The following is a 55,748-nucleotide window of genomic DNA, read 5'->3' as shown; positions in this document are numbered from 1 at the left end:
ACCTTGGTGCCGGGCAACAGGTCGTTGCTGAGGCTGCGGGGGAACACCGCCACCACCCGGGGTTGCGCGCAATTGGTACTGCGCAGCAAGGTCGCGCCGGCCGCGACGCGCGTGCCGGGCGGTGCCAGCACGTCCTGGACCATGCCGGAATCGTAGGCCTTGATATCCAGGTTAGACATGCGTTGGACGCGCTGCTCTTCCTGCGCGATCAGGGAGTCAACCGACTTGCCATACTGCTCAAGCTGGGTCAGCTCCGCTTTGAGCTGGGTGATCTCCGCGCTCAGTTCGTCGTGCCGCTGCGCCAGCGTGGAGACCGCGCCATCGGTGCTGGAGAGGTACACCTTGCCCTTGGCCGCCTGGCTGTTGCTGAGCGCGTTGTCGAGCTCGGCGCGGATCGCTTCCTTGGAGTTCGACAGGATCGACAACTGGTAGCGGGAGGCGTTTGTATAGGCCTCGCTGACCGCGCCCGCCCATTGCATGGCCTGGTTGCGGTTCACCACGTCTTCCTGTTGGTCCACCTGTTCCTTGGCCATTGCCATGCGGGCCTGGATGCCGCGGATCTTGGCGGCGTGCTCGGCTTGTGCGGCTGCCTGGTATTTCTTGGTCTCCTGGTCGGTTGCATCAAGGCGGGCCTGATCGCCTTCGAGCTTGGCTTTGGCCGCATCGTAGCGTTGCTGGTTGTCCAGCTTCTTGCCCGTCAGTTCCACCAGCAAGGCGCGGTCGATATTCTGGTTCTGCACGCTCATCAGCGTGTCTCCCGGTGCAAATGAGGCGCCCACCGAAATCCGCTGGCCCGCCACCACGCCTTCGACCGGCGTGGTGACCAGGTTGACCGGTCCATCGACCACTGCGCGTTCCGACGAGCGCGTAAACACTGGGGGGAACATCACGGCCAAGATCACCCAGACGATAAAGGCGGCTACGCCGTAACTGGTCAGGCGAGGCACCACATGCCAGAGGGGGCGTTTGCTCAGCTCGCGGCTGCCTCTCGCAGGCGCCAGATGGTCTGTGCGCAAGTCCGGCAGGTGCGTGGCCGGGGGACGGCTTTGTTCGATTTTGTCGCTCATGGCATCCTCACTGGCAAGTTTGCGCGATCGGGTTCGCAAAACGAGCGGCAAGCCGTTGGCACCGGGCGTGTCGGCAAGACGCACGTTCCCTGTAAAGCAAGTCCCCCAATTTTTCTTCCGCGATGCGTTGTTTCACGGCCCAGCCGGACCGCTTGCGCATCTGTGTGTGGACCAGGACATGCCGGGTCCGTTGATCTGCCCGCGCTCCGGCTGAGCGCAGGAGCGGGGCGAATGCGTATGGCCCGAGGGCCATCGACGATACTCGCGGATGTGCAGGACTCGGGTTCGCTGCACGGTGGCGAGTGAATGAAGGCTAGCCAAGAAGCGGCGCTAGTGCTGTAAGAATGTGTAAGAGCAGGATGTCACACCGTTGAAATCAATGGCATCCGTTGCCCCCATTTCCCGTGCGGGCAGAGACTTGGCTTTCACATGCGCATGGGCACATTTTCGGAGGTCGAGACATTCCCCGCGGCCTTTGCAGACATTGTTTCGTCTCATGGCGCAATGGCCGGTGCGCCATGCTCGCCACTTGATCGCTTGCCGCCCGGTGGGGCGGGCAATGGGTGTTTTCTGTTTGCAACACCCTGTGAAGCGGCAGCGCGCATGAAAAAAAGCCGGCGCGGGGCCGGCCTCTTGATCATGCCACGGCGAAGAATACACGCCATGGCACTCGGCAATTCAGCGCATCAACATCAACGTGCGCTTGCGTCCGCGTACACGCGCTCACCCGCCACCCACGTCTGGGTCACGCGGGTCTTCCAGATCTCGGCCGGCGCCACCTTGAACAGGTCCTGGTCGACCAGGATGAAGTCGGCCCACTTGCCCGGCTCCAGCGAGCCCAGCGTCTTCTCCTGGTGCTCCGCGTAAGCGGCGTCCAGCGTGAAGGCGCGGAAGGCCTGGGTCAGGGTCATGGCTTCCTCCGGATGCCAGCCCTTGATCGGGCGGCCTTCGTGGTCGGTGCGCGTGACCGCCGCATGCAGGCCGTAGAAGGGATTGGCGGATTCCACCGGGAAGTCCGAGCCGCCGGCAATCACGGTGCCTTGCTTGAGCATGGTCTGCCAGGCGTAGGCGCCCTTGATGCGTTCCTTGCCGATGCGGTCCTCAGCCATGTTCATGTCGCTGGTGGCATGGGTGGGCTGCATCGAAGCGATCAGGTCGAGCTGCTTGAAGCGCGGGATGTCCGGCAGCGCAACCACCTGGGCGTGCTCGATGCGGTTGCGCAGTTCGCGGCCGCCGACTTCCTTGTAGGCCACCTCAAGCGCGTCCAGCACCTGGTGGTTGGTGGCATCGCCGATGGCGTGCACGTTGACCTGGTAGCCGGCCTTGATCGCCATCTTGACGCTGGCCTGCATGGCCGCGTCGCTCATGAACAGCAGGCCGCTGTGCACGTGGTCATCCGAGTACGGCGCCATCAGCGCCGCGCCACGGCTGCCGAGTGCGCCGTCGCCGTACAGCTTGACCGCGCGCAGGTAGTAGCGATCGTTGCCGTAGCCGGAGAGCGGGCCCTTGGCGGAGAGCGCCTTGAAGTCGTCGCCGGTGTCGCGGATCATGCCGTAGATGCGCGTGGTCAGTTTGCCCTGGTCGGCGAACTCGCGGTAGATGCGGTCTTCCTGCGCGGTCACGCCGGCGTCGCCCGCGGCGGTCAGGCCGAGCGCGTTCATGTGCGCCAGCGCGGCGGCCAGCGCGGCGCGGCGGTCGTCGTCCGAGTACGGCGGGATCACGTTGTTGACCAGCGCCATGGCCTTGTCGACCAGCACGCCGGTGGGGTTGCCGTTGGCGTCGCGCTCGATGCGCCCGCCTGCCGGGTCCTTGGTGTCGCGCGTGATGCCGGCGGCTAGCATGGCCTTGGTGTTCAGCCACGCTGCGTGGCCGTCCACGCGCACCAGGCGCACCGGGCGGTCCGATACGGCGGCGTCCAGCTCGGCCGCGGTGGGGAAGCGGCCCAGCTTCCAGTTGACCTGGTTCCAGCCGTAGCCCAGCAGCCATTTGCGCTGCGGGTTCTTGTCGCCGTAGGCGCGGATCATGCCCTGCGCTTCGGCCAGGGCCTTGGTGCCCGACAGCGAGATCTCGGTGGTCTTGAAGCCCAGGCGGAACACGTGGCCGTGCGCGTCGATCAGGCCCGGCAGCAGGGTCTTGCCCTGGCCGTCGATGCGCCTGGCATCGGGGTACTGCGCGCGCAGCGCGGTGGCGTCGCCGGTGGCCAGCACCTTGCCCTGGTCGAACACCAGGCCGGTGAAGCTGGCGACCTGGTCGTTCTTCAAGGTGTAGCCCTGCACGGATTCGATCAGCGTAGGCGCGGCGTGGGCCGACATCGTGAAGCCGACGGCCACTGCCAGCAGGCTCTTGTGGATCGCGTGTTTCAAGTCAACTCTCCTTGTTGTTGTCGTACAGCGGCTGTAGTACAGCGCTTTGGTTTTCTTATGTGCTCTCAGGATGCTTACTGCTTACTGCTCTTTATTCGCCGGTCGCCGTGGCGGGAAAGACGGAACCGGTTGCTTGCGTGCCGCGGGCCGGCGGCAGCGGCGGAAATTGCATGTCGGCATAGCGCACGAAGCGCGTCTTGCGCACGAGCCGGTAGCCCAGCCAGATGGCAAGGAAGATCGGGATGCCGATATAGGTGGCGGTCACTGCCACCCAGTCGATCTTGCCGTCCATGAAGGCCTGGTAGTTCTGGCCCAGCGTGACGATCAGGCACAGCGCAAAGGCAAAGATCGGGCCGTACGGGAAGAAGGGCGAGCGATACGGCAGGCGGGAAAGGTCCAGCCCTTGCGCGACAAAGCCGCGGCGGAAGCGGTAGTGGCTGATGGCGATGCCGAGCCAGGCGATGAAGCCGGTCATGCCCGACAGGTTCAGCAGCCACAGATAGACCGACTTGCTCTCGAACATGGAGGTCAGGAAGCACAGCGCACCCACCGCGGTGGTGGCCAGCAGCGCCGCCAGCGGCACGCCGTTGCGCGTGAGGCGTGCGAAGATGCGCGGGGCGCGGCCTTCGGTCGCCAGGTTGTAGAGCATGCGGGTGGAAGCGTACATGCCCGAGTTGCCGGCAGACAGCACGGCGGTCAGGATCACCGCGTTCATCACCCCGGCGGCAAATGCCAGTCCCGCATGGCGGAACACCAGCGTGAACGGGCTCACGCCCACCGTTTCCACATCGCTCTTGAGCAGGCTGGAATCGGTGTAGGGAATCAGGATGCCGATGATCAGGATCGCCAGCACGTAGAACAGCAGGATGCGCCAGAACACCTGGCGCACGGCGCGCGGGATGTTCTTGGCGGGATCGGCCGATTCACCGGCGGCCACGCCGATCAGCTCGGTGCCCTGGAAGGAAAAGCCTGCGATCATGGCCACGCCGATCATCGCCGGCAGGCCGCCGACGAAGGGCGCGTCGCCTGCCGTCAGGTTCACCAGCCCGGCCGGCACGCCGCCCGTATCGCCGCGCAGGATGCCGAAGATCATCAGCACGCCGATGACGATAAACGCGATCACCGTCACCACCTTGACCAGCGCGAACCAGTATTCGGCCTCGCCAAAGCCGCGCACGGAGATGGCGTTGAGCAGGAACATCAGCGTGAGGAACAGCGCGCTCCACCGCAGCCCGGGCGTATCCGGAAACCAGTACTGCATCACCAGCTGCGCCGCCGCCAGTTCCACGGCGATGGTCACCGCCCAGTTGTACCAGTAGTTCCAGCCCAGCGCGAAGCCGAAGCCTTCCTCCACGTAGAGCGCGCCGTAGGTGGCGAACGATCCCGACACCGGCATGTACGCCGCCAGCTCGCCCAGGCTGGTCATCAGGAAGTACACCATGGCGCCGATCAGGATGTAGGCCGCCAGCGCGCCGCCCGGGCCGGCCTGCGCGATGGTGGCGCCGGAGGCCACGAACAGGCCGGTGCCGATCGAGCCGCCGATGGCAATCATGGTGAGATGGCGCGCGCGCAAGGTGCGGCGCAGGGTGGGGGGAGGAGGGCGGGATGCGGGTTGCTGGCTGGTCATGGATAAGAGGAATTGGAGCGCGGAAGCCGGATGTGCCGGTGTGGCCCGCATTGACTGGCGCTGCCGGCATCCGACCTGGCCCGGCCAGCACAAGGCAGGATGCACGGCAGTACATTTACCGGCTGGTACATTGGGCGGCATCATAAGAGAAAACGCCGCCTGGGGAAAGGCGCGGGGCGGGGCTGCGGCGGGTTTTGCGCTGGTTGCGGTGCGGCATGGCTAGAATCTGGGGTTTGCATCCTCGCGGTATCCGGACCGATCCTCATGAACCTGCCCTTCAACGACAGCTATCTTCTACACATCGCGCTTAGCGTCGGCATCGTGCTGGCCGGCATGCTGGCCGTGAAGTTCATCAACCGCTTTTTCCAGGCCCGCCAGCAGGGGGACAAGGACAACCGCGGCAGCTATCGCACGTGGACCGTGGCCTCGCGCAATGCGGTTGCCGCGGTGGTGTTCCTGCTGCTGCTGGGCATCTGGGTGTCCGAGCTCAAGAGCGTGGCGATCTCGCTGACCGCTTTCGCGGTGGCCCTGGTGATCGGCGGCAAGGAACTGGTGATGTGCTTCCTTGGCGCCTTCCTGCGCATGATGGCGCGCCCCTTCCAGCTTGGCGATATCGTCGAGATCGGCCCGCATTCCGGCGAGGTGGTGGACATGGACGCGCTCACCACCACGCTGGTGGAAATTGCCGGCGCGCGCCAGTTCACGGGTTCCACGGTGCAGATTCCCAACAGCATGTTGCTGACGGTCGCCGTGCGCAACCACTCCCAGGCGGGCAAGTACACCCTGGACACGCTGCGCATCCCGTTGCCGGAGAAGAGCGACCCGGACCGCGTCGAGGCCGACCTGATCGCGATCACGGAAGAGGTGTGCGCCGGCTTCCTGGCCGAGGCCCGGCACAGCCTGCAGGAATACGGCGGCTCGCGCTTTCTCGATCTCTCGCAGTTCGAGCCGCGCGTGATGTTCGAAGCCATGGCGGCGGACCGGCTCGATGCGCTGGTGCGGTTCCCGGTGCCGGTGGCCTCGCGGCTGTCGATTGCGCAGCAGATTCTGCGCAAGTACCACCAGCGGCGCAACGCGGAACCGGCCGCTGCTGCTGTCGCTGTTGCTGCGGCGCCCGCGCCCGCACCCGCACAATAGGACAAGGCAGCGTCGCATTCCTGATCCTAAGGCGCGTGGCCGGGCGGCAGGCCGGGGGCGGGCGCTGTTTTATGGCTTCACTGAACGGCGTTTCGGTTGTATGGTAGCCGTGCCGCCGCCGTTGCCGGGGACGGGAATCTTAGCGAATTGTGCCGAACAAGATCGAACAAGATCGAACAACGAGGAGACCCATGAAAGCCGCTGTCCTGCATCAACCCAAGACCCCGCTGGTGATCGAAGACGTCGCCATTGGCAAGCCGGGCCCGCACGAGGTGCTGCTGCGCACGGCGGCGGTGGGCGTTTGCCACTCGGACCTGCATTTTCTAGACGGCGCCTATCCCTTCCCGATGCCGGTGGTGCTTGGGCACGAGGCGGCCGGCGTGGTCGAGCAGGTGGGTTCCGAAGTGCGCACGGTCAAGCCCGGCGATCACGTGATCACTTGCCTGTCGGCCTATTGCGGCCATTGCGAGCACTGCCTGACCGGCCACCTCTCGCTGTGCGTGGAGCCTGACACCAAGCGCCGCGAGGGCGAGGAGCCGCGCCTGCTGGCGGCCAAGGGCGGGCCGATGAACCAGTTCCTGAACCTGTCGGCCTTTGCCGAGCAGATGCTGATCCACGAGCACGCGCTGGTGGCCATCCGCCGCGATATGCCGCTGGACCGCGCCGCGCTGATCGGCTGCGCGGTGACCACCGGCATGGGCGCGGTCATCCACACCGCGCGCGTGAGCCCGGGCGAGACCGTGGCGGTGATCGGCTGCGGCGGCATCGGGCTGGCCACCATCAACAGCGCGGCCATTGCCGGTGCGGGCCGCATCATCGCGATCGACCGGGTGCCCGGCAAGCTGGAACTTGCCAGGCAATTCGGCGCGACCGATGTGATCAACGCGGCTGACGTGGATGCGGTGGAAGCCGTGCGCGAGCTGACCCGTGGCGGCGTGCACCATGCGTTCGAAGCCATCGGCCTGAAGCAGACCGCCGAGCAAGCCTTCTCCATGCTGCGCCGCGGCGGCACCGCCACGGTGATCGGCATGATCGCGCCAGGCGTGAAGATCGAGATCAAGGGCACGGACTTCCTGGCCGAGAAGCGCATCCAGGGCTCGATGATGGGCTCCAACCGCTTCCCGGTGGACATGCCGCGACTGGTCGATTTCTACCTGTCGGGCAAGCTCAAGCTGGACGAGCTGATCTCGCGCCGCATGCCGCTGGAGAACATCAACGAGGCCTTTGACGAACTGCGCCGCGGCGAACTGGCGCGCTCCGTGATCATGTTCGAGCACTGAAGCCCGGCGGCGGCCTGGGCCGCCGTTTTCCCCGCCACGCCAGCGCGCCGCCCGCGCCGGCGAGACACGCTCTCCCAGGCAGCTACCACGCACATCACAGCGCTGGTCAGGCCGCCTACCATCCGCCTTCGGTCACGCGGGCTTTGCGGCCATCGCGCGCTCGCAACAGGCCGGCACTGGTGCTTGGCTTCATGGCAAAAGCTCCTCCCGTTCTCCGTGCGGGAAATTTGCCACAGATCGGGGAGAAACGCACCAGAAGCCTGTGGGGCCGGGTTGCTATCCGGCTATGCCAGCGGCCGGCCCGGCGTGGCCGACGCCGCGGCCTCGGCCGCCCGCCGCACAGCTGCCGGGTAGCGCACCGTGAAGATGACGGCGCCGGCGAACGCAGCCACCGTCGCCGCCACGTCGACCCACAACGGGATGGTGCTGACGTATTCCGCCGCCGCGTCGGCGGCCACCATCACGGCCAGCGCGGCGGCCCACGCCAGCGTGATATGCCGGTTCACCGCCAGGAAGCGCGGCGACGCCCAGTATTCCCTGGGCACCTGCTCGCGGGCATATTGCAGCGTGAACGGGCGTCCGATCGCCAGCGAGACCAGCACGATCGCCAGCAGGCCTGCATCGACCGCGAGCCGTACCGTGGCCACCGTCCATTGGGGCGAGGCGCTGACCGTATAGAGCAACAGCAGCGCGAACAGGGCCAGGCTGCCCAGCTCCAGCACCTTGAGCGATTCGCCGCGCCGCCACATGCGCAGGCACAGCAACAGCGAGACCACGAAGGCCGCGGCCAGGCCGGCCAGCGGCGAGATGCTCCGCATGGCGATAAAAAAAGCGACGAACGGGGCAAAGCCAATCAGTATTCCCATGCTGTTCTCCTTGGGTTGGTTTGCGGCCCGAACCAAGCCCGGCCGCCAGGCAGTGGATGTCGATGCGTGTCTTGTTGCCGGCTCAGTCCGCGCCGCACCAGTTGCCATGAAAGCCGAACGGCACGCGGTGCGAAAGCTGTACCGTGGCAACCGGCCCATCGGCGACCGCGCTGGCATCCAGCACGACCAGGTCGCTGCGCGCCTGCACGCCCCGGTAGACGGTAGCCAGCAGCCAGCCATCGCCTTCGGCGCTGTCGGCTGCGCGCGGCACAAACACCGGCTCGGAGAAGGCATCGCCCTCGGGCAACTGGTAGGTGGCGCGCTTGCCGCTGCGCAGGTCCAGGTGGGCCAGGCTGTCGTAGCTGCCACGCTCGCTGCTCTCGTATTGGCGGAACGCGTAATAGCCATGGTGATAAGGCAGCGTGGAGAAGCGCTCGTCGAAGCGCGGGAACTCGCCCGCCGTGTCGTCCAGGTATTCGCGCGTGAACGTGTCCGACTTGCCGGCCATGTCGAAGGTCCAGCGGCACAGCCGAGCGCCGGTGCTGTTGCCGTCGGGATTGAAAATGGGGGAGGATTCATACTGCATCACGTCGGCGATGACCTTGTTGCCGGCGTCCCAGGCATTCATCACGTGAAACACGTAGCAGGCCTCGCCACGGAACCAGCGCATCTGCGCGGTGCCGCCATTGCGCGGCATGATGCCGATGTGCGAGTCCTTTTGCGGCTCCCACGCGTAGGCCGGCTCGCCGCGCATGGCGCGCTCCATGCTGCCGGTGAGCGGCAGGATGGGAAACAGCACATGTTTCTGCGTGACCATGAAATCGTGGACCATGCTGGGAAACGGCGCTTCGAAGTGTTCGAGGCGCTGCAGCTGCCCGTTGCGATCCACCACGCCGTAGCGCATGCCGGGGGTGAAGGGGCCATCGGCCGAATATGCGAAGAACACCATCTCGCCGGTCACGGGGTCCACCTTGGGGTGCGCGGTCATGGCGCCGGTGAGCTTGCCGCCGTAGTCGACATCGCCGCGCGTGGCCAGGGTCTGGGCGTCCAGCTCCACCGGCAGGTCGGCTTCTTCCAGCGCCAGCAGGCGGCCGGCGTGGCTGAGGATATTGGTGTTGGCCACGCCGTCGTTCTGCCCGAGCACTGACGGATCGGTGGTGGCCGGGTTGCCCCAGCTGCCGAACGGCGCCTGCCCCGCGGCCTGCTCGCGCTGGAACTTGTTGGTGCGTACCCAACGGTTGCGGTAGCGCACGCGGCCGTCTTCAATGTGGAAGGCGTGCACCATGCCATCGCCGATGAACCAGTGGTAATGCGCATCGCGCGGGGCGTACTGCGGGTTTGGCCCGTTGCGGTAGAGCGTGCCGCGCAGCGCGCGTGGCAGCTCGCCAAGCACCGGCAGGTCGGGCGCATCGCATTCCATCAGGATGGGGGCGAAGTTGCCGCTGAGATAGGGTGTGGACGGGAACGGCTGGCTCATTGGGAGCTCCTTTTTCTCTGCTGCCGGATTGGCTTCGGCATAACTGGGGGGACGGGTTCGCTAACGGCTTCATGATCTGCTTCATGACCCGCTTCGAGACTGGCCTCGGGCATGGCTGCGGGCATGGCTGCGGGCATGGGCGCGCGCATGCCCGCAGCCAGCAGCCGCAGCATCTCGGTGTGGATGACGCGGAAATCGGGGTCGCCGGGCAGTTTGCCGGCCAGGCGCAGCATCACCAGCCCGTGGATCGAGGCCCAGATCACATAGCTCAGCACCTGCGGGTCGCCATGGATCAGGCCGCGCTGCGCCATGGTCTCCAGATGCGCGCTCATGGTGCGGCGCGCACGCGAGCCGGCGCGCTCCAGGTCGGGGTAGCGGTCGTCGTCCGGCTGGGTCATGTCGAACATCAGCCGGTAGGCATTGGGCTCGGCAAAGGCAAAGGCGAGATAGGCCTCGCCCACCGCGCGCGCGCGTTCGCGCGGCTCGGCAACGCTGGCGCCGGCGGCCTCAAGGGTGGCGGCGAAACGGTCGAACGCGGCGGTGCGCACCGTGGCCAGGATGTCGTCCTTGTCCTTGAAGTAACGGTAGGGCGTCATCGGGCTGCAGCCCAGTTCCTCGGCGAGCTGGCGCATGCTCACGCTGGCTACGCCGCCTTCGGCGAAGCGCCGCTCCGCTACCGCGCACAGGCGGGCCTTGAACGCGTCGATCTCTTCCTGGGTGAGGTTTCTTGCCATGTCTGTTGGGGTGAGGCGATCGGTGTGTGCTGATTGAGGCATGTCGCCTTCTGCTGCGATGCTGCTTCGGCAACGATAATTTACAGTGTAGATTTACGATGTAAATAGTCAAGGAAAGAACGGAAGGCAACGCTGCCCGCTAGGCGCCCGCGCGTCATTGTTCGCCGCATGGGACAATCACCCACATTGACGCGCACGACTCGCGAGGCGCGCCACGTGGCATGGGGATGGCGAATGAAGACGATCGAATGGAAGGACTGGGAGATTTTCTGCCGGGTGGTGGAGGGCGCCAGTTTCACCAAGGGGGCGGATCTGGCCGACGTGCCGAAGTCATCCGCCAGCGCGGCGGTGTCGCGGCTGGAAGTGCAGCTGGGCGTGCGCCTGTTCGAGCGCACCACGCGCCGCGTGCGGGTGACCGAGCGGGGCCAGCAACTCTACGACCGGGTTGCGCCCCTCTTTAACGAGCTGCGCGAAATCAGCGCCGAGGCGGTGTCGGTCAGCGAGCAAGTCAGTGGAACACTGCGCATTTCCACACCCTACGAGGTTGGCTCCCTGCACATCTCGCCCATCCTCACGCAGTTGCTGCGGCTGCATCCCGAGCTGCGCGTGCAGGTCGATGTGAGCTGGGAGCAGCCCGACCTGGTCGAGCAAGGCTACGACCTGGCCTTTGTGATGACGACCACCGGCCTGCACGACAGCTCCTTTGCCAGCAAGCGGGTGGTGCGCATCGAGCGCGGCTTTTTTGCCGCGCCATCGCTGATCCGCGCGCGGGGCTTGCCGCGCACGCCACAGGAGCTGGCCGGCTGGCCCATGCTGGGCGATGCGGAGGACCGGCGCTGGGAGTTCCTGCGCGACGGCGTGGAGGTGGCCAGCATGGCGGTGGAGCCGCGCATGCGCACGCAGAGCGCGGAGATCCGCCTGAAAGCCGCCACCGATGGCCTTGGCGTGGCCCGGCTCTCGCCGCGCTACGCGCAGGATGAGCTGGATCAGGGGCGCCTGGTGCGGGTGCTGCCGGCGTATTCGTCGTCGCCGCTGAAGGTGTTTGTGCTGATGCCCGCGCGCAAGCTGATGCCGGCCAGCGTCAGGGCATTTCTCGATGTGCTGGAGCGCACCTTGGGCGCCACGGATCGGCAGGGCGCGGTTGACGTGGGGATCACTGGCTGAGGCCGCGGTGCGACCGGGGCCAGCTCCGCAGCCTCAATACGCCTGGTCGCCGGTCCTGATCTCCAGCCCCAGTGTTTCGGCCAGGGTGGTCATTTCTTCATCATCCTCGCCGCGGGCGATCCAGCCTGCATAGGCATCGCCGTCGGTGTTCCAGTTCCAGAGCGTGATGCCGGCCAGCCGCAACTGCTCATGAGCCAGTTCCATCAGCTCCGGCACGCTGGCTTTCTCCAGGAACTCCTCATCCTCCGGATCCTCCACGCCCCAGTCCAGCTCGATATCGACCCTGGCGCACAGCTCATCCATGCAACTGATGAAGGACGTGGCGTCTTTCCAGTCCACATAGAAGCCCGCTTCCCAGTCGATCACGTCCTTCAGGATCCAGAGCAGTTCCTGGCCTTCGACCGCATCCGCGTCGTCCGAGTTGGCGAGGGCTTCGTCGAACAGCATCTGATGCTTCTCCACCATGGCTGCGTCGTCGAAGTCGATCAGCTCAATCAGGCGCCAGAGCGCCTCGCGCGCCTCGTTACTCAGTTCGTCGCTCATTGCATCAGCCCTCCATCGGTGCGGCGCCGGCTTGGCGCGTTGAAAACGGAAATGGTGTTGTCCACGGATGAGCCTGCGCTCAGCCGGCAATGCGCAGGATCTCGCGTTGCCCGCGCGGCGTCACGCGCAGCGCGCGCGATGTGGTCGTGGGCTCGATCCAGCTGTTGGCCATCATGATATCGAGCAGCGCCGCGCCAAGCGCGCCGCCAAGGTGCGGCTTGCGCTCGCTCCAGTCGGGGCAGGTGCAGGCAAACTGCCGCCGCTTGCGGCGCGCGAGATCCAGGTCCACGCCAAGCTGCACCATGCCCGCACTGCCGCTGTCGGTGAGGTCCACTGCCGTGCCGTCCACCACGATCCAGTTGGCATGCGACATGCGTTCGAACAGGAAAACCGCAAGCTCGCCCGCCAGGTGGTCATAGCAGGTGCGCGCCTGGCGCAAGGCCGCCGGCGCGGTACGCGACGCGGGCACCGCGCGCACGCGCGGCGGCTGGCTGGCCAGCGACGCACTGGCGAGCGCCTCGATGGCTACGCCGATCTCCGGCGTGGCGAGCCGGTAGTAGCGATTGCGCCCGCGCGTCTGCACGGCGAGCAGGCCACCCTCACTGAGCCGCGCCAGGTGACCGCTGGTGGACGATGCCGACAAGCCGGCGATGGCTGCAAGCTCGCCGGCCGGGCGGGCGCTGCCGTCCATCAGCGCCCACAACATGGCGGCGCGTCCCGGGTCGGCAAGCAGGCCGGCCATCTGGCTGATGCTGGGAGCGTATTCCATAGTTCATTCCGCAATGAAGCAACGAATGCAGTATAGACGCTCGGAGGACCATAGCGGTGGCCGCCGCAAAGGTGCGTGCGCGGAAAAAAGTGATCTTTGGCATCCCTCGCGAAACGGCGGGGTCAGGCCATAGCCTGTCTTCATGCAGGGATCCGAGGGAAATGGCGCACCCAGCGCACGTTCATTGCGTTTTCAGCCTCATCTTGCCAGCCAGCCGCATGCCGTCACGAAAGCTCATGCCCAGCAGGGTCAGCATTGCCACGCTGCCGGCGATGCCATGCACGATCGGTTTCATGGATCCTCCTTCCGCGCTCAAATATTGACAACCAGTTTCCATTAATGGAAACTGGTTGTCAATATGGGGTCGGCAGAAGATTGTAAGGAAGCGCGACGCCGCCAGCATGCCAGGCGCCTCTTGCCGTCGCCTCTCTTGATCGTGCTTTCCCAGGGACGAGTGCGCTATGCGCCGATGTCCACTTCGGCGTCGACCTCGGCATGCATCGCAGCAAGCCCCTCGATCACCCTGGCGGCGGCCTCCAGGTCGGCCGCGCTGAACGCGGTGGCAAGCTTTGCCGCGTGCTCCCGCCACTGCTGGTCCACCGTGCGGTAGGTGCGTTGGCCGCGTTCGGTGAGCACGTATAGTGGCGAGCGCTTGTGCATGGGGTTGGGACACGCTTCGATGAAGCCCTCGTCGGCAAGCAGATTGAGTTGCTTCAGGGCACCTTGCCGGGTCACGCCCATATTGGCCGCGATCTGCGGCGCGGTCAGTGATTTGCCGGCTAGCGCAAGCGCGCCGAGCATTTGCCAGCGCGCGCTCGTCAATCCCAGCGGGGCCACGAAGCTGTCGCCCCAGGCCAGGAGCCGGCCGTTCAGCTGAAACACCGACAGGACGATGCGGGTCAATTGTTCGCTCTTCTGAATTCGCATGAAGGTCCTTGTAATTGACAACCAGTTTACGATGATGGGGTGAATTGTCAAACGCCCGTATGCTTGACGCGGGCGGATGGCGGGCATGGCTGGCATGGCATCCCCCGGCTTTGCGGCCCCGGTCCGCATTCCACATTTCACATCGTCATGAAACGTCGCGCGGCGCGCGACGGCATACTGCTTGTGTGCTCTCGATCCGCCTCCTCATGCCCTTGCCGACCGCCATGCCAATGCCGTCCGACCCGCTTTGCGCCGTGATGCATCCCGATCCGGCGCCGTACTACCGCACCCTTGCCGCGCAGCGGCCGTTCTATCGCGACGAAGCGCTTGGGCTATGGGTTGCCGCCGGCGCCGCCGAGGTGCAGGCCGTGCTGACCCATCCCGCTTGCCGCGTGCGGCCGCCCGCGCAAGCCGTGCCGCCAGCGCTGGCGGGCAGCCCGGCCGGCGCACTGTTCGGTGGCCTGATCCGCATGAACGATGGGGACTGGCATGCGCCGCTCAAGAGCGTGCTGCGCAAACGCATGGCGTGCCTGGCGCTTGCCGGCATGGGCGCGCGGGTATTGGCGCTGGCGCAGGAACTGCCGTTTGACGCCGTCCGGCCCGGTGTCGCCGTGAACCACTGGATGTTCACCTTGCCGGTGCTGGCGGTAGCTGATGCACTTGGACTGCCGGTGACCGGCAAGCCATGCGTAGCGGGCCAGGTGGCAGCCTTCGCGCGGGCCATGTCGCCGCTGGCGACAGCGCAGGAGATTGCCGCCGGGAGCGAGGCCGCCACATGGCTCCAGGCCTGGATGCGCACGAGCCTGTCATCCGCGCCGCCGCTGGACGCACTGGTGCAGGAAGCGCATGCGGCCGGCGTGGCGCGGGAGATCATCGCAACCAATGCGATCGGCCTGCTGATCCAGGCATGCGAGGCCACCGCCGGCCTGGTCGGCAACATGCTGCTGTGCCTGGGCCGGGATACGTCCCATGGGCGAGAGCTGCCCGCGTTGGACTGCGTGGCCGCACGCGTGCTGCGGGAGGATCCGCCGGTGCAGAACACCCGGCGCTTCCTGGCCGCCGATGTCCGCCTGTGCGGTGCGCAACTGCAGGCGGGCGATACGGTGCTGGTCGTGCTGGCGGCCGCCTCGCTCGATCAGTGTGAGGCGGCGACGCCTGCGCCCTGGACCTTCGGGCGCGGCCGCCATGCATGTCCCGGCGATGCGCTGGCGTCCACGGTGGCGCAGGCCGTGGTGGCCGCGCTGTTGGCGCATGGCGCGGATCCGGCGCCGCTGGCGCGCGCATTCCGCTATCGGCCATCGGTCAACGCGCGCATTCCGTATTTTCTGTGAAGCAAGTCAAGTCGAGTCAAGTCAATAGGACCCCACCATGATCGCAGTCATCTTCGAAGTCGAGCCGGCCGAGGGCCGCAAGGACACGTACATGCAGATCGCCGCGCAACTGCGGCCCACGCTGGAGGCCATCGACGGCTTTATCTCGGTGGAGCGCTTCCAGAGCCTGACCAATCCGGGCAAGCTGCTGTCGCTGTCGTTCTTCCGCGACGAGGCCGCGGTCATGGCGTGGCGCAATACCGAGGAGCACCGGCTGGCGCAGTCGGCCGGGCGGGGCGGCGTGTTCGCGGGCTACCGGCTGCGCGTGGCGCAGGTGCTGCGCGACTACGGCTTGCATGAACGCGACGAGGCGCCGGCGGACAGCCGCGCCGTGCACGCACCCATTGCGGCGCCCGCGTCGCCGGCGCGGTGAGGGCGGCATGGAGTCGACTTTCCTGAATGGGCAGACCACGCTGATCGGCTTCACTTTCTTGCTTGCCGGGCTGGTCAAGGGTGTGGTGGGGCTTGGGCTGCCTACCGTGGCGGTAGGGCTGTTGGGCCTGGCGATGCCGCCGGCACAGGCCGCAGCGCTGCTGGTCGCGCCTTCCATGGTCACCAACGTCGTTCAGCTCTACACCGGGCCGCGGCTTGGCGAGCTGGCGCGGCGGTTGTGGCCCTTGCTGGCCGCGATCTGCGTGGGCACGTGGCTGGCCGCCGCGTTGCTGCCGCCCAGCCTGATGGTGCATGCCACCGCATGGCTGGGCGCGGCGCTGGTGCTGTACGCGTTGCTGGGGCTGGTGGCTTTCCACCCCAAGGTGCCGCCGGCCGCCGAGGGCTGGCTGGCGCCGCTGATCGGTGTGGTCACCGGCGCGATCACGGCGGTCACGGGCGTGTTCGTGATTCCGGCGGTGCCGTATATCCAGGGGCTGGGCCTGGACCGCGAGACGCTGGTGCAGGCGCTTGGCTTGTCGTTCACGGTGTCCACCATCGCGCTCGCGGTGAGCCTGGCGATGCATGGCGCGCTGTTGCACACGCCGGTGCTGGGGGCGTCGCTGCTGGCACTGGTGCCGGCGCTGGCGGGCATGTTCATCGGGCAGTGGCTGCGCCATCGCATCAGCGCCGCGCGTTTTCGCAAGCTGTTTTTTTGCGGGCTGCTGCTGCTCGGGACCGAGCTGGCCCTGCGCGGGTTGTTCTGATCGGGATGGCGGCGCAGGCGCATTCTTTTGGGGTTGCGCGCGGCGTGCCGGTGCCGCTGCCGGGTGCGCGGCGCGTCGTGCGGTAGGAATGCGCCCACGTGGCGCGGTTTGCACGCAATTGGGCTGACAGCGCGTCCTTGCGCGCGGCATACTGGCTGCTGCGCTGCGGCGAAACACTGCGCATCCAAGCCGGATGCGCACCGCAGGCCGCGCATTCCCGCAACCCCGCGCTGGAGATGCCGCCAATGGCATATCGCCGATGACACGACGCAATCGCAGCGGCACCAAGCTCTGGAATACCTTGAGCAAGATCGCCACCCGCAATGTCCGGCGTGCGCAGCGCACGGTCACGAAGTCCGCGATCCGCTCGGCGGTCAAGCAGGGCGAGGCGATGAGCAAGGCGGCGCAGCGCGTGCTGACCGGCGTTGCCTCGCCGGTGCCAACGCCGGTCAGCCGTGGCGGCGGACGCTGGGAGGAGGGCAGCTGGGGGCTGGGGCCGCTCGTGCAGCGCCGTTACCGGCTGTTTATCCCACCGGGCGTGAGCGCGTCGCGTCCCGCGCCCTTGCTGGTGTTGCTGCACGGCTGTGGCCAGGATACGGCCAGCTTTGCGGCTTGCACCCGCGCGGCTACGCTGGCGCGCAGCGCGGGCTGCGTGGTGCTGATGCCGGAGCAATCGTCGCAAGCCAACGCCCAGCGCTGCTGGAACTGGTTCCGCTCCGCGGCGCGTGTGGTGGCCGAGGCCAGCCTGTTGATGTCGATTGTCGAGCATGTCTGCCAGCAGCAGCCGGTTCGGCGCGAACGCGTCTTCGCGCTTGGCTTGTCGGCGGGCGGGGCTATGGCGGTGATACTGGGGCTGCGCTACCCGGACCGCTTTGTCGCGGTCGGCTCGCATTCCGGGGCGGTGCCGCTCAGCGCGTCCAACGCCGCGCAGGCGGCGCGCGTGATGCACGGCAAGGGCCAGCCCGACGTGGACGCGGCGCGGTTTCAACTAGCGGGGCGCCGCCCGCCGCCATTGCTGCTGCTGCACGGCGATGCCGATCATGTGGTGCATTTCGATAACGCGCTGGCCAGCGCCGCGCTTTGGCAGCAACTGCTGCCGCAGCCACCCGTGCTGGCCAAGCCGCGCCGGGTCCAGCGCGGGCAGCGCCGTGCCTACAGCATCTTTCCCTGGTCGAGCGAGGGCGAGCCCTACATCCGGCTGGTGCGCATCGAAGGGCTGGGGCACGCGTGGAGCGGCGGCCCGTCCAGCCAGGCCTTTGCCGATCCGTCCGGCCCGGATGCATTGCGGATCGCGTGGCAGTTCTTCATGCAGTGCCTGGCGGTGCGCCAGCGTGCCGCGCCAAGGCGGGTGCGCAAGGTGGCCGCCTGACGCCTTGCCTGGCTAGCGCGATTGCGGCGCTTCTATTACCACGTCGCTCTCGGGATACGCCACGCAAGGCAGGATGAACCCCTCGTCGCGCTCGTCGTAGCTCACGCCCGGCCACTCGATGCGGTAGCCGATCCGCCCGGCGGCCAGCCGGCACAGGCAGGTGCGGCAGGTGCCGTTGCGGCAGGAACTTGGGAATTTCAGGCCGGCCTGCAACGCGGCTTCGAGCAGCGTCTGCGTGGGCAGGGCGGGAAAGGTGCTGCCCTGCGGCTCCAGGCGGGCGACAAACGCCGCCGGGGCCACCGGGGCTGCGGTGATGTCGCGGCTCATGACTGCGCTTGCCCCTCGTCCGCTTCGGGAAAGCGCGCTCGGCCATGGGTGGCGTCGCGCAGCGCGGCCCGGGCCGGCGCCAGCAGGCTGGCCGGCAGCCGGATGGTCAGCCGGGCAGCCGCGCCGTGTTCGGCATGCGCCAGCTCGTGGCTCTCCTGCTCGATCCAGCGGCGCACGCGGGCTTCGTCGGCGTAGTCCACCTCCGCAACCAGCTCCGCATAGGCGATGCGCTCGATGCGTTGCGCATCCTTGAGCGCCACGGCGATCACGTCCGTATAGGCGCGTACCAGCCCGCCCGCCCCCAGCTTGACGCCACCGTAATAACGCACCACGGCCGCCAGCACGCCTTCCAGCTCATGGTGGCGCAGCACTTCCAGCATGGGCCGGCCAGCGGTGCCGGATGGCTCGCCGTCGTCAGACATGCCCGACTGGCCCCCCGCGAGCAGCGCCCAGCAGACATGGGTGGCGGTGGCGTGGTCGGCGCGCAGGCGCGCCACTTCGGCCATGGCCGCGGCGCGGTCGGGCACGGGCAATGCAAAGCCGATGAAGCGGCTCTTGCGGATTTCCAGGTCTGACTGGACGGGAGAAGCGAGGGTGTAGGTCGGCACGGGTTGGGCCGCGTCACGGCGCGCGATGCGCAGCGCCGGCGGGCGGAAAGCTAAAAGGAATCGGGGCACCGGATTGGGGCCTGCGCCAGTGTACCGCAGCCGCCCCGGCCGCCCGGATTGTACGAAAGGCCTCCTGGATGTCTGCAAGTTCAGTCAGTTTAAACAAGCTGTAACAAATCATTCATAGGATACGCATCGGCCTGAACGCTGCGCGGTTGTCCCCACGTGCGCGTTGCACGGCAGCGCGCACGGCGCGCCGCCCAATCCTTCACATAACGAAACGGGAAAGAAGAATGCTCGACAAACCGGACGCATCCCGCCGCAAGGCGCTTAAATTCCTGGCTGGCGCCCCCATGCTGCCGCTGGGCCTTGGCGCTACCGCCTTCCTGGTCGGTTGCGGTGGCGATGGCGACGCCGTAGCCGCAACGGCGCCGACGCCCGTCACGCCTGCCGGCGCTACGTTTACGACCGCCGAATTCACCGGCATGGCCGCGCCCACGCTGGAGAACGCAGCCGCGATGGCTACCACCACGGTGGGTTCCAGCCTGAAGGTATCGTTCAGCGACGGCAGCAGCCAGACCTACAAGCTGGCCTACCAGCCCTTCTTCATCACCGGCGACATGGTCCCGGACGGCAAGGGCGGCAGCATCCTCGCCGGCGGCTACTTCGACATCAACAACCAGCCGATCATCGACAAATCGGTGGCCGGCAAGGAACGCCAGTTCTACTCCGACTCGCCCGACGGCACCTCGCTGCTCAAGATCGACGGCGCCAAGGTGGCCGGCGTGAAGGGCAACACGGTCTTCGCCGTGGTCCAGTTCGAGTACACCACGCGTGACCAGGCCGGCGCCAGCGCCTACGGCCGCCTGCCGTCCCCGATCGGCGTGCTGACGCTGGACCAGGACCCGGCCACCGGCAAGCTGACGCTGGTCAAGTACCACAACGTCGATACTTCGTCAGTCAATGGCCTGTGGATTACCTGCGGCGCCAGCCTGTCGCCGTGGAACACCCACCTGTCGAGCGAGGAGTACGAGCCGGACGCCTTCACGGCCAGCACCAACGCGCAGTTCCTGGCGTTCAGCAAGAACCTGCTCGGCACCGCCAGCGTCGTGGCCAACCCGTACTTCTACGGCCACATGCCTGAAGTCACGGTCAATGCCGACGGCACCGCCAGCATCAAGAAGCACTTCTGCATGGGCCGCATCTCGCACGAGCTGGTGCATGTGATGCCGGACAATCGCACGGTGCTGATGGGCGACGACGCCACCAACAGCGGCCTGTTCATGTTCGTGGCCGACAAGGAAAAGGACCTCTCCGCCGGCACGCTGTACGTGGCGAAGGTGGGCGCGGGCTTCTCCATCGACCCGGCCGCCCCCGGCGCCGACCTGACGTGGGTCAACCTGGGACACGCCACCAGCGCCGAAGTCGAGGCCATGGCCAAGTCCAACCTGCCCACCGACATCATGGACGTGCGCACGACCGATCCCTCGGATCCTACCTTCACCAAGATCTTCGTCGGCGGCACCGCCAACTGGATCAAGGTCAACCCGGGCAAGGAGAAGGCCGCGGCCTTCCTGGAAACCCATCGCTACGCCTACCTCAAGGGTGGCAGCATGGGCTTCACCAAGATGGAAGGCACCACCGTCAATATCAAGGACAAGGTGGCCTACTCCGCGCTGCAGAACATGATCGACTCGATGGTCGTCAACAACGCCAAGGGCTGGAACGCACAGAGCAACATCTCGATCCCCACGGCGCTCAACGCAGGCGGCGTGATGCAGCACAACCTTGCCGGCGGCCAGAAGGATCTGGGCGGCGCCGCCATCAACAGCGAATGGGTGCCGGTGCACACCAAGGCGCTGATCGTGGGCAAGGACATCGGTGCGGACCCACTCGGCAACACCGCCGATCCGGACCAGATCGCCAACCCGGACAACCTCAAGTTCTCGGAAAAGCTGCGCACCTTGTTCATCGGCGAGGACAGCGGCCAGCACGTCAACAACTTCCTGTGGGCCTACAACGTAGACACCAAGAAGCTGTCGCGCGTGCTCTCGACCCCGGCTGGCGCGGAATCCACCGGCCTGCATGCGGTGGACGAGATCAATGGCTGGACCTACATCATGAACAACTTCCAGCACGCCGGCGACTGGAGCAGCCTGCACGCCAAGGTCCAGGCCACGCTGGATCCGCTGGTGCGCGCCAACTACAAGGACCGCTTCGGCGCCGCCGTCGGCTACCTGACGGCCGATACCACGAGCGTCAAGACCACTAAGGCGTAAGCGCGGGACAGCTGTTACCCCGGCGCTTTGTTGGGCCCCCGATGACTTTGTCATCGGGGGCTTTTTTTTTGTACTCGCGCGCGTTTGCCAGGGAGACCGGCAAGCGCATCGGCATCACCCCTGGCGCATACCGGGAACGTTTCGGGCCGCCGGCGCGCGGACTGGCTGAGGCAACATGGACGCGGGACCCGTCATGCCTGCTACGCTTGCGGTAAAGAGCGGCTGCCGGGCCAACGCGCCCCCGCGGTTCATACCCATACCCAGACCCACAGCCCAACAGGAGCAACAAGATGCCGAATCAAGACGGCCAACACGACGCGCGCCGCATGGCGCCGGCCACCGACCGCAACCGCGACGCCATCCTGGCCGTGCTGCGGCGGGTCTTGCCGCAGAGCGGCCTGGTGCTGGAAATCGCCAGTGGCACCGGTCAGCACGCCGCTTATTTCTCCGCCGCGCTGGCGGGGCTGACCTGGCAGCCGAGCGACCCCGACGCTGCGGCGCGCGAGTCGATCGCGGGCTGGGCCGAGCATGCCGGGCTGGCCAATGTGCTCGCGCCGCTGGTGCTGGACGTGCGCCAGCAGCCCTGGGGCATCGAGGCGGCGCAGGCGGTGGTGTGCATCAACATGATCCACATCGCGCCATGGTCTGCGGCCGAGGCGTTGTTCGCCGGGGCCGGGCGTTTGCTGCCAGCCGGCGGCGTGCTCTACCTGTATGGCCCGTATCGGCGCAACGGCGAACATACCGCGCCGAGCAATGCCGCCTTTGATGCGCAGTTGCGCAGCGCGAACGCCGATTGGGGCGTGCGCAATATGGAAGACGTGGCGGCGCTGGGCGAGGCCGAGGGCTTTCGCATGGACGAGCCAATCCCGATGCCGGCCAATAATTTCAGCCTGGTATTCCGAAAATAGGAACTTCATCGCCGAATGCGGGCGGATTGGGCCGCGTGCAATGCGTGGCCGAAATTCGACAAAGCGCGATTGAGGATTGGCGCGGAGTGGGGCTAAGTCTTCGCCGAATTGTCTTTGCGCATGCCACCTTAAGCGTTGGCTTAAGACGCGGAGAACGCCCTGGCGGGCAATGCGTGGAATGTGGGAAATGCGGAAAATGCGGGAAATGACAGGCGAAGCCAGGCGGCGCTAATCGGAAAATGCCGATCGGCCAGGGCGTCTTGAATAACCGGGGATATTGTCTGGAGATGTCCGGCTGGCCCTGCAGGGCGCCAGCCAGTTCGCACAAAAGTGGTGCGCGGCGGGGACCGGAGCACGGCGCGGATTACCGCGCGCATGTCCGGGCCACCTGCCGCGCTGGCCCTTGCGCGATTTACTTCGCGGCGACAGGCGCTTCTGCCTCGACCTTGACGGCCACGGCCTTCTTCGGTGCTGCCGGCTTGCGGGCTGCCTTCACGACGGCCTTCTTCGGTGCTGCTGCCTTCGGTGCTGCTGCCTTGGGAGCTGCTGCCTTCTTGGCGGCGGCCGGCTTTGCAGCCTTCTTTGCCACGGCAGCCTTCACCACCGGCTTCTTCGCAGCCGGCTTGGCCTTGGCCTTTTGTGCAGCCAGCTTTTCCTTGGCGGCTTGCTTCTCAGCCAGCACGGCCTTCTTGGCGGCTTCAGCTGCGACCTTGATTTCGCGCTTAGCAGTTTCGATCGCCTTCTTTGCATCAGCGCGCAGCTTCAGCAGGCCCTTCTTTGCAGCGGCCAGTTCGCGAGCCAGCACGCTGGCCTTCTTCGCGGGAACTGCTGCCTTCTTGGCGGCTGCCGGCTTGGTCTTTGCTGCTGCGCTGGTTGCGACTTTCTTTGCTACGGCCATTTGTATTTACCCGTTAGTTGTGGAGCGCGGAGTATAACCGGTCGCGCGACATTGCTCGCGCGGCGTGAATTAACTGCGCAGATTTCTGGTATGAATGCGTGCGCGGATACAACATGTCTTGCACGGCGACGGCATCGGCATTGGATGCGAATAGGGGGTACGTATTGCGTTTAACGCGTATTGACCTGGACTTTGATGCCGTCGGCCAGCACGGTAATGGCGCCCGGCTCGACGTCTTTGCCGGCAACGTGCAATTCTTCCGGCTTGAACGTGTAGAGCGGGTAATCGCGCAGCAGTTGTTGCGCCACGACGGCGCCGATGGCGTTCAGTTGCTCGCTATATTGCGCCGGCATGCCGGCAACCTGGACGCGTTCGACGGAAGGATTGTCGAGCAGCACGGCGCGTTTGGCCGGGTCGTACCTGAGCCCGCTGCTCAGCGAAAGCGTGCCGTTGATCGGTGGCGCGGGCAGCAAGGTGTTGCTGACCTGTGCATCCATCTGCGTGGTCACGCGGTTGTTGGCTTCGTCGAGCAGCAGGCGCGGATGCGTCAGCTGGACGTCGAGCACCTGGGCGTAGCGCAGCCTTGCCGGGAAACGTTTGTCGACGGCGTCCTGCAATTCCTGGCGGGAGAATGTGTAGTCGCCGGTCCAGACGTTATAGCCGGCCCAGGCGCTGGCGGCGACCAGCATGGCAAGTGCGCCGGCGGCGGCGGCGGGCGCGGCTTTGAGCGTTGTCAGGGATTTGCGGGGCCGGGTGCGGCGTTGCGTCGTCGGCATGCTGCGGTGCCTCCAGGTTGGCGTCTTGCGCGTTATCCCTTCTGACCGCGCCTGCGCCGGCTTTGTTCAATTGTCCAATAGTCCAATTGTCGTCCAATTGCCCAGCCTGGCCGCGGGCCATGCGCACGATCAATAGTGCGGCGGGAGTTCGTGCTGGGGGCCGTTGTCGGCGCCGCCGGTGCCGCTGGAGCGCATCTGCTGGTAAAGCGCCTGAAGCTGTTCCTGCAGCAGGTCGATCTGCCGCTGCTGGCGCGCCACGGCGAGATTGAGCGTGTCGAGCAGGTCGTCCTGGAAGGCGACCTTGATTTCTAATTCGGTCAGGCGGGATTCCATTTTGTGTTCTCCATTGGGCCGCGCATTGTAAGGCAGGTGCGGCGCGGCCTTTACTGCATTGTCAGCCTGGCCAGCCGGCCCAGCGTGGCGAGCGCGGCGTCGGTCCGGTCGTCGAAGTCGTGGCCGCAGTTGATGCGCAAGCAATGCCGGAAGCCGCCATGCGCGGAAAAAATCGGGCCGGGCGCGATGCTGATGCCATGCGAGAGCGCATAGCGGTGCAGCGCAAGGCTGTCGGTGCCGGCCGGCATCTCGATCCACAGGAAGTAACCGCCAGCTGGCCGCGTGGCCCGCGTGCCCGGCGGGAAGTGCCGCGCGATGGCCTGCGCGAAGGCGTCCTGGCGCTGCATCAGCGCCTGGCGCAACTGCCGCAGGTGCCGGTCGTAGCCGCCCTTCTCCAGGTAGTGAAGGATAGCGGCTTGCGTTGGCGCCGCCACTGTCAGCGTGCTGGTGAGCTTGGCACGCGCCACTTCGCGCGCGAAGCGTCCGGGCGCGGCCCAGCCGATCCGGTAGCCCGGCGCAAGGCATTTGGAGAAGGATCCGCAGTGCATCACCAGCCCCTGCGTGTCGAACGCCTTGGCCGGGGTGGGGCGCTTGTTGCCGAAGTACAGCTCGCCGTAGACGTCGTCCTCGATCAGCGGCACTTCGAAGCGCGCCAGCAACCGCACCAGTTCGCGCTTCTTGTCGTCGGGCATCAGGCTGCCCAGCGGGTTCTGGAAGTTGGTCATCAGCCAGCACGCGCTCGGGCGGTGGCGTTCCAGCGCGCGGGCGAGGGCGTCGAGCTCGATGCCTTCGCGCGGATGCGTGGGCACCTCGATGGCGCGCAGCCCGTGGCGCTCCAGCGCCTGCAGCGCGCCGTAGAAGGTGGGCGACTCGATGATGACCGCGTCGCCAGGGCGCGTGACGGCCGCCAGGCACAGGTTCAGCGCCTCCAGCGCGCCGTTGGTGATGACGATCTCGTCCGTGTGCACGGTAAGGCCGTCGATCAGGTAGCGCAGGGCAATCTGACGGCGCAGGCCGGCGTTGCCCGGCGTCATGTCGTCTACCGAGCTCCAAGGGTCCAGTTGCTGGACGACTGCCGCCATGGACTTGGCTAGGCGCGGCAGCGGAAACAGCAGCGGACTGGGAAACGCGGAGCCGAGCGGCACCAGCTCCCGCTGCTTGGCCGACGCCAGCACGTCGAAGACCAGTTCGCTGACATTCAGCGTGGTGGATTCGTCCGCCGGTTGCGACGCGGCCTCGGGCTCGGGCGGCAGCACGCGGCTGGTGCTGGCCACGAAGTACCCGGAGCGCTGGCGCGCGATGATCAGCCCGCGCGCCTCCAGCAGGTAGTAAGCCTGGAACACCGTGGAGGGGCTGAGCCCGCGGCTGGCGCTGGCCTGGCGCACGGAGGGCAGGCGATCGCCGGGCCGCAGCGTGCCGGCCTGGATCGAGTGCGCGATATCGTCGGCCAGCGTTTCGTAGAGCGTGCCGGGCGTGGCTTCCCCGTCTCTTGACTGGGGGGTGTCTGGCTTGCTGGGCGGCATTGGAGATCCACTGTTTGGCGTATGTCTGATTTCTGGCAACTGTATCGTATCGGTGCAATGCGCGACACCGTGCATAGGGACACATAAGGATATTCCAGTGTGGCAGATTTGCTGCGGCAACATGTCACGCCGGAATCCCTCTGATCCGGTTATATCGATCCGATCTGATCCTGTTCGGGCCGGCCTTGTCTCCTTAGCATTCAGCGCTGTCCGTAAGAGGCTGTTTCAAAATGAAGCGAAGCGGTTCTGGCTAGGCGCGCGGCCGCAGACAGTACAAGTGGACCGGCCAAGGCCGCGCAACGACGCCAGCATCTTTTTGAAATGGCCTTTAAGCCACGGCCGCCACGGCGCCGTCATGGGAAGTGCAAGGAAATCCATGGATCCCACGAGTCTGTTGTTAGCTACCTTCCTGCTGTCGGTTGGTGGCCTGTTTGCTTTCATCTGGTCGTTGCGCAAGGGCCTGTTCGATCTCGAAGCCGCCGGTGCGCGCACCATCTTCGCGCCCGGCGAGGTCGGCCAGCCTGAGGAGCCGTCGAGCGATGCGGCGCAGCGCCAGGCGCTCTGGGTGGGCGCGGCGTCCAGCCGGGAGGCGCCTGCCGCCACCGCCGCCGCGCGAGCCGATCTTGAGGCGGAGCTGGCGGCGAGGCATGAGGCCGATCGCTCCAGCGCCCTGCCGGCCCTGCTGATGCTGAGTTGTGCCGTGGTCTGGCTGGTGGTGGCGTCCGCCGCCGGCCTGCTTAGTTCGCTCAAGCTGCATATGCCCGACCTGCTGACCGGGCAGGCCTGGCTTTCCTTCGGCCGCTTGCGCACGCTGCACCTGAACGCGGTCGCCTACGGCTGGGCCCCGATGGGGCTGCTCGGGCTGACGCTGTGGATGCTGCCCCGGCTGCTGCGCACGCCGCTGCTGGGCGGGCGCTTTGCCATGATCGGCGCGCTGGTCTGGAATGCGGGGCTGGTGGCGGGGCTCGGCAGCATTGCCGTGGGCATCAACGCCGGCCTGGAGTGGCTGGAGATCCCCTGGCAGGTGGGCCTGCTGTTCGCGCTGGGCGGGATGATGATCGGCCTGCCGCTGGCGTTCATGCTGCAAAAGCGCCGTGTGCATCATCTGTACGTGTCGGTCTGGTACATCGGCGCGGCCCTGTTCTGGTTCCCGGTGCTGTACGTGGTGGCCAAGATCCCGGGCGTGCATTTCGGCGTGGAGCAGGCCACCATGAACTGGTGGTTCGGGCACAACGTGCTGGGCCTGTTCTATACGCCGCTGTCGCTCGCCTCGGTCTATTACTTCCTGCCCAAGGTGATCGGGCGGCCGGTGCGCTCGTATAACCTGTCGCTGCTGGGCTTCTGGACGCTGGCGTTCTTCTACGGCCAGGTCGGCGCGCACCACCTGATCGGCGGCCCGATTCCGCCGTGGCTGATCACGCTGTCGATCGTGCAGAGCGTGATGATGATCATCCCGGTGACCGCGTTCTCGGTGAACCAGCACCTGACACTCAAGGGCAATTTTGGCGCGCTGCGCCACTCGGCCACGCTGCGCTTCATCGTGTTCGGCGCCATCATGTACACGCTGGCGTCGGTGCAGGGCTCGTTCGAGGCGCTGCGCTCGCTCAACGCGGTGACGCACTTCACGCACTTCACGGTGGCGCACGCGCACCTGGGCATGTACGGCTTCGTGTCGATGGTGATCTTCGGCGGCATCTACTTCGCGCTGCCGCGCATCGTCGACGCACCGTGGCCCCGGCCCGCGCTGATCTCGCTGCATTTCTGGCTGGTGGTGGCGGGCTTCTCCACCTACCTCATCACGCTGAGCATCGGCGGCGTGCTGCAGGGCCTGGCGCTGCTGGACCCGGCGCGTCCCTTCATGGAATCGGTGACGGTCACGCTGCCCTGGCTGCAGGGGCGTTCGCTGGGCGGCGCGTTGATGACGCTCGGCCATCTGGTCTTTGCCTTTCACTTTGCCTTGATGGTCTTGCGTCCTTCGGCGCTGGCGCAGACCGATCGCATGGTTTCCCAAGCGGCTGCCTGAACATGGAAAACGAACTCAAACTTGTGGGCGGGGCCATGGTCACGCTCTCGCTCGCCACCTCGGCCATGATCGTGGTGCCCTTCCTGCAGCTCAAGGATGTGCCCGCGCCGGCGGCGCTGGCGCCCTACACCAGCGAGCAGTTGCGCGGGCGCGAGGTGTATCTCGCCAACGGCTGCATCGCCTGCCATACGCAGCAGCCCAGCTCCACCGGCGCGGGCCGCGCCGACGGCGCGCGCGGCTGGGGCCGCCCGTCCGTGGCGGCGGACTACCACTACGACAGCCCGCCGTTGCTTGGCACCATGCGCACCGGCCCCGACCTGTTCAATATCGGCGTGCGCCAGCCGAGCGCCGACTGGCACCTAGGCCATCTCTACCAGCCGCGCGCCTACGTGGCGGAGAGCATCATGCCGGGCTATCCGTTCCTGTTCGAGCTCAAGCCGGAGGGCGCCGTCGGCAAGAGCGACAAGGTGGTCGCGCTGCCCGGCGGCACGGTGCCGCCGGGCAAGGTGGTGGTGGCCACGCCGCAGGCGCTGGACCTGGTCGCCTACCTGATTGGCCTGCGCCACACCTACCCGGTGGTGGAGCAAGCCGTAGCGGCGGGCGCAACCGGCCTGCCGCCGCAGCGCGCCACGCTGGCATCCGTTTCGACCGCGCCGTCCAACCCGTTCGGTGCGGTCGCTTCTTCTCAATCCTCCATCTCCAGCCCGCCGGCGCCACGCGCGCCCGGCGCGCAAGCCAGCCACGATGAAGCCCTCGCAAGCCCATAAGACAGAGAACGCCGATCCCGTTGAGCAGCACAACCCGGTGCCCAAGATCGTGCTGGCGCTGGTGTGCGGCCTGCTGGTCTGGGCCATCAGCTACATCTTGATCGAGCGCGCCGATGGCAGCGCCGCGCTGGGCGACCGGCGCGACCTGGCCGCGCTGGCAGCGCCGGCGGGGCAGGGCCGCGTAGCCGACGGCAAGCTATTGTTCGCCGCCAATTGCCAGGCTTGCCACCAGGCCAGCGGGCAAGGCATTCCCGGCGTGTTCCCGCCGCTGGCAGGCTCCCCCTGGGTCAACGACGACCCGGACCGCCTCGCGCAGATCCTGCTGCACGGCATGACCGGCCCGCTGGAGGTGCTCGGCACCACCTACAACGGCGCCATGCCGGCCTTTGGCGAGCAGTTTTCCGACCAGGAGATCGCGGCGCTGGCCACCCATATCCGCAGCCAGTGGGGCAATGGCGCCGCGCCGGTCGAGGCCGCGCAGATCGCGGCGGCGCGCGCGGCTTCCGTCGCGCAAAATGCGCCATGGCACGGCGGCGAAGCGCTGCAGGCATTCATGACTACGGGAGGTGTCCCCAAGCCATGACGCGTGCGTGGAGCAAGACGCTGGCGATGGTTGCGCTCGTGCTGGTGCTGGCCGGTGCGGCGGTGTTCGCCACAACGCGCGGCTTGCGCACGGTCAGCGCCGATGGCGCCCGGCGCCTGGACCTGGCGCGCGCCCCGCGCGAGCTGCCAGCGCTGGCCTTGTTCGACCAGGCGGGCCGGCAGCTCGCTTTTGGCGGCCCCATGCCGCAGGGCGAGGGCGCTGGCAAGCGCGACAGGCCCGTCACGCTGGTGACCTTCGTCTACACCCGATGCCTGGCAATCTGCCGCACCAGCGCGTCGGGGCAGGCCTGGCTGCAGCAGCAATTGCGCGAGCGCGGCCTGCAGGACCGCGTGCGCCTGCTGACGCTCTCCTTCGACCCGGCGCGCGATACGCCCGCCGCGCTGTGGGCCTATGCGCGCACGCTGCGCGCCGATCCCGCCATCTGGACCTTCGCCACGGTGGCCGAGCCCGCGCGCTTGCGTGGCCTGCTCGACGCCTTCGGCATCGTCGTGCTGCCCGACGGGCTGGGCGGCTACTCGCACAATGCCGCGCTGTTCCTGGTCGATACTCAAGGCCGGCTGGCTGCCGCCTATGACGTGGAGCGGCCGGACCTGGCGCTGGCCGACGTGCTGCGCAGCCAGCTGTGAAGGTGCGGCTTGCACCTGGCTGGCAAGCCTGCCTGCCCGGCTTGATGCTGGCCGTGGCCGCGTTGTTGCGCCCCTGGCTGGAGGCGACCATGGCCAGGCATATGGGCCTGGAATTGCCGCTGCTGGCACTTGCCGGCTGGTGGGCGGCGCGCTGTGCCGGGCCGCGGCTTGCGCCCTGGCTGGCGCCATGGAACGCGGCGGGGCTGCCGGGCCTGCTGGCGGCGTGGTGCATCGTCAGCTACTGGATGCTGCCGGTGGCGCTGGACGCAGCCACGCTGGCGGGCCCCATGGGCATGGCCAAGGTGGCGAGCATGGTGCTGGCGGGGCTGCTGGCGCGCGCCTCGTGGCAAGCGGCCGGCCCCGTGGTGCAGGGCTTCTTTGTCATCAACGGCGCCTGGATGATGCTGAGCGTCGGGTTGCTGTACCAGGAGGCGGAGTCGCAACTGTGCAGCACCTATCTGGTCGACGAGCAACTGGCGGCAGGCCGGGTGCTGGTGCTGTGGGGGCTGGCCTTGCTGGCGATGTGGCTGTTTGCCGTCGCCAGCCGGCTAGCGGTGGATCGTGAGCCGGTCACCTAGGCCCGCAAGACCACCCGCGGACCGGACAGCATTGCCATGCTAATTGACGTGGTGTAACGTTATGCGGTCCTCCGGGACCCGGGTGCTTGTTTGTTTCTCCGCACCGGCCTGCTTACGGATTCCCATGCATCAAGTTGCGCACAACGCCTTTGCCGCCATCGCGACCCGTCCGGGCGCGGCGCGGCCGTGCGCCGCCTTCATACCGTTCGCACCGCCTGTCACTTCTGCGCCGCGCACGCGGGCCGGCCTTGCGCCGCCGCCCCCGGCCGTGCTGGGCTGATCGTCAGCCCGTCTTTTTTCGGCTTCTTCCTTCTTCGGCTGGTTCCCGCCTGATGCCAGGGCGCCTTCGCGTCCGCGCGGCGTCAGTGTGCCGGGGCGCGCCGGAGTTTTACGGATAACCGTGACAGGTGAAACCCATGGACTTGAACAAAAACGCACTGAGCGCGCATGGCTCGACCACGCTTTTCGTGCTGCTATGGAGCAGCGGCGCCATCTTTGCGCGCCTCGGGCTTGAATACGCTTCGGCCTTTGCCTTGCTGGCCGCGCGCTTTGCACTGGCGCTGGCCGTGCTGCTGGTGCTCGCGGCCTGGCGGCGGCACTGGTTGCCGCAGCCCGGCACGCGCTTGCAGGTGGTCTGCTCCGGGCTGCTGCTGACCGGCGCGTATTCGATCTTCTACCTGCTGGCGCTGGCGCGGGGCATGACGCCGGGCGTGCTGGCCACGCTGCTGGGCGTGCAGCCGATCTTGACCTTGCTGCTGGTGGAGCGGCGCTTTTCCGCGCGCCGGCTGGCAGGCCTGGCGGTGGCGTTGGGCGGGCTGGTGCTGGTGGTCTACCAGGGGATAGCGGTGGCGCGGATCTCGCTGCCGGGGATGGGCTTTGCGCTCTGCGCGCTGGCATGCATGACGATCGGCGCCATCCTGCAAAAGCGCATCCGGCAAGCACCGCTTGACGTGATGCCGTTGCAATACGGCGCGGGCCTGGCGCTGTGCCTGTTGTTCGTGCCGTTCCAGCCGATGGCGGTGGTGCCCTCGGCGGGCTTCGCGCTGTCGCTCGGTTGGCTCGCGCTGGTGATTTCGGTGGGCGCCACGTTGCTGCTCTACCGGCTGATCCAGGCGGGCAACCTGGTCAACGTCACCAGCCTGTTCTACCTGGTGCCGGCCGTGACCGCGCTGATGGATTACCTGTTCCTGGGCAATCGCCTTGCTGCGTTGAGCCTGGCAGGCATGGTGGCGATCGTGCTTGGGCTGGTGCTGGTGTTCAGCCAGAAAGCGGACAGCCTGGGGTAGCCCGGTCGCCTGAAAGCCAAGCCGGCCCCGGCCGCTACGCGCCGAAGAGGCGCGCCGCGGCCGGGGCCGGCTTGCAGCGTCGTGCCGCGAATCAGGCGTGTGCGAGCAGCCTTTCCGTGCGCCGCGCCGGCAGCGCGAGCGTTGGCACGGCTTGCAGCAGGGGCGCGGCAACGGTGCCCACCTCGAAACGCGCGGGCGCTTCCTTGGCCAGGCGGCGCAGCCGCTCCAGCCGGGCTTCCACGCGTGCGTCGGGCTGCGTGTCGAGGCACAGGGTAGACGGGCACGCCACGCCGAGCATATCCAGCGCCTGCTTGAAGTTGGCCGGCGTCAGGCCCTCGGCCGGATTCACGCTGACCACGTGCGGCAGCAGGTGCGCGTATTGCGGGTCTTGCATCGACGCCGTGTCGCAGGTCAGGATGGCAAAGGCCTGTGGTGCCGGGCGGTGCGCAAAATAGGCTGCGATGCGGGCTGCGTGGCCGCCGGGCATGTCGGGGGTCATGCCTTCCACCTGCAGGTCGAGCTGCTGCAGGATGGCGGCGGGAACGCCGCGGCGCCATGCCTCGGATACCACCACGCGCGCACCGGCCAGGCCGAACAGGCGCCGCACGAATCCGAGCGCGACGGGATCGAAGAAGCGGACGTCGCGCAAGGTGCCGGTATCGGGGATTCCGCCCAGCCGAGCCTCGGAGCGGCTCGAATAGAGGACACCGGGGACGTCAAGCATGATGAGGCGTTCGGACATGATTTCCTATTGGGTTGCAGCGCCGGTTGGCACGTTTGAAGATTACGACGCATCCGCGAAAATCTGGAGAGGCGAGAAGTGCCTAAGTTGCAACATATCTGTAACTTGAGATGCGACTTCGTAAAAATCAGCGATTCGCCCGGGCTAGTTGTTTCGGCGCGAAACAATTAGCCCGGGCGATTCCGGTTTTCATGAACCCGGCAAGCGGCGCCAGCGGGGCTTTACAGCATGCCGGTGACGGCTGCCAGCCGCTCGATGCTCCAGCCTTTGCCCAGCAGGATCATGCGCGTGTGCAGGTCGTCATGCACTTCGCGGCTGACTTCCTGCCCGAGATAGGTCAGCGTCTTGTAGCGCAGGTCCACATAACCCAGCACATGGTCCTTCGATAGCGAGTGCCACAAGGCATTGGCGCCGGCGGACTGCCGCGCGCCCGTCATCAGGCACAGGCCGGCGTCCAGCCCCCAGCGGTAGATCGCGGTGGCCAGCCCGCGGCGCTGGTAGGCCGTCTCGTACTTGGAGTGCGGCGCGCGCAGGTAGTGGTCGGCGCGCCGCCCCACCTCGATCAGGCGGTTGAAGACCGTGTAGCCCGCCAGGCGCTTGCGCGCCACGTCCTCCACATAGACGTAGTACTCGCCATCCGCCTCGCGGTAGCGGATCACCAGCTCCGGCGCGTCGGTGGCGATCGCCGGGATGCCGTGGAGGCGGTCGCCCGGCCGGTGCAGGCGGCCGTAGATGGAACCGAACTCCTGGTCGAGCTCGGCGGGGCGGTGGCTGACATCGATGCGCAGCTCTAGCCTGCGCGCAAGCCACGGAAGCGCCAAGCTCGGCGCCATGATGGACATGTCGTTCTTTCTCCTGGAGGCGCGGTGGTTAGACCGGCATGTGCTGGAAGCCCCGTGCCAGGGCAAACACCACGACCATGAAGAAGGCCAGGACCAGCAAGACTTTGTAGAACATTGCTTATCTCCCAAGTGAAGGGTGAGAACGATGAGAACGCGAGAACGCGAGAACGCGAGAACGGTGAAGGAACAAGGGCAAGGCGTGCGGTGGCATATCAGCACATGGCAGGTTCCTCCCACCACCCGCTCACCAGGCCTTCGGGCTTGCGCGCCGCCAGCACCTTCGCGCTCGCCGGCCATGCATCGACCCTGACATCCAGGCCGGCGTACACGCCATAGCCAACGCCCGCGCGGATCTCGTCGCCCGCCTGCAAGCCTTCGCCCGCCTTGATGGCGCATTCGGCAACGATGGCCTCGAGCGCCTTGATGCCCCAGCCGGCCTCCAGATGCATGCCGCAGCGAATGGAAGCGCCGCACTCGATGCCGTGGCCGGCGCGCACGGTGTGGCGCGCATCGATGACACCGCCGGCGCGGATGCTCTTGCCGCAGTGAATGGCCGCTTGCCCGATCAGGTCCTGCCCGGCCACCGCGCTGCCGGCAAGCGCGATCTTGCCGCCGCACAGCACATCCCAGCCGGCCTTGAGGTTGCCGCCACCGGTGATCGCGTCCTGCACGTCGATGCCCCACGCAGCCCTGATATCGCCGCCCGCTTCGAGCACGCCGCCACTATGGATGCCGCCGGCCGCCGCGAGGCTGTCACCGGCCACGATGGCGCGGCCCGCGCGTATGCCGCCGCCGGCCTGGATGCTGCCCCCGGCGCGCAGCGTGGTCCCGACGTCGATGCAGCCGCGCACCACCAGCGAGCCGGCAAAGACCACGGCATCGGCGTCGATGCTGTCCACGGCGAGTACGGCGTCGGTGGGGCCGAACTGTGTGAGTAGCCAGCAGGCGTCGTCAACGCGGCCGTCATCGACGAGGGCGTCGAGCAGGTGCTGGTAGTCGCTGCCGCCCTGGCGATTGCGGACGAACCAGCGGTAGCCATCGGCGCAGGGGCGCTTGGCTTTGACAAAATTCTTGGTGAGCTCCATGGCGATGAAGGCGTGCGAAGTGAATGCCGCGAACGCGCCGCGGCAGGAAAAAGGCGTGCAGGGCCATGACGGGGCGACGGCTAAGCCGTGGCCCCGTGCTCAATCAGAGATTGATGAGAAAGTAGACGACGGCGACGGTGCCGATCGCACAGAGGGTCTTGTGATAGATCGAAGACGAAGACATGGCTTTTCTCCCAGGTTGCACATTGGACAAGGGGCGCGATGCGCGCCCTCAGGCAAAGTGCCGTGCGGGGAAAGTCAGGACCTGGCTGGTGTGTCCTGGTTTCCCCGCACGGCCTGGAAAAGCACGGCGGCGAAACCATAGGTGTTGACCGCGGCCGGTGTGGCGCGGAGCGAGCGCACGCCGCCCTTGGCCGCGCACGCACGCGTTGCCACCGCATGCATGGCATGGCGGCGGACTGCGTTGCGGTGCGAGGCGAGGAGCATGCGGTCTCGAATGAAGGGTGGAAAATCCTGGCAAGCGTGCTGCCGTTTTTTAAGGCAGCACATACGCTTATGCCATATCGGGTAGGGATTGTCCAGCCAGCCCCCTCGCGGGCTGACGCGAAAGGGGGGCATTCTGGCCGGGCACCTCGGCTAGAATCGTGCGTCTTCACGAGAGGGGGCGCCACATGCTCGAAGCCATCGGCCTGGGCAAATCGTATGGCACGCGGTGGTGGTGAAGGATGTTGCCTTCACCGTCGCTGGCGGCGAGATCACGGGCCTGCTGGGGCCCAACGGGGCCGGCAAGAGCACCACGGTAGCGATGCTGTGCGGCCTGGTCGCCCCCGATGCCGGGCGCGTTCTCATCGGTGGCTGCGCGCTGCAGGATGCCGGCGCGCGTGCGGTGAGCCTGCTCAAGCGCCGCATCGGGCTGGTGCCCCAGGAGCTGTCGCTCTACGAGGAACTGCCGGCGCGCGCCAACCTGGAATTGTTCGGCGCGCTCTATGGCATGTCGGGTGCTTTGCTGCGCGAGCGCACGGCCCAGGCACTTGCGCTGGTGGGTTTGTCCGAGCGCGCACGGGACAAGCCTGCGCATTTCAGCGGCGGCATGAAGCGCCGCCTGAACATTGCCTGCGCGCTGGTCCACGATCCCGACATCCTGATCTTCGACGAGCCCACCACCGGGGTCGACCCGCAGAGCCGCAACGCCATCTTCGACAGCCTGGAAGCGCTGCGCGAGCGTGGCAAGGCGCTGCTCTACACCACGCACTACATGGAAGAGGCCGAGCGCCTGTGCGATCGCATCGTGATCATGGACCACGGGCAGGTGGTGGCCAGCGATACGCTGGCCGGGCTCTATGGCCGGTTGCCGGTAGCCCAGACGCTGCAGGTCACGGTCGACGGCGTGGTCGATGCCGCGCAACTGGCGCATGACTGCGCTGCGCACCACGTTCGTCACGCGCAGCAAAGCGCAGACGTGCTGACCATTGGCGTAGACGATCTCGCGGGCGCCGTGCCCGCGGTGATGGCCTGGCTGGCCGCCCGTGGCCACGCGGTGCGGCACCTGGCGTCGGGCCGGGCCACGCTGGAGGATGTGTTCCTGGCCCTGACCGGGCGGCAACTGAGGGACAGAGCATGAGCGCGTTGAATGCACTGCGTGCCTTGTTCGCACTGGTCCGCGCGGACTTGCGGCTGTATTTCTCGGATCGCAGGGCGCTCGTCATGGGCGTGGCCGCGCCGATTGCCATCGCGGCATTCTTCGGCTACCTGTTCAACCCCGCCACGCAGAAGCCATCGCGCATCCCGGTGGCGCTCAGCGACCTCGATGACAGTCCCTTGTCGCAGAAGATCGTCGCGGCGTTGCGGCAGGATCCCGCATTGCAGTTGCGCGAGCTGCCGGCCCAGGCCGCCGACGATGCGGTGCGGCAAGGCAAGGTGCAGGTGGCCGTAACCTTGCCGGGCGGCTTCGGCGAGGCGGCGCCGCGCGCGCTGTTCGGCGCGCGGCCCAAGCCGGTGCTGACGTTGCGCTACGATCCCTCGCAGGCGCTCGCGCTGGCAGTGGTGCGTGGTGTGCTGACCCAGCACGTGATGGAAAGCGTATCGCAGGCGGCAATGGGCAGCGGGCCGGATGCGGCCCGGCCGCTCGGCGCGCTGCGGGGCGCAATGGCAGCGAATCCGGACCTCCCGGCCGCGTACCGCCAGGATGTGCTGGCAATGGCCGACAGCATCGAGCGCGTGCAGCGGGCGCAGGCGGCGCGCGACGCGAGCGGGCCGGACGCGCCAGGCATGCCCAGCATGCGGATGGGGCTGCCGTTTGAGGCGCGCGAGCAGCCGGCCAGCGCGCAGGGCGGCCGTCCCTACAACAGCTACGCGCATGCCTTCGCCGGCATGGGTGTGCAGTTCATCCTCTTCATGGGCATCGAGTTTGGCGTAGGGCTGCTGCTGATGCGCCGCCTTGGCCTGTGGCAGCGCCTGCGTGCCGCGCCGGTGTCGCGCGCTGCGCTGCTGGGCAGCCGCATCGTCAGCGGCGCGCTCACGGCCGTGATCCTGATGGCGCTGATCTTCGGCGCCGCCATTGCGTTCTTTGGTGTGCGCATCGATGGCAGCGTGGCCGGCTTTGCAGGGGTGGTGATGGCCTTTGCCCTGACCACCGCCAGCTTCGGCCTGCTGGTGGCAGCGCTCGGGCGCACGCCGGCGGCCACGCGCGGGCTGGCGATCTTCGCCACCTTGCTGATGGTGATGCTGGGCGGCGCGTGGGTGCCGGCCTTCCTGTTCCCGTCCTGGCTGCAATCGGTGTCGCTGGCCTTGCCCACGCGCTGGGCCGTGGACGGGCTGGACGCAATGACCTGGCGCGGGCTGCCGCTGCAGGCCGCGCTGGCGCCGATCGGTGTGTTGCTGGCCTTTGCCGCGCTGTTCGCGCTGCTGGCGATCTGGCGTTTCGATTGGGAGGAGCCAGCGGCTAGCGCATAACAGGCACCAACGATGGCTGCGCTGACGCGGGGGGTGCGTTTTGAGGTGGGGTTTTTATGCTGCTAGCTGCTGGCGTGGCGTCATTGGGGTCCCCAATGGTCTCGTCGTACGGCCCCGGGTGTTAATGGACTCGTGCCGTAACCGGTTCAGAGCACCACGACCCGGGCAATGCCCAGGGATTCGTGGTGGTCCCCCCGGTAGTGCCACCACGAAACCATCACAGCATGATGTGTCGTGACACACCGAACCGGTAACGGCAGATGTGCGAATGAGCAAGGATGCCGCTACCGAGCAGCCTCACCACGAAACCAGCGCCATCTGCAGGATCGTGGCCATTCAAATCGGTAACGGCATGAGGATATTAAAACCCAGGGCCTGACGACGAAACCACCGGGCTGCGCAACCCCGACAAGCCAGCCTCCTGCAAGGATCGCTTTCTCTTGGTCACTTCTCTTTACGAGTAAAGAGAAGTGACATCTCACACGTTCCAAAACGGCCAACACCGCACAGCCGCGACAGCAGCTAGCAGCATGAAAACCCCGCCCCAAAACGCTCCCCCAGTCAGCGGGCTACAAGCAATACACATCGCACACGTGCATACATACCCAATCCCGCACGACCCGTCCGCGCTGGCATATGCACTTTACGCCGACCTACAATTCCTGCTTCAAGCCCAACAGATTCTGCGAACGAATCAGCGGAACGGGACAGTAGAGTCCCGTCCTCACGGGAGATCCCATGCATCTCGAAGGTTCCTGCCATTGCGGCGCGGTCAGCTTCAGCCTGGAGTCCGGCTCGCCTTATCCGTTCATGCATTGCTACTGCTCGATCTGCCGCAAGACGGCGGGCGGCGGTGGTTATGCCATCAACCTCGGCGGTGACGCCGCCACGCTGAAGGTTCGCGGCAAAAGGCATGTCGGCATCTATCACGCGGTGATGCGCGAGCCGGGCAAGCGCGCGCGCCGCTCGCCGGCGGAGCGGCATTTTTGCCTGAAATGCGGCAGCGCGCTATGGCTCTGGGATCCGCGCTGGCCGGAGCTGGTGCATCCGCAGGCGTCCGCGATCGATACGCCGCTGCCCAAGCCGCCGGAGGTGGTGGAGGCCGCGCTGGATTTTGCCGCGCCCTGGGTGGATGTGCCCAAGGGGCGGGGCCATGTGCACTGCGGCACCTGGCCCTCCGAGTCGCTTGCCGAGTGGCACAGGCGCCGCGGCCTGCAAGGTTAGCCGCGCGCCAGCATGATCCCCGCGGTGGCGATCAGGCACAGGGCAAACGCGGCGCGCAGCCGCCGCTCCGGCATGCGGTGGGCGAGCGCCACGCCCCACGAGATGGTCAGCATGCCGCCGAGCGACAGCGGGATGCCGCTGGCCCAGTCGACATGGCCGGCATGGGCATAAGTGGCCAGCGCCACCACCGCGCCGGGCGTGACCAGCGCCAGCGCCAGGCCTTGCGCCGCCGCCTGCCGGAACCCGAACAGCCCGACCAGGGCCGGCGCCGCCACCACGCCGCCGCCTACGCTGAAAAAGCCCGAGAACGCGCCGCCGACCACGCCCAGCGCCGGAATCCAGCGCGGTGACAGGCGTGCTTGCTGCGCCGTGGCGGCGCGCCCTGGCAGCAGCCGCCAGAGGAAATAGAGCGCCAGGCCGATCATGAAGCAGGCAAAGATGCGGCGCAGCAACACGGCGTCGATGGCGGTGGCGAGGCGTGCCGAGGCATAAGTCGCCAGCACCGCTGACAGCCCGAGCACGACTGCCGTGCGCAGCGCGATGTCGGCGCGCCGGCGGTATTGCCAGAAGCCGATCAGCACATTGGGTGCAATCATCACCAGCGCGGTGCCCTGCGCCAGTTGCTGGTCCATGCCATAGAGCAGGCCCAGCGCGGGAATGGCAATCAGCCCGCCGCCGATGCCGAACAGCCCGCCCACGGCGCCCAGCGCGCTGCCCAGGCCAAAGATCAACAGGACGGACAGCAAGGACGGCAGCAGGGAATGGTCAAGCATGGAATACGGGAGGCGGCTCTAACGGCAACAGCGTAGCGATGGCGTGGCAACAACGTGCACTGCGGGGTGAGTGATAACGCCCCGGGCCGGCGTTCCGGAGGGGGCAAAAGGCGCAAAGCGCGTAATGATACGCGGCTTTGGTGACCCGCCTGCCGGCTACTTCGTTTTGTCATGAAAGCAGCGTATTTGTCAGGGTTTTCCCTCGAAATGGCGGTGTTCGAGGGGTTTTCCCCAAATTTGTTGGCCGTGTGAAAGGCGTTTGTAATGCAGTTCGGTTTGAATGCGCTCGGGAGATCGTTCGCCGCTGCCGGATACCGGCAAGAACACGTCGGGTTCCACGGAGATGCGTGAATATTCGCTAACTCGGTGCACCGAACGGCGGGCATGGTCGTTTACCGCACACTTAAGTCGAACCGAGCCAGATTGATCGTGTCTTTTTCCATTCCTCGTTTCCTGCTGCTAAGCCTTCTCGGCGCCGTTGCGGGCGCTGCCGTGGCCGGCTCGAATGTGCCGCAAAGCGCACCCTTGCCGGTGGACGGCCCCTGCGTGGCGCCGCCGTCCAAGGCTACCCTGACCCTCGCTCAGGTGCGGGTCGATGCCGTGCGCTGCAACCGCGACATCATCGCGGCGCGGCGCAATGTGGAGGCCAGCCAGGCCGACATCCAGATTGCGTCGCAGCGGCCCAACCCCGTGCTCAGCCTGGGCGTGGCCAATATCAACCCGCATGCCGGCTTCAACTCGGGCGGCCCGCGCAGCAAGACGGTGGACTCCACCCTGCGTGTGGACCAGGTGATCGAGACCGCCAACAAGGCAGGCTTGCGGGTGGATACCGCGCAAGCCTCCAGCCGCGCCGCCGGCGAGGTGCTGCAGGCGGTGATCACCCAGCAGGCGAGCCTGGTGGACCAGGCGTTCTATGAGGCATTGGTGAGCCAGGAGCGGGTTGCCGTGCTCAACGAGACGCTGGCACTCTACGGCCGCACCCAGCAGGCCAACGAGGCTCGCCTGAAGGCTGGCGATGTGTCGCGCGCCGATGTGGCCAAGCTGCAGCTCGATGTGCTGCGCGCGCAAGCCGACCTGCGCAGCGCCATGGCCGACCATGCCAGCGACAAGGCCGCGCTGGCGCAAGCCATCGGCGTGCCCGGCACGCTGGCCGACAATCGCCTGACGCCCGACTGGCCCGCCCTGGACGTGCCGGTGCCCCAGCCCGACGCCGACACCGTGCAGCGCCGCGCGGACGTGGCGGCGGCGGAAGCCCGCCTGGCGGCAGCCGCCAGCGCGCGCGACCTGGCCCGCGCAGGGCGCGTGCCCGATGTCACCGTGGGTGCGCAGGCGGAGCACTACCCTGTCTCGGCCGCCAACCAGACCGGCAGCGGCAACAGCTTCGGCGTGTTCGTGTCGATTCCGCTCTACGTGCGCCACAGCTTTGGCGGCGAAGCCCGCCGCGCCGAGGTGGATTACTACGCCGCGCTGGATGATCGCAACCGCGTGCTGCTCGAGGCGCAGAACGAGCTGGAGCGCTCGCGCAACCAGCTTGAAGCCGCGCGCCTGTCGCTCAAGCAGATGGTCGAAGGCGTGGTGCCGACCGCCGAGAGTGTCGCCGGCAGCGCCGAATTTGCCTATGCCAAGGGCGCCAGCAGCGTGCTGGACCTGCTCGATGCGCGCCGGGCCTTGCGCCAGACGCGCCTGGACGCTGTCAACGCGCAAGGTGATTTCGCCAAGTCCCTGTCGGCTTACCGCGCCGCCCTGCAGTCCTCACCCAATTCCCAGGCTCGCCCCGATGTACCGCGTCCTTAATTCCGTGTCTGCTCCGATGTCCGTCCCGATGACTGCTAAGCCTGCTTCGATGTCCCCCGTACGTGCCGCGGCCCGCCATGGCGTCGCCGCCCGGCTGGTCGCGTTTTCGCTGGTCGCGCTGGCGCTCGCCGCCTGCGGCAAGAAGGAAGCCCCGCCCCCCAGCGACGAACCCAAGGTCAGCGGCAACACCGTTGAATTTCCGGCCACGGTCAGGACGCTGCCCGGCATCGTGGGCGAGGCCGTCAAGAGCGGCGGCGAGCGCATGCTGAGCCTGCCAGGCCGCCTGGTCTGGAATGAAGACCGCACCGTGCGCGTGTCGACGCCGTTTGCCGGGCGCGTGACCGAGGTGCTGGTGCAGCCGGGGACCAACGTCAAGGCTGGGCAGGCGCTGGCCATGCTGACCTCGACCGATTTCGGCGTGGCCCAGGCCGACGCCCGCAAGGCCGCGGCCGACGCCGCCTATGCCGGCAAGGCGCTGGCTCGCCAGCGCGAGCTGTACGGTGCCGGCGTCGTGGCGCAAAAAGACCTGGAGCAGACCCAGGCCGATGCCGCCCGGGCCAATGCCGACCTGCAGCGCACCCAGGCTGCCTTGCGCCAGTACGGCGCCGGCGCACAGGGCGAGGGCGCGAGCAACCGCTTTGCCTTGCGTACGCCGATCGATGGCCTGGTGGTGGAGCGCAATATCAATAACGGCATGGAACTGCGTCCCGACCAGCCGCCCACCGCGCCGCTGTTCCTGGTGACCGATCCCGGCGAACTGTGGGCGCAGGTCGACGCGGCCGAGACCGACATCGCCCTGTTCAAGCCCGGCGTGACCGTCCAACTGGTGTCGGCCGCCTATCCCGGCGAGACCTTCGCCGGCAAGGTGGTCAAGGTGGCCGATTACGTGGATCCTGCGGCGCGCAGCATCAAGGTGCGCTTGTCCGTGCCCAACCCGGACCGTCGCCTGAAGGCCGAGATGTTCGTCACCGCCAAGCTGCAGGCCGCCTCCTTCCCGGGCGTCGCGGTGCCGTCCAAGTCCGTGTTCCTGGCCGAGAACCACCACTTTGTGTTCGTGCGCACGGCGCAGAACCGCTTTGAGCGCAAGCAGATCAAGCTGGGCGTGTCGCTGCCTGGCGTGGCCGAGGCGGTGGAAGGGCTCAAGGATGGCGACGTGGTGGTGACCGACGGCAACCTGTACCTGCAGGACATCCTGCGAGACGCCACCGCGGTCAACGCGGCGCGCGCGAGCGAAGCCAGCAGCGCCAGCGCGAAGCAGTGAGGAAGACCGCCACATGATTTCGCGCATCGTCCATTTTGCCCTGCACCAGAAGCTGTTCGTCTGGCTCGGCCTTGCCATCTTCATCGGGGGTGGCCTTGCGGCCTTCAAGAACCTGCCGATCGAAGCCTTCCCGGATGTCTCCGACATCCAGGTCAACGTCATTACCCTGTATCCGGGCCGCGCCGCCGAGGAAGTCGAGCGCCAGGTCACGATTCCGATCGAGACCGCGCTGGCCGGCACGCCGAACTCCGTGCGGGTGTTCTCGCACACCCAGTTCGGCCTGTCCTTCCTGATGGTCACCTTCAATGACAAGGCCACCGACGTGGTGGCCCGCCAGCAGGTGATCGAGCGCCTGCGCGGGGTGGACCTGCCCGACGGCGTGCAGCCGGAGCTGGCGCCGCTGTCCACCGCCATCGGCGAGATCTTCCGCTTTCGCCTGACCGGCAAGGGCTACAGCGCGCAGGAACTGCGCACGCTGCAGGACTGGGTGGTGGAGAAGAACCTGCGCCAGGTCCCGGGCGTGGCCGACCTCGTCACCATTGGCGGCACCATCAAGCAGTACGAGGTGAACCCCAACCTGGCGAAGATGCGCGACGCGAAGATCTCGCTCGCGCAACTCTTTACCGCCCTGCAACGCGCCAACTCCAACGCCGGCGGCGGCGCCGTGGCCAACGGGCGCCAGCAATTCCTGCTGCGCTCGCTGGGCAGCTTCCGTACCTCGGCTGACATCGCCGATGTGGTGGTGTCGGAAGTCAATGGCACGCCGATCCTGGTCAAGGACATTGCCGAGATCAGGACCGGTTCCGCGCCGCCCCAGGGCCTGATGGGCCAGGACGACGAGGACGATATCGTCTCGGGTATCGTGGTGATGCGCAAGGGCGAGAACCCCTCGCTGGTGCTGGAAGCGCTCAAGAAGAAGATCGACCTGCTGGACAACTCGATCTTGCCCAAGGGCGTGAAGATCGTGCCCTACTACGACCGCTCCACGCTGATCGACAAGACCTTGCACACGGTGTTCGGCAACCTGGTCGAGGGCGCGCTGCTGGTGATGGCCGTGCTGTACCTGTTCCTGGCCAATGTGCGCGCCGCGGCCATCGTGGCGATCGTGATTCCGCTGGCGCTGCTGTCCACGTTCATCGGCCTGACCTGGGTGGGCATTCCCGCCAACCTGCTGTCGCTGGGCGCGATGGACTTCGGCATCATCGTGGACGGCGCGGTGATCGTGGTGGAGAACATCTTCAAGCGGCTGGGCGAGCTGAAGGAAGCCCAGATCAAGGACAGCCGCGCGCGCATGCACGCCATCCTGCAGGCCACCACCGAAGTGGGCCGCCCGACCGTGTTCTCGATGATCATCATCATCGCCGCGCACATCCCGATCTTTACGCTGCAGCGCCACGAGGGCAAGATCTTCGCGCCCATGGCCTACACCGTGACGGGTGCGCTGGTCGGCTCGCTGATCATCTCGCTGACGCTGGTGCCGCTGCTGTGCCACCTGCTGCTGACCAAGAACATCGCGCATGAAGACAACTTCATGGTGCGCCATAGCAAGCGCCTCTACGAGCCGATGCTGGCCTGGGCGCTGGACCACAAGCGCACCGTGGTGGGCGTCGCCGTTGGCCTGCTGGTGGCAACGGTTGGCGTGGGCAAGTTCCTCGGCAGCGAGTTCCTGCCGGAGCTGGATGAAGGCTCGATGTGGGTCAGCTTCGACCTGCCGGCGTCGGTGTCCATCGACGAAGCGCGCGACCAGGCCCGCCGCCTGCGTGGCGTGATTCGCAAGACGCCCGAGGTCAATACCACCATCTCCAAGGTGGGCCGCCCGGACGACGGCACCGATCCCAAGCTGATCAACACCGTCGAAATCCTGGTCGACCTGAAGAACGACAAGCAATGGCGCGCGGGCTACGACAAGCGCAAGATCATCAACGAGATCAACGCCAACCTGCGCCAGCTGCCCGGCATCGAGCCTAATTTCTCGCAGCCGGTGCGCGACAACATTCTTGAGAGCATCTCCCAGATCAAGGGCCAGATCGTGATCAAGGTGCAGAGCGACAGCTTGCAGCAGAACAAGCGCGTGGCCGACCAGATCCTCGCCAACGTGCAATCGGTCCAGGGCGTGATGCGCGCCTTTATCGACCGCGACGGCGAACTGCCGCAGTACGTGCTGGACTTCGACCGCGCCCAGGCTGCCCGCTACGGCATCAACGTGGGAGACGTGCAGGACCTGATGGAGACCGCGCTGGCCGGCAAGGCAGCCACCGAGCTGTGGGAGGGCGAGAAGCACTTCAGCGTGGCGGTGCGCCTCAAGCCTAACGAGCGCCAGCTGCCAAACCTGCCGAATATCTTCCTGCAGACGGCGGACGGCGCGCAGGTGCCGCTGTCGCAACTGGTGCACTTCCGCGCGGCTTCCGGCGCGATGAACATCAGCCGCGAGAACGGCCAGCGCACCACGTCCATCGGCATCTTCATCCATGACCGCGACATGGGCAGCGTGGTGAAGGACATGCAGGAACTGGTCGCCAAGAACGTCAAGGCCGACGACGTCAAGATCAGCTGGTCGGGCGAGTTCGAGAACCAGGAGCGCGCCATGGCGCGGCTGTCGATCGTGGTGCCGCTGTCGGTGCTGGTGATCTTCCTGCTGCTGTTCAATGCCTTCAAGTCGTTCAAGAGCGCGACCCTGATCATCTCGAACATTCCGTTCGCGCTGATCGGCGGCGTGTTCGCGCTGTTCATCACCGGCATTCCGCTGTCGGTGTCGGCTGCGATCGGCTTTATCGCGCTGTTCGGCCAGGCCGTGCTCAACGGCGTGGTGATGGTGACCTACTTCAACCAGCTGCGCGACGAAGGCATGCCGGTGCGCCAGGCCGTGCTGACCGGCTCGATGGACCGCCTGCGCACGGTGCTGATGACCGCGCTGCTGGCCATGCTGGGCCTGTTCCCGATGGCCATCTCGCGCGCCATCGGCTCGGAGACGCAGCGCCCGCTGGCCATCGTCATCATCGGCGGCCTGATCACCGCCACCATGCTCACGCTGATCGTGCTGCCTACGCTGTATGAGTGGATGGTCGGCCGCAACTGGCCGGACGAAGAGAACGGCAATGGCAAGGACAACCGCTCGTCGGATTCGCTGCCGGCCTGATCTTCCGGCAGTCGCCTGCCTCGAAAGCCCGTCACCTTGGTGGCGGGTTTTTTTTCATCGGAGGTTGCGCAGCGCACGGGCGCAGATGCGGCCGGTGGCGGCGGGCGGGTCGCCTCGCTGCCAGCGTTCGCACAGGCTGCGCACCCAGTCGGGACTGTCCTTGGCCGCATCGTTGAGCCAGTTGGCCACCGAGTCCTGTACATAGGGCGAGGGGTCGGCCTTCAGCGCGTCCAGCAGCGGCAGGGCTTGCGCGGGATGCTTCTTCAGCGCGGCGATATGCGCGCACCATACTCCACGCGGGCGCAGTGCTTCGGTGGCAAAGCGGCGCAGCCGCTCGGATGGCGATGCCGTCCAGGCGGCAAGCAGCGCGATGCTGGTGTCCAGGTCCGCCGCGAGATGCGGCCGCACTGCCATCCAGGCCCATTCGCGCACGCCGAAATGCGGGTCGTCGGCCAGCGCCCGGATGGCCGCGAGGCGCTGGCTCAGGTCCAGGCCCGGCCGCATGCCGGCCATGAAGCAGGCCCAGCCGCGCACGGTATCCGATGGATGCGCCTGGCAACGTGCGATGCCCGCGGCGCCAAGCTGCTCCATGAGGATGGCGCCGATGCTGGCCATGCGCTTGAGGATGCCGAGCTGGCTGGCGGCTTCGGCTTGCTGCATGGCGGCTGGCGGGAGTTTGGGAAACACGGCGCGCAGCAGCGTGACCTGGTTTAACGCCAGGCATTCGATGAGCGTGGCGCTCTGCAGATCGCCACGCTCCAGCGCGGCGAGGATGTCGGCGGGAATGTCCGCCGCCCGGCTCGCGCCCTTGCGTGTTGCCGGCTGGGCTGCTGACTGGCTCATGCCGAATCCCCCGGCACGCCATTGCGCTTGGCCATGCCCGCGGAAACCTTGCTTAGCAGGCCGTCGAGCAAAGCGCGCTCCTGTGCGGATAAGTTAGAGAACAGGCTTGCGATCCAGCGGCCATGCTCGTCGAACACCTTTTTGGCGACCTGCTTGCCCTTGCGGGTGAGCCGGATGGTCAAGGCACGCCGGTCTGTGGTGTCGGCATGGCGCTCGATCAGCGCCTCGCGTTCCAGCCCGTCCAGCAGACCGGTGATGGTGGCGCGCGTGACGCCGGCCTGTTCGGCGAGTGTATTGGGCGCCAGCCCGTCCTTGGCCGCGTTCAGCAGGAACAACAGCACGAAACGGCCTTCGGACAGGCCATGCGGCGCCAGAAGCGCGGCGCAGTCGCGGTCGATCGCGGACGCCAGCGACAGTGCCCGGAAGCACAGCTGGATGCTGTCCAGGTCGGGCAACTGGCGTCGTTCGGCTTCGTTGAGCAGGGCGAGGTACTTCTGTTCGAGTGCTTGCATAGTGGCGCCATATTATATGGCGCCTAACTAGTTGGCAAGCGCACCGCCCGCTGCCTTCAGGGCAATCCGGTCGACCAGCAACACGATGACGGCACCGATCGCCGTCGCGGCCATGCGGTCCATCAGCATGCTGCCGTTGGCCGGCCCGCTGGCGCTCATGATCATCACCATCAGCGGGGTCATGACTGCCGAGTAGGCCAGGTAGTTGCGCAGGCGCAGCAGTGGCCGGATGCCGGCCAGCCATCCCGCGTTGAATGCCACCAGCCAGTACGGGAGCTGATGGCCAAGCAGCCAGCTCGCGCCAAGCACGCCGAGGAGGGTGCCGGCCACGCGCTGCGTGGCCTTGACAGCAAAGCCTTCTGGCTGCCGCTGCAGCAGGATCGCCACGGTCAGCGTGATCCATTCGAAGTGATGGTTCGGGAACAGCCAGCGCAGGATGCCGGCGCAGCCCAGGCCGAGCACCAGCCGCAGCGTGTACTGCCACCCGGCCCACTGCGACAGCGTGCGCCGCCATCGCCGCAGGCGCTGCGCGGTGGTGGGCAACGGCAAGGGCGTGCCCGCTTGCGGCAGCGTTTTGGCCCTCGGCGCGAGGAGCAGGCACAGCAGACAGGTCCAGAGCGCGCCGGCCAGCGTGAGCAGGAGAAAGCCTGCCCGATGCGGCGCCGCACTTGCCGCACCTGTGGCAATGATCAGGAACAGGATGAAGCGCGTGGCCGCGATCGCGAGCGGGCGGCTGTAGCCGCCGATGCCGGCCGCCGCACCGGCCAGCAAGAGGACGGTGACATCGGTCAGGACGCCGTGGCCCGCCAGGGCTGCCGCGATGGCCGCGGCAGCCGCAACCGGTGCAAGCAGGGCCGCCAGTGGCCCGATGCGGGATTCGTCGCGCGCGTCGATGCCCGAGCCGGCGACCGCCCCGGCGCCGATCGCCAGGCTGCCGAGCGCGGCGGCCTGGCCAAGCGCGATCTGCCCCGTGGCGCCGGCAAGCAGCAGCGGCACGCCCATGCCCAGGGCTGCCGCGAGCATCTCGCGAGGATGCACCTGCGCGCCGGCGGGCCATTGGATGGCTTTGGCGAGATGGGTCTTTGCGCTCAATGTCCCCTCCCGTGATTGCGGGACTCCGCCGCCAGAAAATCGCGCGGCGCCTGTCCCAGCGCGCGCCGGAACATGGTGGAGAAGGCGCCGGCATTGGCATAGCCGGTTTCGGCTGCTACGTGCGCGAGCGGCTTGCCGCGGCTCATCAGGTCCACGGCGTGCGCCAGCCGCAATTGCTGGCGCCAGGCGGCAAAGCTGGTGCGCAGCTCGGTGCGGAACAGCCGCGCCAGGGTGCGCTCGCTGGCGCCCGTCAGCTCGGCCCATTGCGCCAGGCTCAGCGCCGACCCTGGCTGCTCCATCAAGGCATCGCACAACGCTTTAAGGCGGCGGTCGGTGGGCAAGGCCAGCCCCGGCCAAAGCGTGGGCGCGGTGCGCAACTCCTCGAGCAGCAGGGCCGCGCTTAGCTGGCGCCGTGGCGCGGACAAGCTGGCTGCATCGGTCAGCGCCACCATCAGGTTGCGCATCAGGGCCGACACTTCCACGACCGCGCAGGCGGTGAGCGATAGCGGCGCCGCTTGCGGCAGCACATAGCAGGCGTGCAGCGCTGCGTCGCCCAGCGTGACCACCTCGTGTTCCACATCCGGCGGAATCCACACCGCGCGCATGGTCGGCACCACCCAGGTGGTACCTGCCGCGGTCACCCGCATGCTGCCGCGCAGGGGGCACGAGATCTGCCCCCAAGCATGCCGGTGGCGGCGAATGATGGCGTTGGGCGGCGGCAGGCGCAGATGCACGATGACCGGCTGCTCGGCGGTGGGCTGGGTCAGCGGGACGGGCTGGTAGGTGGTGCGTGGCATCTGTCTCGGCGCGGCTTTGGCGCAGGGTTTCGGGTGTGGCTGGTATTCGTAAGAAATTGCCCGAGAAGTGTAACCCGGCCAGATTGGCGCGTCCTACGATGGCGCTCATCGCATGGCACCACGGAGTTCCCTCGCATGAGCAATACCAGTCAGCCCGGCTTGCCGCCCCCGGCCAGCCTTCCCGGCAATCCCGCCGCTTCCAAGGGGCAATCCGCCGCAGGCCCCGCGCCCGCGGGCAAGCTGTCGGACAGCGCGCGCGCCGCTATCGTCATCGCCCTGTGCGTGGCGGCGGTGTGGCTGGTGGGCCGCGCCACCGGCGCGCCCGGCGGCCTGGTGCTGGCGGCGGCGCTGGTGGCGTCCACCGTGTGCTGCTGGGCGCTGGGCGTGCTGCCCGAGCCGGCTACGACGTTGCTGTTCTTCCTGTGCGCCGTCGTGCTGCACGTGGCGCCGGCCCCCGTGGTGTTCTCGGGCTTTGCCTCTACCGCGTGGTGGCTCATGTTCGGCGGCGCGGTAACCGGTGTGGCCTTGCGCCAGACCGGGCTGGCGCAGCGCCTGGCGGCCGTCATCTTCCGGGGCCGGGTGGGCAGCTATCGCCAGGTGATCGGCACCGTGGCGGTGAGCGCCGTGGGGCTGGCATTCCTGATGCCGTCGACCACCGGGCGCGTGCTGCTGCTGATGCCGATCGTGCTGGCGCTGGCCGACCGGCTTGGCTTTGCACCGGGTTCCAACGGCCGCATCGGCATGGTGCTGACCGTGGCAGCCGCCAGCTATATGCCGCCCACCACCATCCTGCCGGCCAATATCCCCAACAGCGTGTTGCTCGGCGCGGCTAGCTCCCTGTATGGCGTCAACCTGAGCTATGGCAGCTATCTCCTGCTGCATTTCCCCATCCTCGGCTTGCTCAAGACCGTGATGCTGGTCTGGCTGGTCTGCCGGCTGTTCCCCGAGCGCGGGCCGATCGCGGCACTCCCGCGCGAGCAAGCGGGCGCGCCGAGCCGGCAGGAAAAGCTGCTGGCGGTGATCCTGGTGCTGGCCGTGGCCGGTTTTGCCACCGACGCGCTGCACGGCGTCTCGCCGGCCTGGATCTCGCTGGCGGCATGCATCGTCTGCCTGTTGCCGGGTGTGGGCCTGGTTTCCTCGCGCATGCTGGCCGAGCAGGTGCACCTCACGCCCCTGATCTATGTGGCCGGCTTTCTCGGCCTGGGCGCCGTGGTGGAATCCACGGGGCTGGGGACCGCCATCAGCACGGCACTGCTGCGCTGGCTGCCCCTTTCGCCGGGGCATACCGCCGCCAATGTGGCCGCGCTTGGCGCGGTCGGGGCGAGCCTGGGCCTCATGACGACGCTGCCCGGATTGCCGGCCGTGCTGACACCGCTGGCCAAACAGCTGGCGCAGGCCACGGGTTTGTCGCTGGAAGCCGTGCTGATGCTGCAGGTTCCCGTGTTCTCCACGGTGTTCTTCCCTTACCAGTCGCCACCCATCGTGATCGCCATGCAGCTTGGCGGCGTGGGGCTGCGCGACGGAACCCGCATGTGCCTGGCGCTGGCCGCGCTGACCTTGCTGGTGCTGCTGCCGCTGGATTACTTCTGGTGGCGTTTGCTGGGCTACCTGCCTTGAGCGCGCTGCCAGCAAGCTTGCGCTAACTGAGGCATGATCTCGGCCTTCGACCTCTGGTTAACCCCAGCCCCGGGTAGGCTGGCATGCGGGTAAGCCGAGCTCCACTGTAGAAGGCAATCATGACGACAAGAGCGCACTGCGCGCCGCAAGCGCAAGCCAGCCCCGTGGGCGGCGCAAGCTGGATGACCCTGCTGCTGGCCACCGCCTGCGGCCTGATCGTGGCCAACCTGTATTACGCGCAGCCATTGATCGGCCCGATCGGCCACGCGCTGGGGCTGTCGCCGCAGGCGGCGGGCCTGATCGTGACCCTGATCCAGGCCGGTTATGGCGCGGGCCTGCTGCTGATCGTGCCGCTGGGCGACATCATCGAGAACCGCCGGCTGATCTGCAGCCTGCTGGCCGCGAGCGCCCTCGCACTGGCTGGCGCGGCGCTGGCCGGCCATGCCGGTGTGTTTCTGCTGGCGGCCGTATGCATCGGGCTGAGCTCCGTGGCGGCGCAGGTCCTGGTGCCGTTTGCCGCGCACCTGGCGCCTGAGCATGCGCGCGGCCGTGTCGTCGGCAATGTCATGAGCGGCCTGATGCTGGGCATCATGATGGCCCGCCCGGCCGCCAGCCTGGTCACCGACCTGTGGGGCTGGCATGCCATCTTCGCGGGCTCGGCCGTGGGCATGGCCTTGCTCGCCGCGGTGCTCATGCGGCTGCTCCCGGATCGCCGCCCGGCGCCCGCGGTGCGCTATGGCGCGCTGCTGGTGTCCATGTGGCAGTTGCTGTGCTCGCAGCCCGTGCTGCGCCGGCGGGCGGCCTACCAGGCATGCATGTTTGGGGCGTTCAGCCTGTTCTGGACCACCGTGCCCCTGTGGCTCGCCGGCCCCGAGTTCGGCCTGAGCCAGAAGGGTATCGCCCTGTTCGCGCTGGCTGGCGTGGCGGGCGCGGTGGCCGCGCCCATCGCAGGGCGCCAGGCCGATCGCGGCCGTGGCCGGGGCATGACCATGCTCGCCATGTTGCTCGCGGCTGGCGCCTTTGTGCTGGGCCAGGCCGGCACGCCCGGCTCGCCCGTAGCCCTGGCGGCGCTGACGATTGCCGCCATCGCGCTGGATTTTGGCGTGGCGGCGAGCCTGGTCGTGGGCCAGCGCGCCATCTTTGCACTCGGTGCCGCCTATCGCAGCCGCCTGAACGGGCTGTTCATGGCGATCTTCTTCACTGGCGGCGCCGTGGCATCGGCTGCTGGCGCGTGGGCCTTTGCCCAAGGCGGCTGGACGCTCACCAGCTGGATCGGCTTCGGCCTGCCGGCCATGGCGGGCCTGTACTTCGCGACGGAGCCACGGCTCGCAGGCGCGCCGCAGCGCTGATGCCGCATCGCCGGGCCAGGGCGCGCGTGCTGCGCGCCTTATCCAGGCCGCGACCTGATCTATCGATGCCCCCGGGCTCCCGCCCACATCTTTTTTTGCGTTCCAGGGGAAATGACTGCATTTCCTGTCAACCGGACGTATTACTATTCGTTACGAAATATTACGGGGCTGAAACACTTGGCCCGGTGGCCCCCCACGCTGCCAGGCTTGCCCCGTGATCCAGGCTACGCCTGGCCGTCTACCCCGCCACTGCCATGGCGGGCGCGGCGGTTTTGAATCGTTAGCGCAGCAACACAAGACCGGGTACCGGCTTTGCTGTATTGGGAACAGGGGAGCGTCAAGTGGTGCAAGGACCAATCTCGAGCCTTCAATGGCTGTCGGGGCTGAATGCCAGGGGATTTTTTTACGATCTCGGGCCTTTTTTCTATTTTCGCTATCTGGCGGCGCTCACTGCGTTGTCGGCGTTTTGCCACCCGCCGGGCGGCAAGAAGTGGGTTTTCAAGCGTTTCAAGCTGATCTGCCGGTCCGCATTCCGCTTTGCCGCGGTGCGCAGCTGGCTGCAGGCGGTCGACTCCTGCGCGCTGATGCGCCGCGTGGCCATGGCCAAGCCTTCTCTGCTCGAGCGCCCGTATCGCCCGCTTGGGGCATTTGGGCTGAGCTTTCGCGAGCGCATGCGTACGGTGCTGGATCACTACCGTGCGATGAGCACGCTGGTGCCGCTGGCGCTGAGCGAACGCGTCTACGTGGGCGGCGGGCTCGAATGGGCGATGGGCGATGGCCGCTATAGGCTGCGCCTGGCGGATTCCGGGCCGAACCCCAAGGAAGGCGAACTGGCCTTTTATTGGCTGGACACGGCCAGCGGCGTGTGCCTGAGCCAGCTCAGCTTCTACCTGGCGCAGCGCAAGGGTGGCACCGAGATCTTCGTCGGGGGCCTGCAAGGCCCAATGGGCGAGAGCAGCCGCGACCTGATCCGCGAATCCACCAAGGCATGCGAAGGCCTGCGTCCCAAGGACGCGGTCATGGAAGCGCTGCTCGGCTTTGCCGCCGCGCTCGGGGTGCAGCGCATCGTGGGCGTCAGCAAGAAAAATCACGTGGGCCGCCAGCGCCATACCCCGCGCGAGATCCGCTGCGACTACGAGGGCTTCTGGATGGAATCCGCGGGCCAGCCAATGCCTTGCGGCAATGTCGAGGTGCCGGTCAACCAGCCGCGCCGCGATGTGATGGAGCTGCCGTCCAAGAAGCGCTCCGCCTACCGGCGCAAGCTGGCCCAGGTAGAGGCCATCCATGTGGCCGTGCATGGCTGGTTCGCGGCGCCCGCCGTGCCGCAGGCAACCACCCCGGCGCCCACCCTGACCCAGGTCATCGTGCCGGGCAGCGCGGAGCCGCTTGCCGCGTGAGGCGGGGCGGCGACAAGCCGCGATGGACACGCACAGAAAAGCGCGGGCTTCGGCCTGCGTTTTTTTTGCGCCAGTGACGGGGGCTGCAGTAAACCCTAGTAGTCTAGGTTTGTAGACCTTATTAAAGTAGGCCACTTCTGTAAGCCACTTCCAGCCGGCGATAACACGCCGGCGCCCCCGGCTTTCGCAGTCGCTGCGTTGCTTCCGCCATTGATGTCGAATCCAGCTTTCACCGCCTTGCCCGCTTCCAGCGACCTCTTGTCCCGCAGCCGCCAGCCGGTCTACCTCCAGCTCGCCACGATCTTCCGCCGCCATATCGAGAGTGGCGAGTGGCGCCAAGGCGAGCGCATTCCGTCGCTCGAGCAGCTTTGCCGCGAGTTCGGCGTGGCGCGCATGACCATGCATCACGCGCTCTCCCTGCTTGACGAAGAAGGCCTGCTGACCCGCGAGCGCGGGCGCGGCACGTTCGTCAAGGCAAGCTGCCGCGAGCGCCGCGCCATGAGGCTGCCGGTGAGCTGGGACCAGGTGGTGGCCGTCGGCGAGCAGCTCGACACCGAGGCGCTGTCCGAGTCCGACGGCACCGTCACCTTGCCGGACGAACTGGGCATGCCTTGCGCCGCCGCGCGCGCGCCGGGCTATCACTTCCTGCGCCGTCTGCACACGATCGAGCAGCGCCCGTTCGCGCTGGGCGAGGTCTTTATCGAGGCCAGCGTGTTCGCCCGGGAGCCGGAAGCATTCCGCCACGGGGCTTCGGTGCCGGTGCTCGACCGTTTCCCCCAGCTGAAGGTCACCGCCGCCAGGCAGCGCCTGTCGATCATTGCGGCGGGCGCGGAATCGGCCGCCAGGCTGGCGTTGCCCGTTGGCGCGCCGGTGGCCGAGTTGCGGCGCTATGCGTGCGTAGACGGCGTGATCGTCTATTACGCGCGCATTGAATTCCCGAGCGAATTCGTCTGCCTGGATTTCGACCTGCTCGCGACCGGCGCGGGCGCCGCCCCCGTTTATGCCCCACCGCGCCCGGCCGCCACGCCAGCGGCGCAGTCCTGACGCTTGTCCACCAATCCATTCCCCATTCCCCATTCCCCAATCCGCCAACTGGAAATGAACGAGATGCCGAATACCGACCGCAACCAAGGTAGCCATGCAACCCAGGGCAACAACGGGCAGAGCGAGATGAACGGCGCCGAGAGCCTGGTCAAGACGCTGCTGGCTTGCGGCGTGGACACCTGCTTTGCCAACCCCGGCACCAGCGAAATGCACTTCGTGGCCGCGCTCGACCGCATTCCCGGCATGCGTTGCGTGCTCGGCCTGTTTGAGGGCGTGGTGACCGGCGCGGCTGACGGCTACGCGCGCATGGCCGACAAGCCGGCAGCCACGCTTTTGCACTGCGGCCCGGGCCTGGCCAATGGCCTGGCCAATCTGCATAACGCGCGCCGCGCGCAGACGCCGGTGATCAACATCGTGGGCGACCAGGCTACCTATCATCGTCCGTTCGACGCACCGCTGACGGCCGATACGGAAGGCTGGGCGCGCCCCGTCTCGGTCTGGACCCGCACCGCCACGGATGCCGCATCGGTCGGCGCCGATGCCGCCACGGCCGTGCAGGCCGCGTGCGCCGCTCCCGGCGGGGTCGCCAGCCTGATCCTGCCCTCGGATGTCTGCTGGGATGCCGGCGGCAAGGTAGGCGTGCCGCTGGCACCGCTGCCGGTGCCCAAGGTCTCGCCCGACGCCGTCCAGCAAGCTGCACGCCTGCTGCGCTCGGGCCAGCCCACGCTGATCGTGCTGGCCGGCACCGCGCTGCGCGAGGCGCCGCTGGCCGATGCGCACCGCATCGCCGCCGCCACCGATGCGCGCCTGATCACGCCGATGTCCAACGCCCGCGTGTCGCGCGGCCGCGGCCGTTTCAACGTGGATCGGGTGCCCTATTCCGGCGACGTGGCGCGGGACAAGCTGGCGGGCATCCGCAACGTCATCCTGGTGGGCGCGCCGCCGCCGGTGACGTTCTTCGCCTATCCGGGCAAGTCGCCGCGCCCATATCCGGAAGACGCTGAGATCCATGTGCTGGCACGTCCGGAACAAGATCTGGCCGAAGCCCTGGTGCGTCTTGCCGACGAGCTTGGCGCCCCCTCGGTGCCGGTGCCGGTGCCGGCTTCGGTCGCGCCGCGTGGGATCGCCAAGGGCGCGGTGACCTCCGAGGCGGTCGCGCAAACGCTGACGGCGCTGCTGCCGGAGCAGGCCATCGTGGTGGAAGAGAGCGTGAGCTTTGGGCGTGCGTTTTATCCGGGGACCGTGCATGCCGCGCCGCATGACTGGCTGCAACTGACTGGTGGTGCTATTGGCGATGGGCTGCCGCTGGCGACTGGCGCCGCGGTCGCCGCGCCGGGGCGCCGGGTGGTCGCGTTGCAGGCCGATGGCTCGGGGATGTACACGCTGCAATCGTTGTGGACGATGGCGCGCGAGAAGCTCGACGTTACCGTGGTGATTCTGGCCAATCGCAAGTACGCGATTTTGCTGGGTGAGCTGGCTGGCGTTGGGGCCAATCCGGGCAAGACTGCGCTTGATATGCTGGATATCGGCAATCCGGATCTCAACTGGGTGCAGTTGGCCAATGGGATGGGGGTGGAGGCTGCGCGGGCTGAGGATATGGAGCGGTTTGCTGAGTTGTTTGGTATGGCTAATGCTCGGCGGGGGCCGTTTGTTATTGAGTTGGTGATTTGAGGTTGGGGGTGGGTTGATGGTCCCAACGGCAGCTGCTTGACGTCAAGGTCAAAAGCTTAAAGTCAAAGGCAGTTTCACCACCCCTGCGGGGCGGCGACCTACTTTTTTGTCTTGCCAAAAAAGTAGGCAAAAGAGGCGCCCCAGGTACGACTCACTCACATAGGTAACACTTGAGTTCAAGCACATAGGTAACAGTTTTCTACGCTGCATGGGCGACCCTGAAAGGAGATGCCCATGCCCTGGAGCGAGCTGAAACCCATGGACCAACGAATTTTGTTTGTGGTCGATCAC

Annotated in this window: 49 protein-coding genes and 1 pseudogene (1 of these 50 running past the window's edge); 26 read left to right on the top strand and 24 right to left on the bottom strand. The window is 67.1% G+C overall.

What is annotated here, in order from left to right; all coding sequences use genetic code 11:
- From AC1DQR_RS13110 to AC1DQR_RS13100, 3 genes are all read right to left on the bottom strand, one after another.
- Positions 1 to 1,067: the 5' portion of an HlyD family secretion protein gene (locus tag AC1DQR_RS13110; RefSeq protein ID WP_416051372.1), read on the bottom strand. It extends 271 nt beyond the left edge of the window; only the first 1,067 of its 1,338 coding nucleotides appear in the window; the start codon lies at positions 1,065 to 1,067; the stop codon falls past the left edge of the window.
- 692 nt (positions 1,068 to 1,759) lie between these two features.
- On the bottom strand, positions 1,760 to 3,430 hold the full coding sequence (locus AC1DQR_RS13105) for an amidohydrolase (protein WP_416051373.1): 1,671 nt from the start codon (positions 3,428 to 3,430) through the stop codon (positions 1,760 to 1,762).
- Positions 3,431 to 3,521: 91 nt separating this feature from the next.
- Positions 3,522 to 5,057 (bottom strand): amino acid permease, encoded by a 1,536-nt coding sequence (locus tag AC1DQR_RS13100; RefSeq protein WP_477133122.1) that lies wholly within the window; start codon positions 5,055 to 5,057, stop codon positions 3,522 to 3,524.
- A gap of 264 nt (positions 5,058 to 5,321) precedes the next feature.
- Here AC1DQR_RS13100 and AC1DQR_RS13095 point away from each other — a divergent pair, with 264 nt between their 5' ends.
- Positions 5,322 to 6,194, top strand: a complete 873-nt coding sequence (locus AC1DQR_RS13095) for a mechanosensitive ion channel family protein (RefSeq protein ID WP_477133121.1) — start codon at positions 5,322 to 5,324, stop codon at positions 6,192 to 6,194.
- Positions 6,195 to 6,385: 191 nt separating this feature from the next.
- On the top strand, positions 6,386 to 7,474 hold the full coding sequence (locus tag AC1DQR_RS13090; protein ID WP_150985147.1) for a Zn-dependent alcohol dehydrogenase: 1,089 nt from the start codon (positions 6,386 to 6,388) through the stop codon (positions 7,472 to 7,474).
- Between the two features lie 284 nt (positions 7,475 to 7,758).
- On the opposite strand, the gene AC1DQR_RS13085 is transcribed toward AC1DQR_RS13090, so the two are convergent.
- The 3 genes from AC1DQR_RS13085 to AC1DQR_RS13075 form a co-directional block, all read right to left on the bottom strand.
- Positions 7,759 to 8,340, bottom strand: coding sequence for a hypothetical protein (locus AC1DQR_RS13085; protein ID WP_416051375.1), 582 nt, complete (start codon positions 8,338 to 8,340; stop codon positions 7,759 to 7,761).
- A gap of 82 nt (positions 8,341 to 8,422) precedes the next feature.
- Positions 8,423 to 9,817 (bottom strand): carotenoid oxygenase family protein, encoded by a 1,395-nt coding sequence (locus AC1DQR_RS13080; RefSeq protein ID WP_477133120.1) that lies wholly within the window; start codon positions 9,815 to 9,817, stop codon positions 8,423 to 8,425.
- Positions 9,814 to 10,551, bottom strand: coding sequence for a TetR/AcrR family transcriptional regulator (locus AC1DQR_RS13075; RefSeq protein ID WP_416051377.1), 738 nt, complete (start codon positions 10,549 to 10,551; stop codon positions 9,814 to 9,816). Before AC1DQR_RS13075 ends, AC1DQR_RS13080 begins: the two co-directional genes overlap by 4 nt.
- Before the next feature lie 234 nt (positions 10,552 to 10,785).
- Here AC1DQR_RS13075 and AC1DQR_RS13070 point away from each other — a divergent pair, with 234 nt between their 5' ends.
- Positions 10,786 to 11,715 (top strand): LysR family transcriptional regulator, encoded by a 930-nt coding sequence (locus AC1DQR_RS13070; RefSeq protein WP_416051378.1) that lies wholly within the window; start codon positions 10,786 to 10,788, stop codon positions 11,713 to 11,715.
- A 33-nt stretch (positions 11,716 to 11,748) separates the two neighbouring features.
- Here the strand turns inward: AC1DQR_RS13070 and AC1DQR_RS13065 are convergent, their stop codons facing one another.
- The 3 genes from AC1DQR_RS13065 to AC1DQR_RS13055 form a co-directional block, all read right to left on the bottom strand.
- Positions 11,749 to 12,258 (bottom strand): DUF6630 family protein, encoded by a 510-nt coding sequence (locus tag AC1DQR_RS13065; RefSeq protein ID WP_416051379.1) that lies wholly within the window; start codon positions 12,256 to 12,258, stop codon positions 11,749 to 11,751.
- 79 nt (positions 12,259 to 12,337) lie between these two features.
- Entirely contained in the window at positions 12,338 to 13,027 is a 690-nt protein-coding gene (locus AC1DQR_RS13060; RefSeq protein WP_477133119.1) for an ArsR/SmtB family transcription factor, read from the bottom strand.
- A gap of 459 nt (positions 13,028 to 13,486) precedes the next feature.
- A complete protein-coding gene (locus AC1DQR_RS13055) occupies positions 13,487 to 13,930 on the bottom strand; it encodes a MarR family winged helix-turn-helix transcriptional regulator (RefSeq protein WP_477133118.1) in 444 nt (147 codons plus the stop codon).
- A 230-nt stretch (positions 13,931 to 14,160) separates the two neighbouring features.
- Here AC1DQR_RS13055 and AC1DQR_RS13050 point away from each other — a divergent pair, with 230 nt between their 5' ends.
- The 4 genes from AC1DQR_RS13050 (at position 14,161) to AC1DQR_RS13035 (ending at position 17,829) form a co-directional block, all read left to right on the top strand.
- The gene (locus tag AC1DQR_RS13050; protein WP_416051381.1) at positions 14,161 to 15,285 is read left to right on the top strand and encodes a cytochrome P450 family protein; all 1,125 of its coding nucleotides are present in this window, start codon (positions 14,161 to 14,163) and stop codon (positions 15,283 to 15,285) included.
- 37 nt (positions 15,286 to 15,322) lie between these two features.
- Positions 15,323 to 15,697, top strand: a complete 375-nt coding sequence (locus AC1DQR_RS13045; protein WP_416051382.1) for an antibiotic biosynthesis monooxygenase family protein — start codon at positions 15,323 to 15,325, stop codon at positions 15,695 to 15,697.
- A 7-nt stretch (positions 15,698 to 15,704) separates the two neighbouring features.
- Positions 15,705 to 16,460 (top strand): sulfite exporter TauE/SafE family protein, encoded by a 756-nt coding sequence (locus AC1DQR_RS13040; RefSeq protein WP_416051383.1) that lies wholly within the window; start codon positions 15,705 to 15,707, stop codon positions 16,458 to 16,460.
- Positions 16,461 to 16,719: 259 nt separating this feature from the next.
- On the top strand, positions 16,720 to 17,829 hold the full coding sequence (locus AC1DQR_RS13035) for an extracellular catalytic domain type 1 short-chain-length polyhydroxyalkanoate depolymerase (RefSeq protein WP_416051384.1): 1,110 nt from the start codon (positions 16,720 to 16,722) through the stop codon (positions 17,827 to 17,829).
- Between the two features lie 12 nt (positions 17,830 to 17,841).
- Here AC1DQR_RS13035 and AC1DQR_RS13030 read toward each other — a convergent pair whose 3' ends face one another.
- Together AC1DQR_RS13030 and AC1DQR_RS13025 are read right to left on the bottom strand one after the other, a co-directional pair.
- Positions 17,842 to 18,156 (bottom strand): 2Fe-2S iron-sulfur cluster-binding protein, encoded by a 315-nt coding sequence (locus AC1DQR_RS13030; RefSeq protein ID WP_253929661.1) that lies wholly within the window; start codon positions 18,154 to 18,156, stop codon positions 17,842 to 17,844.
- On the bottom strand, positions 18,153 to 18,764 hold the full coding sequence (locus tag AC1DQR_RS13025; protein ID WP_477133169.1) for an IMPACT family protein: 612 nt from the start codon (positions 18,762 to 18,764) through the stop codon (positions 18,153 to 18,155). Before AC1DQR_RS13025 ends, AC1DQR_RS13030 begins: the two co-directional genes overlap by 4 nt.
- A 293-nt stretch (positions 18,765 to 19,057) precedes the next feature.
- On the opposite strand from AC1DQR_RS13025, the gene AC1DQR_RS13020 reads away from it, so the two are divergent.
- Positions 19,058 to 21,043 (top strand): PhoX family protein, encoded by a 1,986-nt coding sequence (locus AC1DQR_RS13020; protein WP_416051385.1) that lies wholly within the window; start codon positions 19,058 to 19,060, stop codon positions 21,041 to 21,043.
- Between the two features lie 290 nt (positions 21,044 to 21,333).
- Positions 21,334 to 21,951, top strand: a complete 618-nt coding sequence (locus AC1DQR_RS13015) for a DUF938 domain-containing protein (RefSeq protein ID WP_309407482.1) — start codon at positions 21,334 to 21,336, stop codon at positions 21,949 to 21,951.
- A 412-nt stretch (positions 21,952 to 22,363) separates the two neighbouring features.
- Here AC1DQR_RS13015 and AC1DQR_RS13010 read toward each other — a convergent pair whose 3' ends face one another.
- The 4 genes from AC1DQR_RS13010 to AC1DQR_RS12995 all read right to left on the bottom strand — a co-directional run bounded on the left by AC1DQR_RS13010 (position 22,364) and on the right by AC1DQR_RS12995 (position 25,481).
- The gene (locus tag AC1DQR_RS13010) at positions 22,364 to 22,849 is read right to left on the bottom strand and encodes a fumarate hydratase (protein ID WP_477133117.1); all 486 of its coding nucleotides are present in this window, start codon (positions 22,847 to 22,849) and stop codon (positions 22,364 to 22,366) included.
- A gap of 170 nt (positions 22,850 to 23,019) precedes the next feature.
- Entirely contained in the window at positions 23,020 to 23,538 is a 519-nt protein-coding gene (locus AC1DQR_RS13005; protein WP_416053347.1) for a DUF1439 domain-containing protein, read from the bottom strand.
- Between the two features lie 216 nt (positions 23,539 to 23,754).
- The gene (locus tag AC1DQR_RS13000; protein ID WP_150985171.1) at positions 23,755 to 23,958 is read right to left on the bottom strand and encodes a SlyX family protein; all 204 of its coding nucleotides are present in this window, start codon (positions 23,956 to 23,958) and stop codon (positions 23,755 to 23,757) included.
- Between the two features lie 50 nt (positions 23,959 to 24,008).
- Entirely contained in the window at positions 24,009 to 25,481 is a 1,473-nt protein-coding gene (locus AC1DQR_RS12995) for an aminotransferase-like domain-containing protein (protein ID WP_416051387.1), read from the bottom strand.
- 376 nt (positions 25,482 to 25,857) lie between these two features.
- On the opposite strand from AC1DQR_RS12995, the gene AC1DQR_RS12990 reads away from it, so the two are divergent.
- The 6 genes and pseudogenes from AC1DQR_RS12990 to AC1DQR_RS12965 all read left to right on the top strand — a co-directional run bounded on the left by AC1DQR_RS12990 (position 25,858) and on the right by AC1DQR_RS12965 (position 31,365).
- Entirely contained in the window at positions 25,858 to 27,504 is a 1,647-nt protein-coding gene (locus tag AC1DQR_RS12990; protein WP_150985172.1) for a cbb3-type cytochrome c oxidase subunit I, read from the top strand.
- Between the two features lie 2 nt (positions 27,505 to 27,506).
- Positions 27,507 to 28,088, top strand: a pseudogene (locus AC1DQR_RS12985) (cbb3-type cytochrome c oxidase subunit II); the annotation flags it as partial.
- A gap of 160 nt (positions 28,089 to 28,248) precedes the next feature.
- Entirely contained in the window at positions 28,249 to 28,854 is a 606-nt protein-coding gene (locus tag AC1DQR_RS12980) for a c-type cytochrome (RefSeq protein ID WP_416051388.1), read from the top strand.
- The gene (locus AC1DQR_RS12975) at positions 28,851 to 29,501 is read left to right on the top strand and encodes an SCO family protein (RefSeq protein ID WP_416051389.1); all 651 of its coding nucleotides are present in this window, start codon (positions 28,851 to 28,853) and stop codon (positions 29,499 to 29,501) included. Before AC1DQR_RS12980 ends, AC1DQR_RS12975 begins: the two co-directional genes overlap by 4 nt.
- The gene (locus AC1DQR_RS12970; RefSeq protein ID WP_416051390.1) at positions 29,498 to 30,079 is read left to right on the top strand and encodes a hypothetical protein; all 582 of its coding nucleotides are present in this window, start codon (positions 29,498 to 29,500) and stop codon (positions 30,077 to 30,079) included. The genes AC1DQR_RS12975 and AC1DQR_RS12970 overlap by 4 nt, the downstream gene beginning before the upstream one ends.
- Positions 30,080 to 30,495: 416 nt before the next feature.
- Positions 30,496 to 31,365, top strand: coding sequence for a DMT family transporter (locus AC1DQR_RS12965; protein ID WP_416051391.1), 870 nt, complete (start codon positions 30,496 to 30,498; stop codon positions 31,363 to 31,365).
- A 91-nt stretch (positions 31,366 to 31,456) separates the two neighbouring features.
- Here the strand turns inward: AC1DQR_RS12965 and AC1DQR_RS12960 are convergent, their stop codons facing one another.
- The 4 genes from AC1DQR_RS12960 to AC1DQR_RS12945 form a co-directional block, all read right to left on the bottom strand.
- On the bottom strand, positions 31,457 to 32,107 hold the full coding sequence (locus tag AC1DQR_RS12960; RefSeq protein ID WP_416051392.1) for an HAD domain-containing protein: 651 nt from the start codon (positions 32,105 to 32,107) through the stop codon (positions 31,457 to 31,459).
- 221 nt (positions 32,108 to 32,328) lie between these two features.
- Entirely contained in the window at positions 32,329 to 32,949 is a 621-nt protein-coding gene (locus tag AC1DQR_RS12955; RefSeq protein WP_416051393.1) for an N-acetyltransferase, read from the bottom strand.
- Positions 32,950 to 33,161: 212 nt separating this feature from the next.
- Complete coding sequence (locus AC1DQR_RS12950; protein WP_416051394.1) at positions 33,162 to 34,034, bottom strand: hypothetical protein; 873 nt, start codon at positions 34,032 to 34,034, stop codon at positions 33,162 to 33,164.
- Positions 34,035 to 34,292: 258 nt separating this feature from the next.
- Positions 34,293 to 34,481: a hypothetical protein gene (locus AC1DQR_RS12945; protein WP_416051395.1), complete on the bottom strand. Its 189-nt coding sequence runs from the start codon at positions 34,479 to 34,481 to the stop codon at positions 34,293 to 34,295.
- A gap of 232 nt (positions 34,482 to 34,713) precedes the next feature.
- On the opposite strand from AC1DQR_RS12945, the gene AC1DQR_RS12940 reads away from it, so the two are divergent.
- The 3 genes from AC1DQR_RS12940 (at position 34,714) to AC1DQR_RS12930 (ending at position 38,171) form a co-directional block, all read left to right on the top strand.
- Positions 34,714 to 35,616, top strand: coding sequence for an ABC transporter ATP-binding protein (locus tag AC1DQR_RS12940; RefSeq protein ID WP_477133116.1), 903 nt, complete (start codon positions 34,714 to 34,716; stop codon positions 35,614 to 35,616).
- Positions 35,613 to 36,947 carry an ABC transporter permease gene (locus AC1DQR_RS12935; protein ID WP_416051397.1) on the top strand — a complete coding sequence of 445 codons (1,335 nt, stop codon included), beginning with the start codon at positions 35,613 to 35,615 and terminating at the stop codon, positions 36,945 to 36,947. The genes AC1DQR_RS12940 and AC1DQR_RS12935 overlap by 4 nt, the downstream gene beginning before the upstream one ends.
- Before the next feature lie 738 nt (positions 36,948 to 37,685).
- Positions 37,686 to 38,171 (top strand): GFA family protein, encoded by a 486-nt coding sequence (locus AC1DQR_RS12930; RefSeq protein ID WP_416051398.1) that lies wholly within the window; start codon positions 37,686 to 37,688, stop codon positions 38,169 to 38,171.
- Here the strand turns inward: AC1DQR_RS12930 and AC1DQR_RS12925 are convergent.
- Positions 38,168 to 38,944: a sulfite exporter TauE/SafE family protein gene (locus AC1DQR_RS12925; protein ID WP_416051399.1), complete on the bottom strand. Its 777-nt coding sequence runs from the start codon at positions 38,942 to 38,944 to the stop codon at positions 38,168 to 38,170. The two genes, AC1DQR_RS12930 and AC1DQR_RS12925, sit on opposite strands and share 4 nt — an antisense overlap.
- A gap of 492 nt (positions 38,945 to 39,436) precedes the next feature.
- On the opposite strand from AC1DQR_RS12925, the gene AC1DQR_RS12920 reads away from it, so the two are divergent.
- From AC1DQR_RS12920 to AC1DQR_RS12910, 3 genes are read left to right on the top strand one after another with little or no spacing between them, the layout of a single operon-like run.
- On the top strand, positions 39,437 to 40,738 hold the full coding sequence (locus AC1DQR_RS12920; protein WP_416053348.1) for a TolC family protein: 1,302 nt from the start codon (positions 39,437 to 39,439) through the stop codon (positions 40,736 to 40,738).
- Between the two features lie 49 nt (positions 40,739 to 40,787).
- Positions 40,788 to 41,999: an efflux RND transporter periplasmic adaptor subunit gene (locus AC1DQR_RS12915; protein WP_416051400.1), complete on the top strand. Its 1,212-nt coding sequence runs from the start codon at positions 40,788 to 40,790 to the stop codon at positions 41,997 to 41,999.
- Positions 42,000 to 42,012: 13 nt separating this feature from the next.
- Positions 42,013 to 45,135, top strand: coding sequence for an efflux RND transporter permease subunit (locus AC1DQR_RS12910; protein WP_477133115.1), 3,123 nt, complete (start codon positions 42,013 to 42,015; stop codon positions 45,133 to 45,135).
- Positions 45,136 to 45,189: 54 nt separating this feature from the next.
- Here AC1DQR_RS12910 and AC1DQR_RS12905 read toward each other — a convergent pair whose 3' ends face one another.
- The 4 genes from AC1DQR_RS12905 to AC1DQR_RS12890 are packed head-to-tail and all read right to left on the bottom strand — an operon-like array spanning position 45,190 to position 48,379.
- Positions 45,190 to 45,978, bottom strand: coding sequence for a DNA alkylation repair protein (locus AC1DQR_RS12905; RefSeq protein WP_416051402.1), 789 nt, complete (start codon positions 45,976 to 45,978; stop codon positions 45,190 to 45,192).
- The gene (locus tag AC1DQR_RS12900; protein WP_416051403.1) at positions 45,975 to 46,490 is read right to left on the bottom strand and encodes a MarR family winged helix-turn-helix transcriptional regulator; all 516 of its coding nucleotides are present in this window, start codon (positions 46,488 to 46,490) and stop codon (positions 45,975 to 45,977) included. Before AC1DQR_RS12900 ends, AC1DQR_RS12905 begins: the two co-directional genes overlap by 4 nt.
- Positions 46,491 to 46,517: 27 nt before the next feature.
- On the bottom strand, positions 46,518 to 47,582 hold the full coding sequence (locus tag AC1DQR_RS12895) for an FUSC family protein (protein ID WP_416051404.1): 1,065 nt from the start codon (positions 47,580 to 47,582) through the stop codon (positions 46,518 to 46,520).
- Positions 47,579 to 48,379, bottom strand: coding sequence for an AraC family transcriptional regulator (locus AC1DQR_RS12890; RefSeq protein WP_416051405.1), 801 nt, complete (start codon positions 48,377 to 48,379; stop codon positions 47,579 to 47,581). The genes AC1DQR_RS12895 and AC1DQR_RS12890 overlap by 4 nt, the downstream gene beginning before the upstream one ends.
- 135 nt (positions 48,380 to 48,514) lie before the next feature.
- Between AC1DQR_RS12890 and AC1DQR_RS12885 the strand changes: the two genes are divergently transcribed.
- From AC1DQR_RS12885 to AC1DQR_RS12865, 5 genes are all read left to right on the top strand, one after another.
- On the top strand, positions 48,515 to 49,996 hold the full coding sequence (locus AC1DQR_RS12885) for an SLC13 family permease (RefSeq protein ID WP_416051406.1): 1,482 nt from the start codon (positions 48,515 to 48,517) through the stop codon (positions 49,994 to 49,996).
- 119 nt (positions 49,997 to 50,115) lie between these two features.
- Positions 50,116 to 51,345, top strand: a complete 1,230-nt coding sequence (locus AC1DQR_RS12880; RefSeq protein WP_416051407.1) for an MFS transporter — start codon at positions 50,116 to 50,118, stop codon at positions 51,343 to 51,345.
- A gap of 344 nt (positions 51,346 to 51,689) precedes the next feature.
- Positions 51,690 to 52,742: a DUF535 family protein gene (locus AC1DQR_RS12875; protein WP_477133114.1), complete on the top strand. Its 1,053-nt coding sequence runs from the start codon at positions 51,690 to 51,692 to the stop codon at positions 52,740 to 52,742.
- A gap of 213 nt (positions 52,743 to 52,955) precedes the next feature.
- Positions 52,956 to 53,786, top strand: a complete 831-nt coding sequence (locus AC1DQR_RS12870) for a GntR family transcriptional regulator (protein WP_416051409.1) — start codon at positions 52,956 to 52,958, stop codon at positions 53,784 to 53,786.
- Between the two features lie 126 nt (positions 53,787 to 53,912).
- Positions 53,913 to 55,457 carry an acetolactate synthase large subunit gene (locus AC1DQR_RS12865; protein WP_416053349.1) on the top strand — a complete coding sequence of 515 codons (1,545 nt, stop codon included), beginning with the start codon at positions 53,913 to 53,915 and terminating at the stop codon, positions 55,455 to 55,457.
- Positions 55,458 to 55,748 lie beyond the last annotated feature (291 nt).

It is taken from the genome of Cupriavidus sp. 05L411, from assembly GCF_056398045.1.
The sequence above is the reverse complement of the archived record's forward strand: the minus strand, read 5'-3'. Positions and strand labels throughout refer to the sequence as shown.

Excerpts from the sequence above, each read along its gene's own strand:
- AC1DQR_RS13100 (WP_477133122.1), bottom strand. The coding sequence starts at position 5,057 with ATGACCAGCCAGCAACCCGCATCCCGCCCTCCTCCCCCCACCCTGCGC.
- AC1DQR_RS13095 (WP_477133121.1), top strand. The coding sequence starts at position 5,322 with ATGAACCTGCCCTTCAACGACAGCTATCTTCTACACATCGCGCTTAGC.
- AC1DQR_RS13090 (WP_150985147.1), top strand. The coding sequence starts at position 6,386 with ATGAAAGCCGCTGTCCTGCATCAACCCAAGACCCCGCTGGTGATCGAA.
- AC1DQR_RS13085 (WP_416051375.1), bottom strand. The coding sequence starts at position 8,340 with ATGGGAATACTGATTGGCTTTGCCCCGTTCGTCGCTTTTTTTATCGCC.
- AC1DQR_RS13080 (WP_477133120.1), bottom strand. The coding sequence starts at position 9,817 with ATGAGCCAGCCGTTCCCGTCCACACCCTATCTCAGCGGCAACTTCGCC.
- AC1DQR_RS13075 (WP_416051377.1), bottom strand. The coding sequence starts at position 10,551 with ATGGCAAGAAACCTCACCCAGGAAGAGATCGACGCGTTCAAGGCCCGC.
- AC1DQR_RS13070 (WP_416051378.1), top strand. The coding sequence starts at position 10,786 with ATGAAGACGATCGAATGGAAGGACTGGGAGATTTTCTGCCGGGTGGTG.
- AC1DQR_RS13065 (WP_416051379.1), bottom strand. The coding sequence starts at position 12,258 with ATGAGCGACGAACTGAGTAACGAGGCGCGCGAGGCGCTCTGGCGCCTG.
- AC1DQR_RS13060 (WP_477133119.1), bottom strand. The coding sequence starts at position 13,027 with ATGGAATACGCTCCCAGCATCAGCCAGATGGCCGGCCTGCTTGCCGAC.
- AC1DQR_RS13050 (WP_416051381.1), top strand. The coding sequence starts at position 14,161 with ATGCCCTTGCCGACCGCCATGCCAATGCCGTCCGACCCGCTTTGCGCC.
- AC1DQR_RS13045 (WP_416051382.1), top strand. The coding sequence starts at position 15,323 with ATGATCGCAGTCATCTTCGAAGTCGAGCCGGCCGAGGGCCGCAAGGAC.
- AC1DQR_RS13040 (WP_416051383.1), top strand. The coding sequence starts at position 15,705 with ATGGAGTCGACTTTCCTGAATGGGCAGACCACGCTGATCGGCTTCACT.
- AC1DQR_RS13035 (WP_416051384.1), top strand. The coding sequence starts at position 16,720 with ATGACACGACGCAATCGCAGCGGCACCAAGCTCTGGAATACCTTGAGC.
- AC1DQR_RS13030 (WP_253929661.1), bottom strand. The coding sequence starts at position 18,156 with ATGAGCCGCGACATCACCGCAGCCCCGGTGGCCCCGGCGGCGTTTGTC.
- AC1DQR_RS13020 (WP_416051385.1), top strand. The coding sequence starts at position 19,058 with ATGCTCGACAAACCGGACGCATCCCGCCGCAAGGCGCTTAAATTCCTG.
- AC1DQR_RS13015 (WP_309407482.1), top strand. The coding sequence starts at position 21,334 with ATGCCGAATCAAGACGGCCAACACGACGCGCGCCGCATGGCGCCGGCC.
- AC1DQR_RS13010 (WP_477133117.1), bottom strand. The coding sequence starts at position 22,849 with ATGGCCGTAGCAAAGAAAGTCGCAACCAGCGCAGCAGCAAAGACCAAG.
- AC1DQR_RS13005 (WP_416053347.1), bottom strand. The coding sequence starts at position 23,538 with ATGCTGGTCGCCGCCAGCGCCTGGGCCGGCTATAACGTCTGGACCGGC.
- AC1DQR_RS13000 (WP_150985171.1), bottom strand. The coding sequence starts at position 23,958 with ATGGAATCCCGCCTGACCGAATTAGAAATCAAGGTCGCCTTCCAGGAC.
- AC1DQR_RS12995 (WP_416051387.1), bottom strand. The coding sequence starts at position 25,481 with ATGCCGCCCAGCAAGCCAGACACCCCCCAGTCAAGAGACGGGGAAGCC.
- AC1DQR_RS12990 (WP_150985172.1), top strand. The coding sequence starts at position 25,858 with ATGGATCCCACGAGTCTGTTGTTAGCTACCTTCCTGCTGTCGGTTGGT.
- AC1DQR_RS12980 (WP_416051388.1), top strand. The coding sequence starts at position 28,249 with ATGAAGCCCTCGCAAGCCCATAAGACAGAGAACGCCGATCCCGTTGAG.
- AC1DQR_RS12975 (WP_416051389.1), top strand. The coding sequence starts at position 28,851 with ATGACGCGTGCGTGGAGCAAGACGCTGGCGATGGTTGCGCTCGTGCTG.
- AC1DQR_RS12965 (WP_416051391.1), top strand. The coding sequence starts at position 30,496 with ATGGACTTGAACAAAAACGCACTGAGCGCGCATGGCTCGACCACGCTT.
- AC1DQR_RS12960 (WP_416051392.1), bottom strand. The coding sequence starts at position 32,107 with ATGTCCGAACGCCTCATCATGCTTGACGTCCCCGGTGTCCTCTATTCG.
- AC1DQR_RS12955 (WP_416051393.1), bottom strand. The coding sequence starts at position 32,949 with ATGTCCATCATGGCGCCGAGCTTGGCGCTTCCGTGGCTTGCGCGCAGG.
- AC1DQR_RS12950 (WP_416051394.1), bottom strand. The coding sequence starts at position 34,034 with ATGGAGCTCACCAAGAATTTTGTCAAAGCCAAGCGCCCCTGCGCCGAT.
- AC1DQR_RS12945 (WP_416051395.1), bottom strand. The coding sequence starts at position 34,481 with ATGCTCCTCGCCTCGCACCGCAACGCAGTCCGCCGCCATGCCATGCAT.
- AC1DQR_RS12935 (WP_416051397.1), top strand. The coding sequence starts at position 35,613 with ATGAGCGCGTTGAATGCACTGCGTGCCTTGTTCGCACTGGTCCGCGCG.
- AC1DQR_RS12930 (WP_416051398.1), top strand. The coding sequence starts at position 37,686 with ATGCATCTCGAAGGTTCCTGCCATTGCGGCGCGGTCAGCTTCAGCCTG.
- AC1DQR_RS12925 (WP_416051399.1), bottom strand. The coding sequence starts at position 38,944 with ATGCTTGACCATTCCCTGCTGCCGTCCTTGCTGTCCGTCCTGTTGATC.
- AC1DQR_RS12915 (WP_416051400.1), top strand. The coding sequence starts at position 40,788 with ATGTCCCCCGTACGTGCCGCGGCCCGCCATGGCGTCGCCGCCCGGCTG.
- AC1DQR_RS12910 (WP_477133115.1), top strand. The coding sequence starts at position 42,013 with ATGATTTCGCGCATCGTCCATTTTGCCCTGCACCAGAAGCTGTTCGTC.
- AC1DQR_RS12905 (WP_416051402.1), bottom strand. The coding sequence starts at position 45,978 with ATGAGCCAGTCAGCAGCCCAGCCGGCAACACGCAAGGGCGCGAGCCGG.
- AC1DQR_RS12900 (WP_416051403.1), bottom strand. The coding sequence starts at position 46,490 with ATGCAAGCACTCGAACAGAAGTACCTCGCCCTGCTCAACGAAGCCGAA.
- AC1DQR_RS12890 (WP_416051405.1), bottom strand. The coding sequence starts at position 48,379 with ATGCCACGCACCACCTACCAGCCCGTCCCGCTGACCCAGCCCACCGCC.
- AC1DQR_RS12885 (WP_416051406.1), top strand. The coding sequence starts at position 48,515 with ATGAGCAATACCAGTCAGCCCGGCTTGCCGCCCCCGGCCAGCCTTCCC.
- AC1DQR_RS12880 (WP_416051407.1), top strand. The coding sequence starts at position 50,116 with ATGACGACAAGAGCGCACTGCGCGCCGCAAGCGCAAGCCAGCCCCGTG.
- AC1DQR_RS12870 (WP_416051409.1), top strand. The coding sequence starts at position 52,956 with ATGTCGAATCCAGCTTTCACCGCCTTGCCCGCTTCCAGCGACCTCTTG.
- AC1DQR_RS12865 (WP_416053349.1), top strand. The coding sequence starts at position 53,913 with ATGAACGGCGCCGAGAGCCTGGTCAAGACGCTGCTGGCTTGCGGCGTG.